At 70.4% G+C, this 55,492-nt stretch carries 52 protein-coding genes, 2 tRNA genes and 3 pseudogenes (2 of these 57 running past the window's edge); 30 read left to right on the forward strand and 27 right to left on the reverse strand.

Annotated features, from left to right (window positions below):
• Both AB0F62_RS03790 and AB0F62_RS03795 read right to left on the reverse strand, forming a co-directional pair.
• A protein-coding gene (locus AB0F62_RS03790) for a hypothetical protein (RefSeq protein WP_361791795.1) crosses the window boundary here: on the reverse strand, positions 1-250 show its 5' portion. The gene continues 2 nt to the left of window position 1, outside the view; only the first 250 of its 252 coding nucleotides appear in the window; the start codon lies at positions 248-250; the stop codon is cut by the window's left edge — 1 of its three bases falls inside, at position 1.
• 568 nt (positions 251-818) lie between these two features.
• On the reverse strand, positions 819-1,826 hold the full coding sequence (locus tag AB0F62_RS03795) for an ROK family protein (RefSeq protein ID WP_361791797.1): 1,008 nt from the start codon (positions 1,824-1,826) through the stop codon (positions 819-821).
• Positions 1,827-1,912: 86 nt separating this feature from the next.
• On the opposite strand from AB0F62_RS03795, the gene AB0F62_RS03800 reads away from it, so the two are divergent.
• A complete protein-coding gene (locus AB0F62_RS03800) occupies positions 1,913-2,899 on the forward strand; it encodes a LacI family DNA-binding transcriptional regulator (RefSeq protein ID WP_361792027.1) in 987 nt (328 codons plus the stop codon).
• Positions 2,900-3,071: 172 nt separating this feature from the next.
• Here the strand turns inward: AB0F62_RS03800 and AB0F62_RS03805 are convergent, their stop codons facing one another.
• On the reverse strand, positions 3,072-3,581 hold the full coding sequence (locus AB0F62_RS03805) for a hypothetical protein (protein ID WP_361791799.1): 510 nt from the start codon (positions 3,579-3,581) through the stop codon (positions 3,072-3,074).
• Between AB0F62_RS03805 and AB0F62_RS03810 the strand changes: the two genes are divergently transcribed.
• From AB0F62_RS03810 to AB0F62_RS03820, 3 genes and pseudogenes are all read left to right on the forward strand, one after another.
• A complete protein-coding gene (locus AB0F62_RS03810; RefSeq protein ID WP_361791801.1) occupies positions 3,580-4,008 on the forward strand; it encodes an acetylxylan esterase in 429 nt (142 codons plus the stop codon). The two genes, AB0F62_RS03805 and AB0F62_RS03810, sit on opposite strands and share 2 nt — an antisense overlap.
• On the forward strand, positions 3,995-4,279 hold the full coding sequence (locus AB0F62_RS03815) for an acetylxylan esterase (protein ID WP_361791803.1): 285 nt from the start codon (positions 3,995-3,997) through the stop codon (positions 4,277-4,279). Before AB0F62_RS03810 ends, AB0F62_RS03815 begins: the two co-directional genes overlap by 14 nt.
• Positions 4,260-4,502, forward strand: a pseudogene (locus AB0F62_RS03820) (acetylxylan esterase); the annotation flags it as partial. The gene AB0F62_RS03815 and the pseudogene AB0F62_RS03820, both read left to right, overlap by 20 nt.
• Before the next feature lie 105 nt (positions 4,503-4,607).
• Here the strand turns inward: AB0F62_RS03820 and AB0F62_RS03825 are convergent.
• Positions 4,608-5,018, reverse strand: a complete 411-nt coding sequence (locus AB0F62_RS03825; RefSeq protein ID WP_361791805.1) for a transcriptional repressor — start codon at positions 5,016-5,018, stop codon at positions 4,608-4,610.
• A 381-nt stretch (positions 5,019-5,399) separates the two neighbouring features.
• On the opposite strand from AB0F62_RS03825, the gene katG reads away from it, so the two are divergent.
• Positions 5,400-7,631 (forward strand): catalase/peroxidase HPI, encoded by a 2,232-nt coding sequence (gene katG, locus AB0F62_RS03830; protein WP_361791807.1) that lies wholly within the window; start codon positions 5,400-5,402, stop codon positions 7,629-7,631.
• Between the two features lie 110 nt (positions 7,632-7,741).
• Here the strand turns inward: katG and AB0F62_RS03835 are convergent, their stop codons facing one another.
• The 5 genes from AB0F62_RS03835 to AB0F62_RS03855 all read right to left on the reverse strand — a co-directional run bounded on the left by AB0F62_RS03835 (position 7,742) and on the right by AB0F62_RS03855 (position 15,361).
• Positions 7,742-10,768, reverse strand: a complete 3,027-nt coding sequence (locus tag AB0F62_RS03835) for a glycoside hydrolase family 38 C-terminal domain-containing protein (protein ID WP_361791809.1) — start codon at positions 10,766-10,768, stop codon at positions 7,742-7,744.
• A gap of 60 nt (positions 10,769-10,828) precedes the next feature.
• Positions 10,829-12,085 (reverse strand): glycosyl hydrolase, encoded by a 1,257-nt coding sequence (locus tag AB0F62_RS03840; protein ID WP_361791811.1) that lies wholly within the window; start codon positions 12,083-12,085, stop codon positions 10,829-10,831.
• 100 nt (positions 12,086-12,185) lie between these two features.
• On the reverse strand, positions 12,186-13,031 hold the full coding sequence (locus AB0F62_RS03845; RefSeq protein ID WP_361792029.1) for a carbohydrate ABC transporter permease: 846 nt from the start codon (positions 13,029-13,031) through the stop codon (positions 12,186-12,188).
• A gap of 68 nt (positions 13,032-13,099) precedes the next feature.
• Positions 13,100-14,062 carry a sugar ABC transporter permease gene (locus tag AB0F62_RS03850; RefSeq protein WP_361791813.1) on the reverse strand — a complete coding sequence of 321 codons (963 nt, stop codon included), beginning with the start codon at positions 14,060-14,062 and terminating at the stop codon, positions 13,100-13,102.
• Positions 14,063-14,074: 12 nt separating this feature from the next.
• The gene (locus AB0F62_RS03855; protein ID WP_361791815.1) at positions 14,075-15,361 is read right to left on the reverse strand and encodes an extracellular solute-binding protein; all 1,287 of its coding nucleotides are present in this window, start codon (positions 15,359-15,361) and stop codon (positions 14,075-14,077) included.
• A gap of 386 nt (positions 15,362-15,747) precedes the next feature.
• Between AB0F62_RS03855 and AB0F62_RS03860 the strand changes: the two genes are divergently transcribed.
• Complete coding sequence (locus tag AB0F62_RS03860; protein WP_361792031.1) at positions 15,748-16,794, forward strand: LacI family DNA-binding transcriptional regulator; 1,047 nt, start codon at positions 15,748-15,750, stop codon at positions 16,792-16,794.
• A 177-nt stretch (positions 16,795-16,971) separates the two neighbouring features.
• On the opposite strand, the gene AB0F62_RS03865 is transcribed toward AB0F62_RS03860, so the two are convergent.
• Both AB0F62_RS03865 and AB0F62_RS03870 read right to left on the reverse strand, forming a co-directional pair.
• On the reverse strand, positions 16,972-19,440 hold the full coding sequence (locus AB0F62_RS03865) for a SpoIIE family protein phosphatase (protein ID WP_361791817.1): 2,469 nt from the start codon (positions 19,438-19,440) through the stop codon (positions 16,972-16,974).
• 481 nt (positions 19,441-19,921) lie between these two features.
• Complete coding sequence (locus AB0F62_RS03870; protein ID WP_361791819.1) at positions 19,922-20,518, reverse strand: TetR/AcrR family transcriptional regulator; 597 nt, start codon at positions 20,516-20,518, stop codon at positions 19,922-19,924.
• 103 nt (positions 20,519-20,621) lie between these two features.
• Between AB0F62_RS03870 and AB0F62_RS03875 the strand changes: the two genes are divergently transcribed.
• Entirely contained in the window at positions 20,622-21,323 is a 702-nt protein-coding gene (locus AB0F62_RS03875) for an SDR family oxidoreductase (protein ID WP_361791821.1), read from the forward strand.
• A gap of 18 nt (positions 21,324-21,341) precedes the next feature.
• On the opposite strand, the gene AB0F62_RS03880 is transcribed toward AB0F62_RS03875, so the two are convergent.
• Positions 21,342-22,250 (reverse strand): LysR family transcriptional regulator, encoded by a 909-nt coding sequence (locus AB0F62_RS03880; RefSeq protein WP_361791823.1) that lies wholly within the window; start codon positions 22,248-22,250, stop codon positions 21,342-21,344.
• A gap of 364 nt (positions 22,251-22,614) precedes the next feature.
• On the opposite strand from AB0F62_RS03880, the gene AB0F62_RS03885 reads away from it, so the two are divergent.
• The 7 genes from AB0F62_RS03885 (at position 22,615) to AB0F62_RS03915 (ending at position 29,230) form a co-directional block, all read left to right on the forward strand.
• A complete protein-coding gene (locus AB0F62_RS03885) occupies positions 22,615-23,775 on the forward strand; it encodes a CoA transferase (RefSeq protein WP_361791825.1) in 1,161 nt (386 codons plus the stop codon).
• A gap of 25 nt (positions 23,776-23,800) precedes the next feature.
• Positions 23,801-24,568 (forward strand): crotonase/enoyl-CoA hydratase family protein, encoded by a 768-nt coding sequence (locus tag AB0F62_RS03890; protein ID WP_361791827.1) that lies wholly within the window; start codon positions 23,801-23,803, stop codon positions 24,566-24,568.
• Position 24,569: 1 nt separating this feature from the next.
• On the forward strand, positions 24,570-25,316 hold the full coding sequence (locus AB0F62_RS03895) for an acetoacetate decarboxylase (RefSeq protein WP_361791829.1): 747 nt from the start codon (positions 24,570-24,572) through the stop codon (positions 25,314-25,316).
• Positions 25,313-26,275, forward strand: a complete 963-nt coding sequence (locus AB0F62_RS03900; protein WP_361791831.1) for a 3-hydroxyacyl-CoA dehydrogenase NAD-binding domain-containing protein — start codon at positions 25,313-25,315, stop codon at positions 26,273-26,275. Before AB0F62_RS03895 ends, AB0F62_RS03900 begins: the two co-directional genes overlap by 4 nt.
• Position 26,276: 1 nt before the next feature.
• A complete protein-coding gene (locus tag AB0F62_RS03905) occupies positions 26,277-27,479 on the forward strand; it encodes an acyl-CoA dehydrogenase family protein (RefSeq protein ID WP_361791833.1) in 1,203 nt (400 codons plus the stop codon).
• Positions 27,480-27,675: 196 nt separating this feature from the next.
• A complete protein-coding gene (locus AB0F62_RS03910) occupies positions 27,676-28,077 on the forward strand; it encodes a tautomerase family protein (RefSeq protein WP_361791835.1) in 402 nt (133 codons plus the stop codon).
• 205 nt (positions 28,078-28,282) lie between these two features.
• On the forward strand, positions 28,283-29,230 hold the full coding sequence (locus tag AB0F62_RS03915) for an ornithine cyclodeaminase family protein (RefSeq protein ID WP_361791837.1): 948 nt from the start codon (positions 28,283-28,285) through the stop codon (positions 29,228-29,230).
• A 150-nt stretch (positions 29,231-29,380) separates the two neighbouring features.
• Here AB0F62_RS03915 and AB0F62_RS03920 read toward each other — a convergent pair whose 3' ends face one another.
• From AB0F62_RS03920 to AB0F62_RS03930, 3 genes are all read right to left on the reverse strand, one after another.
• The gene (locus tag AB0F62_RS03920; RefSeq protein WP_361791839.1) at positions 29,381-30,238 is read right to left on the reverse strand and encodes an alpha/beta hydrolase; all 858 of its coding nucleotides are present in this window, start codon (positions 30,236-30,238) and stop codon (positions 29,381-29,383) included.
• A 362-nt stretch (positions 30,239-30,600) separates the two neighbouring features.
• Positions 30,601-31,395: an alpha/beta hydrolase gene (locus AB0F62_RS03925; protein ID WP_361791841.1), complete on the reverse strand. Its 795-nt coding sequence runs from the start codon at positions 31,393-31,395 to the stop codon at positions 30,601-30,603.
• 443 nt (positions 31,396-31,838) lie between these two features.
• A complete protein-coding gene (locus tag AB0F62_RS03930; protein ID WP_361791843.1) occupies positions 31,839-32,123 on the reverse strand; it encodes a hypothetical protein in 285 nt (94 codons plus the stop codon).
• 134 nt (positions 32,124-32,257) lie between these two features.
• Between AB0F62_RS03930 and AB0F62_RS03935 the strand changes: the two genes are divergently transcribed.
• Both AB0F62_RS03935 and AB0F62_RS03940 read left to right on the forward strand, forming a co-directional pair.
• A complete protein-coding gene (locus tag AB0F62_RS03935) occupies positions 32,258-32,437 on the forward strand; it encodes a hypothetical protein (RefSeq protein WP_361791845.1) in 180 nt (59 codons plus the stop codon).
• A gap of 74 nt (positions 32,438-32,511) precedes the next feature.
• On the forward strand, positions 32,512-32,679 hold the full coding sequence (locus tag AB0F62_RS03940) for a hypothetical protein (protein WP_361791847.1): 168 nt from the start codon (positions 32,512-32,514) through the stop codon (positions 32,677-32,679).
• A gap of 230 nt (positions 32,680-32,909) precedes the next feature.
• Here AB0F62_RS03940 and AB0F62_RS03945 read toward each other — a convergent pair whose 3' ends face one another.
• The 3 genes from AB0F62_RS03945 to AB0F62_RS03955 all read right to left on the reverse strand — a co-directional run bounded on the left by AB0F62_RS03945 (position 32,910) and on the right by AB0F62_RS03955 (position 36,595).
• A complete protein-coding gene (locus AB0F62_RS03945) occupies positions 32,910-33,395 on the reverse strand; it encodes a hypothetical protein (RefSeq protein ID WP_361791849.1) in 486 nt (161 codons plus the stop codon).
• 982 nt (positions 33,396-34,377) lie between these two features.
• On the reverse strand, positions 34,378-35,097 hold the full coding sequence (locus AB0F62_RS03950) for a hypothetical protein (RefSeq protein WP_361791851.1): 720 nt from the start codon (positions 35,095-35,097) through the stop codon (positions 34,378-34,380).
• A gap of 82 nt (positions 35,098-35,179) precedes the next feature.
• Positions 35,180-36,595, reverse strand: coding sequence for an MFS transporter (locus tag AB0F62_RS03955; RefSeq protein WP_361791853.1), 1,416 nt, complete (start codon positions 36,593-36,595; stop codon positions 35,180-35,182).
• 60 nt (positions 36,596-36,655) lie between these two features.
• Between AB0F62_RS03955 and AB0F62_RS03960 the strand changes: the two genes are divergently transcribed.
• A complete protein-coding gene (locus tag AB0F62_RS03960) occupies positions 36,656-37,135 on the forward strand; it encodes a helix-turn-helix domain-containing protein (RefSeq protein ID WP_361791855.1) in 480 nt (159 codons plus the stop codon).
• A gap of 374 nt (positions 37,136-37,509) precedes the next feature.
• Here the strand turns inward: AB0F62_RS03960 and AB0F62_RS03965 are convergent, their stop codons facing one another.
• Positions 37,510-38,565: a zinc-dependent alcohol dehydrogenase family protein gene (locus AB0F62_RS03965; protein WP_361791857.1), complete on the reverse strand. Its 1,056-nt coding sequence runs from the start codon at positions 38,563-38,565 to the stop codon at positions 37,510-37,512.
• Between the two features lie 350 nt (positions 38,566-38,915).
• A complete protein-coding gene (locus AB0F62_RS03970) occupies positions 38,916-39,359 on the reverse strand; it encodes a hypothetical protein (RefSeq protein WP_361791859.1) in 444 nt (147 codons plus the stop codon).
• A gap of 130 nt (positions 39,360-39,489) precedes the next feature.
• Here AB0F62_RS03970 and AB0F62_RS03975 point away from each other — a divergent pair, with 130 nt between their 5' ends.
• Both AB0F62_RS03975 and AB0F62_RS03980 read left to right on the forward strand, forming a co-directional pair.
• Complete coding sequence (locus AB0F62_RS03975) at positions 39,490-40,380, forward strand: LysR family transcriptional regulator (protein ID WP_361791861.1); 891 nt, start codon at positions 39,490-39,492, stop codon at positions 40,378-40,380.
• Positions 40,381-40,648: 268 nt separating this feature from the next.
• Positions 40,649-41,650 carry an LD-carboxypeptidase gene (locus AB0F62_RS03980; protein WP_361791863.1) on the forward strand — a complete coding sequence of 334 codons (1,002 nt, stop codon included), beginning with the start codon at positions 40,649-40,651 and terminating at the stop codon, positions 41,648-41,650.
• 153 nt (positions 41,651-41,803) lie between these two features.
• Here AB0F62_RS03980 and AB0F62_RS03985 read toward each other — a convergent pair.
• From AB0F62_RS03985 to AB0F62_RS04000, 4 genes are all read right to left on the reverse strand, one after another.
• A tRNA-Trp gene (locus AB0F62_RS03985) sits at positions 41,804-41,878 on the reverse strand.
• A 259-nt stretch (positions 41,879-42,137) separates the two neighbouring features.
• Positions 42,138-42,704, reverse strand: a complete 567-nt coding sequence (locus tag AB0F62_RS03990; protein ID WP_361791865.1) for a 2'-5' RNA ligase family protein — start codon at positions 42,702-42,704, stop codon at positions 42,138-42,140.
• A 110-nt stretch (positions 42,705-42,814) separates the two neighbouring features.
• Complete coding sequence (locus AB0F62_RS03995; protein WP_361792033.1) at positions 42,815-43,198, reverse strand: barstar family protein; 384 nt, start codon at positions 43,196-43,198, stop codon at positions 42,815-42,817.
• A gap of 458 nt (positions 43,199-43,656) precedes the next feature.
• Complete coding sequence (locus AB0F62_RS04000; RefSeq protein ID WP_319139601.1) at positions 43,657-43,860, reverse strand: cold shock domain-containing protein; 204 nt, start codon at positions 43,858-43,860, stop codon at positions 43,657-43,659.
• Between the two features lie 598 nt (positions 43,861-44,458).
• Between AB0F62_RS04000 and AB0F62_RS04005 the strand changes: the two genes are divergently transcribed.
• From AB0F62_RS04005 to AB0F62_RS04015, 3 genes and pseudogenes are all read left to right on the forward strand, one after another.
• Entirely contained in the window at positions 44,459-45,928 is a 1,470-nt protein-coding gene (locus tag AB0F62_RS04005) for a DEAD/DEAH box helicase (RefSeq protein ID WP_361791868.1), read from the forward strand.
• A gap of 582 nt (positions 45,929-46,510) precedes the next feature.
• Complete coding sequence (locus tag AB0F62_RS04010; protein WP_361792035.1) at positions 46,511-47,299, forward strand: matrixin family metalloprotease; 789 nt, start codon at positions 46,511-46,513, stop codon at positions 47,297-47,299.
• Positions 47,300-47,605: 306 nt separating this feature from the next.
• Positions 47,606-47,803, forward strand: a pseudogene (locus AB0F62_RS04015) (short-chain dehydrogenase); the annotation flags it as partial.
• Positions 47,804-47,934: 131 nt separating this feature from the next.
• Here AB0F62_RS04015 and AB0F62_RS04020 read toward each other — a convergent pair.
• The 3 genes and pseudogenes from AB0F62_RS04020 to AB0F62_RS04030 all read right to left on the reverse strand — a co-directional run bounded on the left by AB0F62_RS04020 (position 47,935) and on the right by AB0F62_RS04030 (position 49,232).
• Positions 47,935-48,411, reverse strand: a complete 477-nt coding sequence (locus AB0F62_RS04020) for a hypothetical protein (RefSeq protein ID WP_361791870.1) — start codon at positions 48,409-48,411, stop codon at positions 47,935-47,937.
• Between the two features lie 148 nt (positions 48,412-48,559).
• Positions 48,560-48,764: pseudogene (locus AB0F62_RS04025) on the reverse strand (IS5/IS1182 family transposase); the annotation flags it as partial.
• A gap of 12 nt (positions 48,765-48,776) precedes the next feature.
• Positions 48,777-49,232, reverse strand: a complete 456-nt coding sequence (locus tag AB0F62_RS04030) for an SUKH-3 domain-containing protein (protein WP_361791872.1) — start codon at positions 49,230-49,232, stop codon at positions 48,777-48,779.
• Between the two features lie 326 nt (positions 49,233-49,558).
• Here AB0F62_RS04030 and AB0F62_RS04035 point away from each other — a divergent pair.
• The 8 genes from AB0F62_RS04035 to AB0F62_RS04070 form a co-directional block, all read left to right on the forward strand.
• A tRNA-Met gene (locus AB0F62_RS04035) sits at positions 49,559-49,633 on the forward strand.
• 483 nt (positions 49,634-50,116) lie between these two features.
• Positions 50,117-50,320 carry a type II toxin-antitoxin system Phd/YefM family antitoxin gene (locus AB0F62_RS04040; RefSeq protein WP_361791874.1) on the forward strand — a complete coding sequence of 68 codons (204 nt, stop codon included), beginning with the start codon at positions 50,117-50,119 and terminating at the stop codon, positions 50,318-50,320.
• Between the two features lie 34 nt (positions 50,321-50,354).
• The gene (locus AB0F62_RS04045) at positions 50,355-50,720 is read left to right on the forward strand and encodes a DUF6247 family protein (RefSeq protein ID WP_361791876.1); all 366 of its coding nucleotides are present in this window, start codon (positions 50,355-50,357) and stop codon (positions 50,718-50,720) included.
• Positions 50,717-51,040: a hypothetical protein gene (locus AB0F62_RS04050; protein WP_361791878.1), complete on the forward strand. Its 324-nt coding sequence runs from the start codon at positions 50,717-50,719 to the stop codon at positions 51,038-51,040. Before AB0F62_RS04045 ends, AB0F62_RS04050 begins: the two co-directional genes overlap by 4 nt.
• 363 nt (positions 51,041-51,403) lie before the next feature.
• On the forward strand, positions 51,404-51,916 hold the full coding sequence (locus AB0F62_RS04055; protein WP_361791880.1) for a nuclear transport factor 2 family protein: 513 nt from the start codon (positions 51,404-51,406) through the stop codon (positions 51,914-51,916).
• Between the two features lie 1,053 nt (positions 51,917-52,969).
• Positions 52,970-54,667: a SulP family inorganic anion transporter gene (locus AB0F62_RS04060; RefSeq protein WP_361791882.1), complete on the forward strand. Its 1,698-nt coding sequence runs from the start codon at positions 52,970-52,972 to the stop codon at positions 54,665-54,667.
• Positions 54,668-54,715: 48 nt separating this feature from the next.
• Positions 54,716-55,186: a hypothetical protein gene (locus tag AB0F62_RS04065; RefSeq protein ID WP_361791884.1), complete on the forward strand. Its 471-nt coding sequence runs from the start codon at positions 54,716-54,718 to the stop codon at positions 55,184-55,186.
• Positions 55,187-55,225: 39 nt separating this feature from the next.
• Positions 55,226-55,492, forward strand: the 5' portion of a protein-coding gene (locus AB0F62_RS04070; RefSeq protein WP_361791886.1) for a hypothetical protein. It continues 108 nt past the right edge of the window; the window shows 267 of its 375 coding nt (coding positions 1-267); the start codon lies at positions 55,226-55,228; the stop codon falls past the right edge of the window.

The raw sequence follows: 55,492 nt of genomic DNA on the forward strand, positions 1-55,492 counted from the left end.
ACGAATTGCCCGGCTCATCGGCGTCGGCAAACGCGCAGACCCGGCCATCGGCGCATACCGGCGACTTCGGCACCCGCGAACCCGGTGGCCCGTCCCTGTCAGTCCGCGGTGCCGGTCCGGCGATGAACCGCCTCGGCGGCAGGATGAACACCGGCACCGCCGCCGGCGGGTTGCCGTCGGTGAGGAACCGGCCCCGCGGGTTGTTCAGCGCCGGGGTGACCGGCGGCTTGTCGCCGTCGGAGATGAGCACCAGGGCCCACGGGAAGTCGTCCTACGTCCAGGTGAACCGGAACGTGGCCTGCGCCGCGGGGGACTCCGCACGTGAACCGGTGGGCCGCACCGTGGCCCGGACGCGCGCCGTCCTCGGCGGCATCCGGGCAGCCCCCGCCCTCACGCCCCTCGGAGGCCCTCCCGGCGGCCACGCGGCGCTGCGGGAGCGGTGGTGCCGGAGTGGGTCCGTGCGGGTCCGTCTCGCGCCCTCCGGAGGACCGGCGGACGGGCCCCGCGCGGGCAGGTGGGGGGCCGGGGTTCAGGCTCCGGGACGGGGCGGCTCTCCTGTGCTCCGGGTCTCGTTGCCGGCCGTCCGCGGGTACAGATGGCCGGTTCCGTGCCTCGGCCGGGTGGGTGGCGTGCCCGCCGCGACCGGCGCCTCCGGGTGATGGGGGGCGCCGTTCGCCCGACCGGGTGACATCGGGCTCTTTTCCGCCGGCACGCACGGCGAAAGCGGGCCCGATCCCGGAGCGGCGGGAAACACCGCACGCCGCGGTGCGGCCGCATCCCCGTCGCCGATCAGCGGGCCGCCGGCGCCTCGACCGTGGCTACCCCCCGGTCGAGAAGGCCTCCAGCCGCAGTGCCTGCGCCGCGGCCGCCGCCGCGCCGACCAGGCCGGCGTCGGTACCGAGCACGGCGGGAACGATCTTCACCCCGGACGCGAAGGACAGCGTGGCGTATCTGCGCATGTGCGCACGGAGCGGGTCGAAGAGCAACGGGCCAGCCCCCGCGACACCGCCGCCGATCACCGCGACGTCGATCTCCACCAGGGTGGCCGTCGCGGCGATGCCCGCGGCCAGGGCCTGCGCCGCGCGGTCGTACGAGGCGAGGGCGAGGGCGTCGCCGTCGCGTGCGGCACGGGCGACGGCGGCCGCGTCGGACTCCTCGCCGTGGGCCGGACGCCAGCCGGCCTCGAGGGCGCGCCGGACGATGTTCGGGCCGCTGGCCAGGCGCTCGACACAGCCGCGGCTGCCGCACGGGCACACATCCCCGTCCAGGTCGACGCTGATGTGGCCGATGTGCCCGGCGTTGCCCGTCGGGCCGGGGTGCAGTTTCCCGCCGAGGACGAGGCCGCCGCCGACGCCCGTCGACACCACCATGCACAGCGCGTTGTCGTGTCCGCGAGCGGCGCCCTGCCAGTGCTCGGCCGCCGTGATCGCCATGCCGTCGCCGGTCAGCACGACGGGAAGCCCGCCGACACGCTCGCCCACCTGGGCCACCACCGGGAAGTCCCGCCAGCCGGCGATGTTGACCGGGCTGACCGTGCCGCGCGAGGCGTCGATCGGCCCGGCGCTGCCGATGCCCACGGCGACGACCCGCGGCCACCCCTCGGACTCCCGCAGTCCGGCCAGCACCTCGGAGAGCGCTCCCATCACCGTCACGGCGTCCCGATCGGCGGCCGTCGGGCGCTGTACACGTACGAGCAACTCTCCGCGGGCGTCGATCAGGGCGCCCGCGATCTTCGTGCCGCCGATGTCCACGGCGGCGATCAGCGGACCCGGCCCGGCGGCACCCGACGGCGGGACGATGGACTCGGCAGAGCTCTCGAACGGCATGGGCGTAGTGTCGCCCTTTGTTGACAACGTTGTCCAGCCCATAGGATCACGGCGTGACCGATATTCCGCGCACCGCCCGTCCCACCATGAAGGATGTCGCGGCCCGGGCCGGTGTCGGCCTGAAGACGGTATCGCGTGTCGTCAACGAGGAACCGGGCGTCACCGAGGACACGATCTCCCGCGTCCAGGCCGCCATCGAGGCACTCGGCTTCCGCCGCAACGACAGCGCGCGGCTCCTCCGCAAGGGCCGTACGGCAAGCATCGGGCTGGTCCTGGAGGACCTCGCCGACCCCTTCTACTCACCACTCAGCCGCGCCGTCGAGGACCTGGCCCGCGCGCACTCGACGCTGCTGTTCACCGGATCGAGCGCCGAGGACGCCGACCGCGAACAGGAGCTCGTGCTCGCCTTCTGCGCCCGCCGCGTCGACGGGCTGGTCATCGTGCCCGCCAGCGAGGACCACCGCTACCTCGAGCCGGAGATCGCGGCCGGCGTCGCCACCGTCTTCGTCGACCGCCCCGCGGGCGGGATCGACGCCGACGTGGTGCTCAGCGACAACGCCGGGGGCACCCGCGAGGGTGTCGCCCATCTGATCGCGGGCGGGCACCGGCGCATCGGCTTCATCGGCGACCTCCCCCGCATCCACACCGCGGCCGAACGTCTGCGGGGCTACCGGGAGGCCATGGACGCCGCCGGCCTCGCCGTGCACGACAGCTGGGTCTCCTGCGGCCCCACGGACCCCGGCCGGGTCCGCGCCGCCGTCGAGTCCATGCTGAGCGGCCCGGAGCCGGTCACCGCCCTGTTCGCCGGCAACAACCGGATCACCGTGACCGCGGTCCGGGTCCTCGCCGACCGGCCCAGCGTGGTGGCGCTCGTCGGTTTCGACGACTTCGAACTCGCCGACCTGCTCCGTCCCGCGGTCACCGTCGTCGCCCAGGACCCCGGGCAGCTCGGCCGTACGGCGGCCGGACTGCTCTTCCAGCGGCTCGACGGCGCCGCCGGCGCGCCCAAGCGGGTCGAACTCCCCTGCCGCCTCATCCCGCGCGGCTCGGGCGAACTGCCGCCGGTGCCGTAGCGGCGCGGCACACGGTCAGGACGGCCGTCCCTCCACCCGGCCCGCCGGCGGGGCGGCGGATCGCCGGACCGCGTGCGCCGGGGCCCGCCCCGGCGCACTGCGCGCGGTGCGGAAGGGGACGGCGCCCACGCTGAATCCCGGCGTCAGGGCCGGGACACGCCGCCGAAGCGGGTCAGCAGGCGTGCGCCGTGGCGATGAGGGTCAGCGAGGAGAAGGACGCCGTCTCGCCGGGGTCGTACGAGACCGTGACCGTCCAGCCGCCCTTGCCGAGGTCGGCATGCTCGCCGTCAGGGCCTTCCCCCCGGCGCAGCGTCCTCCAACCGCGCTCGCCCAGGGCCACGGCCACGGCGGCGTACTCCCGTGCGCCGTCGTTCTCGGCAGCCGCCCAGGCGATGGTGCACGCCTCGCTCGGCACGTCGGACTCCTTGTCGGCGGTGGCGACCAACCCGACCGCCGTGTTCTCCGCCCTGTGTACGCCGGCCTGCTCCGCCGCGGCGTCGAGCTCCGCCTCCACGGCCGCGCGGCTCAGCGGAACCGCCCTCACCGGCACGGCACTTCCCGGTCCCGACGCGAGCCCGGCGAGCAGGATGACGGCCCCCGCCCCGAGCATCGCGCGCGTCCTCGGTGAGCGGGGCGACGGTTCCTCCAGGTCCGCCCGACCGCGGCCGCGGATCTCCTCCATGGCGACACCTTCCCATGACGGACGGACAACGGGCAGGCGATCGAACGCCGTTGGCACCCCGAGCCGCGAAACCATTCGTTACCGGGCATACCACCCACCGACCTGCAGCTCGACCAATCGCGGCGCTCCGCCACGCAGATCCCCGAGCCCGGGGACTTCGACGCCTTCTGGACCAGGACGCCGACCGCCGACCGCCGACCGCGAGGCGGGCACGGAGCCCGCGGAATACCGCCCGGTCGACTCGCCGCTCGCTGCGGTCGACGTCCTCGACGTCCGCTCCCCCGGCTGGGGCGGTCAGCCGACCGTCACCTGGCTGTCACTGCCCCGCGGGGCGGCCGTTCCCCTGCCCGGGGTGGTCACCTGCGTCGGCTACGACGGCGGGCGCGGGCAGCACCACGAGCAACTGCTTTGGAGTGCCGCCGGGTAACGCGCACCTCGTCGTCGACTCCCGCGGCCAGGGCCACGACACGCCCGACCCGGACCCCGTGCCGGGCCCGCAGTACGTCGGCGGGTTCATGACCCGCGGCGTGGACGACCCCGAGCGCCACCACCGCTACTACCGCCGTCTGACGACCGACTGCGTGCGCGCCCTGGACGCGCTGCGCGCGCACCCGGCCGTCGACGCGGGCCGGGTCGTCGTCTCCGGCGGCGGCCAGGGGCGGCGGACTCGCCCTCGCGGTGGCCCGGCTCGCCGGTGACGCGGTCGCGGCGGGCCTGGTCGACGTGCCGTTCCTCTGCCACTACCGCGGGACGCGGAGACCGCGGACGAGGGGCCCCATCCCGAGCCGGCCCCGGTACCTCGGGGTGCACCTGCGCATCGGCCCGGAGCGGCTGTTCGGCACCCTCGGCGCCCTCGATCGCGTCCACTTCGCCGTGCGCGCCACGGCGCCTGCGCTGTTCAGCGTGGGCCTGATGGACCCCGTCTACCCGCTGTCGACGGTGTTCGCGGCGTACAACCGCTACGCGGGGCGGAAGGACATGACCCCGGAGGCGGGCCGGTGGCCGCCGCTCCGCCGGGCGGCCCGCTCAGGCGCAGGACGGGCACAGTCCGCGGTAGGTGACCTCGACCGCGGAGACGGTGAAGCCGAACCGCTCCTCCGCCGGGAGGTCGGCCAGCGGATCGCCCGCCGGGTGCACGTCGCGGACGGTGCCGCACCTTGAGCACACCAGGTGCTGGTGCGGGTGGTGCGCGTTGGGGTCGTAGCGCTTGGCGCGGCCGTCGGTGGAGACCTCTATGACCTCGCCGAGGGAGACCAGTTCGCCCAGGGTGTTGTAGACGGTGGCCCGGGAGATCTCGGGCAGCAGCCGTGCCGCGCGGGCGTGCACCTCGTCGGCCGTGAGGTGCACATGGTCGCCGTCGAGGACCTGGGCGACGACGCGCCGCTGGGACGTCATGCGCCAGCCGCGCCCTCGCAGTCGCTCCAGCAGGTCGCTCATGTCTGTTCACCTGTTCGGGCTCGGTGGGACATCCGGAATCAACCCGTGGATGCGTCCGGGTTCTGATTGCCTATGGAATTGACGCTCTTCTTGACTTGGACTGCGTCCATCGTAGGATCGGTTCCGGCGCAAGCCAAGGGTCAGGGAGCCTCCAGTACGGCAGAAGAGAGAGACGTGACGGGACCACCGCCGAGCATCCGCGCGGTGCCGCCTGGGGTGACGGGCGCCCGCGTCGCGTTGCCGCAGCGGGTCCCGGAGCGCCGCTCCCCGCCATGCCGCCGGTGAGGCTCTCCGCGCGCGCACCACAGCGGACCCCGCCCGAACGCGCCCGACCGCCCGCAGTCCTGAGCACCGTGATCCGCCAGGTCCGGAAGGATTCCCATGTCTGAGAACCACGAAGCAATCGTCACAGACGCCAAGTCGGAGGGAGCGGGTGGCTGCCCTGTCGCGCACGGGCGGGCCCCGCACCCGACCCAGGGCGGTGGAAACCGGCAGTGGTGGCCGGAGCGGCTGAACCTGAAGATCCTCGCCAAGAACCCCGCGGTGGCGAACCCGCTCGGTGAGGACTTCGACTACGCCGAGGCGTTCAAGTCCCTCGACCTCGCGGCCGTGAAGCGGGACATCCTCGAGGTCCTGACGACCTCCCAGGACTGGTGGCCGGCGGACTTCGGGCACTACGGCCCGTTCATGATCCGCATGGCGTGGCACAGCGCGGGCACCTACCGCATCAGCGACGGCCGCGGCGGCGCCGGGGCCGGCCAGCAGCGTTTCGCCCCCCTCAACAGCTGGCCGGACAACGGCAACCTCGACAAAGCCCGCCGCCTGCTGTGGCCGGTGAAGAAGAAGTACGGCCAGAGCCTGTCGTGGGCCGACCTCATGATCCTCACCGGCAATGTCTCCCTGGAGTCGATGGGCTTCAAGACCTTCGGCTTCGCCGGCGGCCGCGAGGACGTCTGGGAGCCGGAGGAGGACGTCTACTGGGGCCCCGAGTCCACCTGGCTCGGCGACGAGCGCTACAGCGGCGACCGCCAGCTGGAGAGCCCCCTCGGCGCGGTCCAGATGGGCCTGATCTACGTCAACCCCGAGGGCCCCAACGGCAACCCGGACCCGATCGCCGCGGCCCGCGACATCCGTGAGACGTTCCGCCGGATGGCGATGAACGACGAGGAGACCGTCGCCCTCATCGCCGGCGGGCACACCTTCGGCAAGACCCACGGCGCGGGCCCGGCGGACCACGTCGGTGCCGACCCCGAGGCCGCCTCGATGGAGGAGCAGGGCCTCGGCTGGCGGAACAGCTACGGCACCGGCAAGGGCGCCGACGCGATCACCAGCGGTCTCGAGGTCACCTGGACCAGCACCCCGACCCAGTGGGGCATGGGCTTCTTCGAGAACCTCTTCCGCTACGAGTGGGAGCTGACGGCCAGCCCGGCCGGCGCCAACCAGTGGGTGGCGAAGGACGGTGCCGGCGCGGGCACCATCCCCGACGCGCACGACTCCTCGAAGAGCCACGCCCCGACGATGCTGACCACGGACCTCTCGCTCCGGTTCGACCCGGTCTACGAGCAGATCTCGCGCCGCTTCCTGGAGAACCCGGACGAGTTCGCGGACGCCTTCGCCCGCGCGTGGTTCAAGCTGACCCACCGCGACATGGGCCCGGTCGTGCGCTACCTCGGCTCCGAGGTCCCGTCCGAGACCCTGCTGTGGCAGGACCCGCTGCCCGCGCGGACGCACGGGCTCGTCGACTCCGCCGACGCCGCCGCCCTCAAGGAGCAGGTCCTCGCCTCGGGGCTCACCGTGTCGCAGCTGGTCTCCACCGCGTGGGCGTCGGCCTCGTCCTTCCGCGGCAGCGACAAGCGCGGTGGCGCCAACGGCGCGCGTCTGCGCCTGGAGCCGCAGCGCGGCTGGGAGGTCAACGAGCCCGACGAGCTCGCCGTGGTGCTGCGCACCCTGGAGGGCATCCAGGAGTCCTTCAACGCGGCGCAGTCCGGCGACAAGCGGATCTCGCTGGCCGACCTGATCGTGCTGGCCGGTTCCGCCGCCGTCGAGAAGGCCGCCGCGGACGGCGGTCACCCCGTCGAGGTGTCCTTCACGCCGGGCCGTGTGGACGCCGCGCAGGACCAGACGGACGTGGAGTCCTTCGCCGCGCTCGAGCCGGCCGCCGACGGGTTCCGCAACTACCTCGGCAAGGGCAACCGCCTGCCGGCGGAGTACCTGCTGCTCGACCGGGCGAACCTGCTCACCCTCAGCGCCCCCGAGATGACGGTCCTCGTCGGCGGTCTCCGTGTCCTGGGTGCGAACCACGGGCAGTCGTCGCACGGTGCCTTCACCGCGACGCCCGGCTCGCTGACCAACGACTTCTTCGTCAACCTGCTCGACCTGGGCACGACGTGGAAGGCGACCTCCGAGGACCAGGCGACCTTCGAGGGCCGTGACAACGCCACCGGCGAGGTCAAGTGGACCGGCACCCGTGCCGACCTGGTCTTCGGCTCCAACTCCGAGCTGCGCGCGCTCGCGGAGGTCTACGCGAGCGACGACGCGAAGGCGAAGTTCGCGCAGGACTTCGCCGCGGCGTGGACCAAGGTCATGGACCTCGACCGGTTCGACCTCGTCTGATCCTCCGCCCTCAGGACGTGGGGGCGGCCCCCCGCGGGGCGGGGCGGGCGGGGGGGGTGGCCGGGGGGGGGGCGCGGGCGCCGCCCCCGCGCCCCCCCCCGTCCACGTGGTCAGCTGCTGCGCGTCAGCCGCAGCGTCACCAGCTGGAAGGGCCGCAGTGCGAGTTCCACGGCGCCGTCTAGCAGCTTCGGACCGCCCTCGCCGGCCAGCGGCCGCTCCAGCAGGTCGGTCGCGGTGACGTCGGCCGCCGTGAAGTCCGGCCGCACCCGTGCGGTCGCCCGCCCGCCTCGCGACTCGTACACCCGGACGATCACATCGCCGCTCTCGTCGTCCGCGAGCTTGACCGCGCTCACGACCACCGCGTCGTTGTCCACGGTGACCAGCGGCTCGACCGCCGCGCTGCCCGGCACGCGGCGCTCGGGCAGGTTGATGCCGTACCCCTCGGCGACGGCGTCGCCGATCGAGGCCCCGGGCGCCAGGGCGTGGCGGAAGCGGTGCACGCCCTGGTCGGTCTCCGGGTCGGGGAAGCGCGGCGCGCGCAGCAGCGAGACCCGCACGGTGGTCGTGGTCCCGCCGTCCTCGTTGCGCACGGTGCGCGTCACGTCGTGCCCGTAGGTGGAGTCGTTGACCAGGGCGACTCCCCAGCCCGGCTCCTCGACGTGCACGAAGCGGTGGTTGCACGCCTCGAACTTGGCCGCGTCCCAGCTGGTGTTGGTGTGGGTGGACCGGAAGACGTGCCCGAACTGGGTCTCGGAGGCGTACCTCTCGGCGTGCACGTCCAGCGGGAAGGCCGCCTTCAGGAACTTCTCCGTCTCGTGCCAGTCCACCTCCGTGTCGATGTCGAGGCGCTTGGCGCCCGGGGCCAGGGACAGCACCTGGGTGACCGCTGAGGAACCGAAGCGGCGCACCACGCGTACCGACGCGGTGCCGTCACCGACCGGGGCCAGCTCGTCCAGGTCGGTCAGGTCGGTGACGGTGTTGCGGTAGAACTCGTCGACGTCCCAGGCATCCCACTGGTTGGGGAAGTCGGGGTGGAGCTGCAGCAGGTTGGCCGCCGTTCCCGGGGCCACGGCCTCCCGGCGTGCGCCGAGGTCGAACGCGGAGACGACCAGGCCGCGTCCGTCGATCTCCACCCGCAGCAGGCCGTTGTCGAGGACGAATCCGCCGCCGTCCCGGGGCAGCGGTGCCGTGACCGCGGCCGGGGCCACCGGGGCGGCGCCGCCGGCGGGCACGCCGTCCCGGGTGTGCGGCGCGGCGTTGAAGACCAGTTCGCCGCCCGTGGCCGGGCCCGCGAGGGCACGCTGCGCGGCATCGATGATGCCGAGCAGTTCCTCGGCGACGGCGGCATACGTGGCGCGGGCCTCGCGGTGCACCCAGGCGATCGACGAGCCGGGCAGGATGTCGTGGAACTGGTGCAGCAGCACCGTCTTCCAGAGCCGGTCCAACTGCTCGTAGGGGTAGGGGAACCCGGTCCGCACCGCGGCGCCGGCCGCCCACAGTTCGGCCTCGCGCAGCAGGTGTTCGCTGCGCCGGTTGCCCTGCTTGGTCTGGGCCTGGCTGGTCAGCGTGGCACGGTGCAGTTCGAGGTAGAGCTCGCCCACCCACACCGGCGGGTCGGGGTACTCGGCCTCGGCCTTGGTGAAGAACTCGCGGGGGGTCTCCCACTGGACCGTCGCCGACCCGTCGAGGTCGCGCAGCCGCGCGGCCTTGGCGATCATCTCGCGGGTGGTGCCGCCGCCTCCGTCGCCCCAGCCGGTCGGAGCGAGGGAGTGCCGGGCCCTGCCCTTCTCCTTGAAGTTCCGCGCGGCGTGCGCGATCTCGCTGCCCTTCATCGAGCAGTTGTAGGTGTCGACGGGCGGGAAGTGGGTGAAGATCCGCGTGCCGTCGATGCCTTCCCAGGTGAAGGTGTGGTGCGGGAACTTGTTGATGGTGCTCCAGGAGATCTTCTGGGTGAGCAGCCACTTGGACCCGGCGGCCTTGATGATCTGGGGCAGGCCGGCGGCGAAGCCGAAGGTGTCGGGCAGCCACGCCTCCTCGTTCTCGATGCCGAACTCCTCGAGGAAGAAGCGCTTGCCGAGCACGAACTGCCGGGCCATCGCCTCGGAGCCGGGCATGTTGGTGTCGGACTCCACCCACATGCCGCCCGCCGGCACGAACCGCCCCTCCGCGACGGCCTTCTTGACCTTCGCGTAGACCTCGGGGCGGTGCTCCTTGATCCAGGCGTACTGCTGGGCCTGGGACATGGTGTAGATGAAGTCGCCCTCGTCCTCGAGCAGGGCGGTCATGTTGGACGTCGTGCGGGCGACCTTCCGCACGGTCTCGCGCAGGGGCCACAGCCAGGCGGAGTCGATGTGCGCGTGCCCGACGGCGCTGATGCGGTGCGCGGTGGGCCGGGCGGGTACGGCGAGGACGCCGGCCAGCCGCTCGCGGGCGGCGGCCGCGGTGCTGTTGACGTCCTGCAGGTCGATGGCGTCCAGGGCGCGGCTGACGGCACGCAGGATGTCGTGGCGGCGGTCGGAGTCCTCGGGGAGCTCGACCATGAGTTCGCCGAGCACCTCCAGGTCCTGCACCAGCTCCCAGACGGTCTCGTCGAGAACGGCCAGGTCCATGCGGGTCAGGGTGTACTGGGGGTCGTCGCCGGCGGTGTCCTTGTCGCCGAGCTGCGTCGGCAGGAAGGGGTGGTAGTCGAGCAGGACCGGGTTGGAGGCCGCCTCGATGTGGAGCAGCACCTTCTCACCGCCGGTGGCCGGGGCGGCGATCCGCACCCACTGGTTGCGGGGGTTGAGGCCCTTCACCGGGCTGCCGTCGGGCAGGTAGACCAGGCCCTCGCACTGGAAACCGGGCATGTTCTCGTCGAAGCCGAGGTCCAGGATCGCCTCGACGGTCCGCCCGGCCCACGCCTCGGGCACCGTGCCGGAGACACGGAACCAGCTGGTGCCCCAGGGGGCGCCCCAGCGGTCGCCGACGGCGATCGGCTCGGCGGGGGCGGTCAGGCCCTCGGTGACCGGTACCGGCTCTCCCGGGGCGGTCCAGACGGCGACCTCGAGCGGTGTCGACTCCGGGTAGAGGGCGGGCCGGATGCGTTCTTCGAGGACGCGCTTGAGGCGGGCCTCGACCAGCTTGCGGTCGTCGTGCATGGGGTGGCTCCTGTGCGGGTGGGGCGGAAGGGGTGGACGGTGCGGGGGGCGGGCCGCGGGTCAGCGCACCTGGTCTGGCCGGACGACCTCGGTGATGCCGCGTGCGGCGAGGTGGGCGGCGTCGTCGGCGCGGGAGGCGAGCACCGCGGCGGGGCGGACACCGTCGGCGGTGAGCCGGACGAACGCCTCGTAGAACGCGCCCCCGGGCGCGCACACGGAGCGGTCCGGGGCCGTCTCGTCGTCGCCGACGTCGACGGCGACCGCGGTGGTACGGGGCGCCGGTGGCCGGTGCGGTTCGCCGCGGCGCTCCCCCACGATCCCCCGGATGGCCTCGCCGGCCGGCTTGACCTTCCCCTCCGTGGTCAGCAGGCCGAGGGAGTACTCGAGTTCGGGGAAGTCGGCGAGGTCCCGGGAGACGTCGTGCGAGCACCACCAGGTGATGCCCCACACGTCCTCGCAGTCCAGGGCGTTCGCGACGGTGACCTCGGTGAAGTCCGCGGCGTGCTCGGCCGGGATCAGGGGCGCGGGCGCGCCGACCTCCTGGAGCCAGACGGGGCGGTGCGGGTCGCCGGCCCAGGCCTTGGACAGCTCGATGAGGTAGGCGGCGTGATGTTCGGTGGCCGTTCCGGTGCGGCCGTGCCGCTGGGCCGTGCCGTTGAAGACCCACGAGTGCACGGCGGTCATCGCCCCCAGGTTCGCCGCGTGCGCGGGGGTGAAGGGGTGCCCGTCCAGGTACCAGGCGGCGTCGTAGGCGGCGTGCAGGTGCTGCCTGCCGGGGGCGGCGTCCTCGCATGCGGCGAGCACGGTCCGCAGCCAGGCGGCGGCCTGGGCCGGGGTGAGCGGGTCGGGGTCCGGATGGGGCGGCCCGGAGAACTGGTTGATCTCGTTGCCGATGGTCATGCCGATGAAGTTGGGCAGGCTGTCCAGGGCCGCGGCCAGCGTGCTCAGGTAGGCGGTCTGGCCGGCGACGACCTCGGGGTCGGTGAAGATGTTGCGCCGGTGCCAGGTCTGGGTCCACGAGGGCAGGAAGTCGAAGCTGGACAGGTGCCCCTGCAGTCCGTCCACGTTGACGTCGAGCCCGCGCTCGCCGGCGGCCTCGGCGAGGGCGACGAGCTGCTCGACGGCCCGGGGCCGGATCAGCGAGCGGTTGGGCTGGAAGACCGGCCACAGCGGGAAGACCCGGACGTGGTCCAGACCCAGGTCCGCGATGGCGTCGAGGTCCCTGCGCACCGAATCGAGGTCGAAGTCGAGCCAGTGGTGGAACCACCCCTGGCTGGGGGTGTAGTTGACGCCGAAGCGCGGTCCTTGAACGGGCATCGGAACGGGTGTCCTGACTCTTGTGGGGCCCGCTCCGCCGGGGCGGAGCAGTCGGATGGGACGGTGCCGGTGTGCGTGACGGCGGGGTGGGGCCGTACGGTCAGCCCTTGACGGCTCCCTCCCCGACGCCGCGGAAGAAGTACCGCTGCAGGGCGCCGAAGAGCACGATCAGGGGGGCCACCGCGATGATGGTCCCGGCGGCCACCAGGCGCTCGTCGTTGGCGAAGGTGCCGTGCAGGTAGTTCAGACCGACCGTCAGGGTGTACTTCGAGGGGTCGCTCAGCACCACCAGGGGCCACAGGAAGTCGTCCCAGGCGCCCATGAAGGCGAAGATCGCCACGACGGCCAGGGTGCCCCGCGCGGACGGCAGGGCGATCCGCCAGAAGCGCTGCCAGACGTTGGCGCCGTCCATGTACGCGGCCTCCTCCACCTCGTCGGGCAGGTTGCGGAACGCGTTGCGCATCAGCAGCACGTTCAGCGCGCCGACGGAGCCGGGGAGCAGCACGCCGATCAGGGTGTTGTTCAGGCCGAGGTCGCGTACGAAGGTGAACTGGGCGATGATCAGGCCCTCCACGGGCACCAGCATCGCCAGCACGAACGCCAGGAGGAGCGCGCGCCGGCCGCGGTGCTGCAGCCGGGCCAGGGCGTAACCCGCCAGCGCCGCGCCGACGCAGTTGGTGACGACGCTGGACACCGCCACAGTGAGCGAGTTGAGCGCGTAGTCCCACACCGGGATGGTGTCGGAGACGCGCCCGAAGTTGTGCAGCGTGGGCTGCTGCGGCAGGAACGAGGGCGGCGTGCTGAAGATGTCCTCGTGCGGGCCCTTCAGCGAGGTCGACAGCTGCCACAGGAACGGCCCGATGGTGATGGCGAGGACGGCGAGCAGCAGCAGGTAGCGCAGGACGAGTTCGGGGATCCGCACGCGGCGGCCGTCGGCGTCCAGCACTCCGCGCCGCGGCCGGCGGCCGCCGACCGGTTTGGTGGCGGGAGCGGTGGGGGTGTCGGTGGCGATGGTCACGCGTCCTCCTTCCGGTCGGCGCGCAGGGTCAGCAGCATCAGCGCGACCACGACCACGAAGATGACGACGGAGATGGCCGAGGAGTACCCGACCCGCCCGGTCAGTCCGGTGCCGGTGCGCTGGACGAGCATCACCAGCGTGGTGTCCTCGCCCGCGGGGCCGCCGTTCGGCCCGGCGAGGACGTACACCTCGGTGAAGACCTTGAAGGCGGAGACCGCGGACAGCGCCGCGACCAGCACCATGGTGGAACGGACGGCCGGTACGGTGACGGTGAAGAACCGGCGCAGGGCTCCCGCGCCGTCGACCGCGGCCGCCTCGTGCAGTTCGCGCGGGACGTCGGCGAGCGCCGCCAGGTAGATGATCATGTAGTAGCCCAGGCCCTTCCAGATGGTCAGGGCCATGGCGCTCAGCAGCAGGGTCCACTGCTCGCCCAGGAAGTTGATCGGGCTTCCACCCACCGCCGTGACGATGGAGTTGAGCAGGCCGCGGTCGTCGAGCAGCCACACCCAGATCAGGCCGACCACGACCACCGAGGCGACGACGGGCGTGTAGAAGGCGGCGCGGAAGAAGGCGATGCCGGGGATGCGCCGCTGTACGAGCAGGGCCAGCAGCAGCGGCAGGACGACCAGCGCCGGGACCACGCCCGCCACGTACAGGGAGCTGTTGCGCAGCCCGATCCAGAACGCGTCGTCGTGGAGCAGGGCCCGGTAGTTCTCGAACCCGACGTAGCTGCCGCCGACGAGCGTCCGGCGGTCGGTCAGCGAGTTGTACAAGGTGCTGCAGAACGGCCAGAGGCTGAACGCGCACACCACGATCAGGCCCGGCGCGGCGAACAGCCACGGGCTCCACCAGCGGTGGCGGCGGATCCCGCGGGGATGCGGCCGTCCGGAGCCGGAGCTCCGGACGGCCGCGGCCCGCGGACCGCCGGCGATCGTGCCAGGGGCGGTCGAGGACGTCATGGCGTATCCCGGTCAGCTCTGGGCGAGGAGCTGGTTGGCTTCCTTGACAGCGTTGTCAAGCGCTTCCTTGGGGCTCTCCTTGCCCTGCAGCGCCTTGGCGACCTGGTTGCCGAGGGCGGTCTTCATCTGGTCGCTGAACTGCACCGGGGTGTAGTTCACGGCGTTGGCGAGGGACTTGGCCGCCGCGATCCGCACCCGCGTCTCGTCCGTGCCGTCCTCCTTCGTGAAGTACGGGTCCTTCAGGGCCCCCGCCGTGCTCGGGAAGATCGCGACCTGCTTGGCGAACTCCATCTGCCGCGTGTTGTCGGTGACGAAGTGGGCGAAGGCGATGGCGGCGGCCTTCTGCTTGGCCTTGGAGTTCACCATCATGCTCTGCACGTAGACGTTGACCTTGCCCGTGCTGGTGATCTGGTCGGTGATCCCGATGTTCTTGTAGAGCGTCGGCGCCTGCGTCTTGAAGTTCTTCAGGTCCAGCGCGCTGCCGGGGTTCATGGCGACCGCGCCGGTGAGGAACTTGTGGCCGGCCGATTCGGGGGTGGCGGTCAGGGCCTGCGGGTCCAGTGCGTGCGCGTCGTACAGCTTCTTGTACTGCGTGAGCAGTTCGACGCCCTTGGCGTCGTTGAAGGTGAACGCGGTGCCGTCCTTGTTGACCAGCTGGGCCCCGTAGCGGCCGAAGTCCTCGATGGTGGGCACGTTGGACAGGGTGGCCACCTTGCCCTTGCTGTTCTTGGAGATGGCGAGGGCGTCGGTGAACAGCTCGTCGTAGGTCTTCGGCGGCTTCTCCGGATCCAGCCCGGCCTTCTTGAACAGCGCCTTGTTGTAGAACAGCGGGCCGGTGTTGAGGTACCACGGGAAGGCGTAGGTGCCCTCCAGGCCCGGGATGGCGTCGGCGGACCAGGCACCGGGCAGGTACTCCGACTTGTACTTCGCGGCGTCCTTGTCGAGGTCCAGCGCGAGGCCGGCCTTGGCGAGAGGGGCCAGCAGGTCGGGGGTGACGTTGACGACGTCGGGGAGGGTCCCGCCGGACGCGTCGGCGCTGAGCTTCTCCGCGTAGCCGTCGGCCGGCTGGTCGACCCACTTGACGTGGGTGCCGGGGTACTTCTTCTCGAAGTCGGCGATGACACCGTTGAAGTAGCCCGCGAAGTTGGCCTTCAGGTTCCAGGTCTGGAAGGTGATGGTGCCCGTCACCTTGCCCGACGAGTCGGAGGACACATCTGCCCCGCCGCCCCCGCAGGCGGAGAGGGACAACGTCGCGGCGGCGACGACGGCGGCGGCTACCGCCTTGTAGGAGGAACGCACGGTGGACGGCTCCTTTGCTCGGACCTTGCGTGCTGATGAACGACCCGGGGCCGGACCGGCCGGGTGCGCGCGATGGAGGAGACCATTCCAGCCGCCGGGGGGAAAGTCAACGAATTCTCTGAACATCCTTGCAGATCACCGCATACTCCCAGGTCAACGGCATGATCATGGGCATCTCACGTCTCAACTAATGCGCTTTAGGGTAGGTCTACTGAAGCGCATTAGTTCCCACCGGGGACTACGGGCCGACACAGCACGCGCGGGGCCGTACGATGTGTGCTCACACGCAGGGAAAGGGGCCACTCCAGGTGGCAGAGGAGCAGCAGGACAGGGGGGCGGCCGAGGCATCGGGGCCCAGCCGTACGACCGGACGCCGCCGTCCCACCATGAAGGACATCGCCCAGCGGGCCGGGGTGTCCGAGAGCGCCGCTTCGTTCGCGCTCAACGGCCGTCCCGGCGTCTCCGAGGTCACGCGCGACCGCGTGCGGCGCGTCGCCGAGCAGCTCGGCTGGCGGCCCAGCGCCGCGGCACGGGCCCTGTCCGGCGAAGGAGCGGCGACCGTGGGCCTGGTACTGGCCCGCCCCGCCGAGACGTTGGGCGTCGACTCCTTCTTCCTGCAACTGGTGTCGGGCATCCAGGAGGTGCTGGCCCGGCGTCATCTGGGCCTGCTGCTGCAGGTGGTGGAGGACATCGAGGCCGAGTGCGCGGTCTACCGCCGCTGGTGGGCCGAGCATCGCGTGGACGGCGTACTGGTGGCCGATCCGCGCACCGACGATCCGCGCCCGGTCCTGCTCGACGAACTCGGCCTGCCCGGCGTGGTGATCGGCGCCCTGTCCGATTCCGACTCCCGCACCCATCGCCGCCTGTCGCAGGTGCGGGTCGAGGACACTCAGGCCATGGCCGCCGTCATCGGCCGCTTGCACGCCCTCGGCCACCGGCGCATCGCCCATGTCGCCGGCCTGCCCACCCTGGCCCACACCGCGCGCCGCATGGATTCGCTCAGGGCGGAGGCGGAACGCCAGGGGCTGACGGCCGCACAATCCGTGGTGACGGACTACTCCGACACCGAGGGCGCCTCCGTCACCCGCCGGGTGCTGCAGGAGCCCGATCCCCCGACGGCGATCATCTACGACAACGACGTGATGGCGGCGGCGGGTTTGGGGGCGGCGCTCGGACTGGGCCGCGATGTGCCGGGCGACGTCTCCATCGTCTCCTGGGAGGACTCGGCGGTGTGCCGCCTGGTCCAGCCGTGGCTGACCGCGCTGTCCCGCGACGCGGTGGCTTTCGGCCGGATCGCGGCCGAGGAACTGATCGTCCTCCTCGACGGTGGCGGGGCCCGCATGGTGAGCCTGCCGCTGCCCCGGCTCATCGAGCGCGGCAGTACCGCCTCCGCGCTGTCCGGCATCCTGCCCGAGGAGCCGTCCGCGAACTGACGCCATGGCGCCCGGTCGGACCCGGGCGCCCCTCCGGCTCCCCTGGCGCCTTCGCGGGTCACCAGCCAGGGCTGACGTGGCGAACGCCCTTGTGCACGGCGCTGCGTGGGACGGATGTTGGGACGATGGCACGGGGCATCCACGTCGCTCTTCCCCGGCGGGACGAGGAACAGCCGATCAGCGGCCGGATGTGCCGGCGAGCTCTGCTTCGGCCCACAGGACCTTGCCGTCCCTCGCCGGGCGGGTGCCGCATCTGCGGGACAGCCGAGTGACCGTGGCGAGTCCGCGGCCGTGTTCATCGACGGAGCGTGCGCCGCGCACACACGGGGGGCGAGCACCGGCATCGGAGACTTCGACGGTCAGGACCTCGTGCCGGATCAGGCGCAGGCGAATCGGGCCGTCGCTGTGGCACATGGCGTTGGCGACCAGTTCGCTGACGATCAACTTCACGGAGTCATCGAGAGCTTCCTGACCCCATGCTGCCAGTTGACTGGCGGCGAGGTCCTGGGCGCGGTCGACGACGGTGCCGTCACCGGGCAGGATCCAGGAGGCGACCTGGGCCGGGCTGAGCGAGCGGGTGCGGACCAGGAGCAGGCTGGTGTCGTCGCAGGCCGCCTGGCCCTTCACGGGTGCCATCGCGCGAGTGCAGAGCTCCTCCAGGGACAGCCGCGGTTGGGCGAGGGCGGCTGCCAGGCGCCGCATGCCGTGCTCGATGTCGTGGTCACGGGTCTCGATCAGGCCGTCGGTGTAGAGGGCGAGGAGGGTTCCCTCGGGCAGTTCCAGCTCCGTGGGCTCGAAGAGGCCGCCCAGCCCGAGGCCGAGCGGAACCCCGGTGGGAAGATCGGGGAAGGTCACCTTGCCTTGCGGGTCGACGATCGCGGGCGGGGGATGCCCGGCCGTTGCCATGGTGCACTGCCGGGTGACCGGGTCGTAGACGGCGTACAGACAGGTGGCTCCCACCACCGCGGCGCCCTGGTCGGGGGCATCCACGTCCGCTTCCGCCAGTCGCTGGACCGTGTCGTCGAGGCGGGACAGCAGTTCACCGGGGGGCAACTCCATGTCGGCGAGCGTGCGTACGGCGCTGCGGAGTCCGCCCATGGCCGCCGCGGCGTTGATGCCGTGTCCGACCACATCACCGACCACGAGGGCCACCCGGGCGCCGGACAACGGGATCACGTCGAACCAGTCGCCCCCGACACCCCTGTCGATGTCGGCGGGCTGGTAGCGCGAGGCGGCCTCGACGGCCGCGCCACCGCGCAGACGGTGCGGGAGCAGACTGCGTTGGAGCGCGAGGGCCGCGGTGTGCTCGCGACAGTACCGGCGGGCCTTGTCCAACGACACCGCGGCGCGGCTGACGAGCTCTTCCGCCAGGAGCAGATCAGTCGCCTGGAAGGGCAGCGGATTCTCGGTGCGGATGAACACCGCCATGCCCAGCAGGACGCGCCGCGCGCGAATGGCCACGACCATCGCGGAGTGTATGCCGTGCTCACGGACCATCCGCGCCAGTGCCGGCGACTGGTCGATCCACCCGCCCGGAGTGGTGTCCACCTCCGGTTCCAGACGGGACTCGCCGGTACGCAGGACCTCGCCGACGGGCGAGTCGGGCGGTACGAGTGTCCGCTCACCGCGCGCCCACGCGGACTCCGGCGCTCCTGGGTGAATCGAGGCCACACCGGCACGCATCAGAGCGGGGAGGCGCTCGCCGATCGAGCCGATGTGGACCGGCGGCCCCTCGCCGGACAGGACCGACTGCTCCACGTCCACGGCGACGTAGTCGGCGAACTGAGGCACGGCCAGATCGGCCAGTTCCTGACCGGTCTGCATCACATCCAGGGTGCTGCCCAGGTGTGTGCCCGCCTCACCGAGAACGGCCAGGCGCCCGCGCTCCCGCTGGCTCTCGGCGACGTCGACGCTGATGGTGCACACCCCCGTGGCTTTGCCGTCGGCGCCCTGGAGGCAGGAGAACGACACCGCGTACGGGCGCTCCTCACCCCGAACTGCCGGCAGCCACGTCCGGTATGCGTAGACCTTGGTGCTGCCGCTCCGCAGCACCCGCCGCATCATCGCCTCTGCCGCCTCACTTTCGACGCTGTGCCATGCGTCGGTGATCCCGCAGCCGAGCCGCCGGTCACGGGAGATGCCGTCGTGACTCTCCATCGCGTCGTTCACCCAGGTGCAACGCAACCCCAGGTCACGGACGACGACGCCGATCGGCGCGCGGTCGAGAATCGCCCCCTGCACCAAGACGTTCACCGCGTCCCCGGACGGCACACCGATGTCGGTCACGGACGCGAGCCACCGCACCTCTCCGAACCGCCCCCGTACCAACGAGATGCGCAGGCCGACGCCAAGCGTGCGGCCGTCCCGGTGGCGGACCTCCGTCCCACCCGACCAGCCGTTCCGGGCACGGCACTGCTCGACGAAGGCCGACGTCGTCGGCGCTCTGCCGAAGCTTGGCAGCACCATTGCTGCGGACCGGCCGACCACCTCGCCGGCCGGGTATCCGACAAGGTGCTCGGCGGCCTGCGTCCACGCGACCACCGTCCCCCGCTCGTCGAGCAGCGCGAACGCCGTGTCGGATACGTCGGACGCACGCAACTGGCTACCGAGTGTCACTCCTACGGTGCCGACCGTGGTCCTGGTCATCGCGCCATCATCCCCAGAGGGCTTGGGCATGGTCGATATGGGCGTACAGGAGCGAATTTACACCTCTGCGAAAGCCGCACGGACGGGTACGAGGCGGGCACGGACGGCATGCGGGCGGAAGCCCGGGAAGGGCGCCCGGCGGGCATCCCCCGCGGTCGGCCTCCGAACGACAAGGGGGCCGACCGGGCCCTGGGCGCACAGTGACGCTGTCCGCCGGAGCGGCTTGGGCCGGAACCACCACGGGGCGAGAGATCACGCCCCCTCAGGCCGACCGTGCATCGGTCCGGCGCATTGGGGGTTGGCGGTCAGGTGGGGTTCGGCGGAGCACCAGGAGACTGTCGAACGCGCGGTGCGCGCCGTCCACGCGCGCGAAGCCGGACCGCGTTGGTGGCGGCACAGGTCCGCGGCGTCCGGTCCCGCCTCGACGCCGCGCCGCCGGGCCCACCTCGACACGCGGCAGCGTACGGGCAACGCCCAGCCCTCAGGCCATTCCCGCCGCGTCCATCATGGCCGTGGCGGTGGCCACGGCCAGCCCGCCCAGGCACTCGGCCTGGGCCACGGCTCGGGAGCTGGATCCGTCGAAGGCAACGGTGAGCTGGCGGGACAGCAACTCCGGATCGCGCGCGTCGCCTCGGCGGGCCTCCTCGCGGAAGAAGTCGGTGAGCGCGTCCTTGTAGCGTCGCGCCACCACCCTGGCGGGATGAACGGGGTCCTTGAGTTCGAACGCGGTCGCCAGGAAGGGGCAGCCCAGATAGTCCGGGGACGCCGACAGCGACTCGAGCTGTTCGAAGACATACGTGACGCGGTCACGTGGCGTCAGATCGGCCCCGGGGACGGGCAGCAGCCGGGCCAGGTAGCCGGAGCCCGCGCGGTCCAGGCTGGCCGCCAGGACGTCGTCCTTGCCGGTGAACAGCTGGTACATCGACCGCTTGGAGACTCCGGCCTCCCGGCACAGCGCCTCGACGCCGATGTTCACGCCTTCCCGGTAGAACAGCGCGGCCGCGGCGTCGAGCAGCCGCTCGCGGCTGGGAGTCGTCGTGCCCGCGGACTCGGACGAGGCGGTTGCGGTCGAGGTCATACGGCACAGGTTACGCCTCCCCTTGCCGCGGCGAAACCGATCGGTTTACGGTACAGAAAACCGATCGGTTTCCGCCGTCGGCCGTCACGCTGGGAGCAGACTCATGACCGCAATCGCAGGTTCGACCGTTCTCGTCACCGGGGGCAGCCGAGGCATCGGCAGGGCCCTGGTGGAGTCCCTGTACGCCCGGGGCGCCACGAAGGTCTACGCCACCGCCCGCGACCCCCGAACCATCACCCACCCAGACGCGGTCGCGCTGCCCCTGGAGGTCACCGACCCCGCGTCGGTCGCCGCCGTCGCGGAACAGGCACGGGACGTCACCATCCTGGTCAACAACGCCGGCGGGTCCATCGGGGCGTCGTTCCTGACCTCCCCGGTGGACGACGTCCGCCGCGAGTTCGAGACCAACTTCTACGGCCCGTTGCGGATGACCCGGGCCCTCGTCCCGATCATCGAGGCCAACGGCGGCGGCCACCTGCTCAACGTGCACTCCGTGCTGTCCTGGATCGCTCTCGCCGGTTCCTACAGCGCCTCGAAGGCCGCGCTGTGGTCCCAGACCAACTCGCTGCGCCTGGAGCTGAGGCCGCGCGGCATCAACGTGACCGGGCTGCACGTCGGCTACGTCGACACCGACCTGGCCGCGCACGTCGACTCCCCGAAGGCCTCGCCCGAAAGCGTCGCGGAGCAGGCCCTGGACGGAATCGAGTCCGACGCTTACGAAGTGCTGGCCGACGAGCGCTCCCGCCAGGTCAAGATGGGCCTGGCAGCCGACCCCGCCGCCCTGTACCCGCAGCCGGCCCGCTGAGCGGGGCGCCCGCGCGGCTCAGACGTGCAGCGGGTCGGCGAAGACCTCCCGGGCGGCTTCGACGAGTTTGTCGAGGTCGCCCGCGGCTGCCCGGTCGCGCCGCCATATCAGGGCGGTCTCCAGCAGGGGATCGAAATCCTCGAACGGCAGAACCAGGGTGTTCGCCATGGCGTAGCCGTGCATGGGGCTTTCCGAGTTGAGTATGGAGAAATAGAAGGCCATTCCGCCTGAAACCACTTCGGCGATTCCGTCATAGCCGGTGTCGGTGAGCTTGATGCGTTTCCTGACCCCGCGTTCCGCCATTTCCCGGTCGAGCAGCTCGAAACAGGTGGGCCTGATCTCTCTGGGGGAGATGACAAAGGAAAGGTCGGTCAGGTCGGCCAGTGCCACCGAGTCCTTCCCGGCGAACCGGTCGGCCGGCACCACGGCTCCCAGACGCTCCGACAGGACGGGCAGGACGTCCAGCACGGGGTCGCTGATCGGCAGCCGGGCCAGGGCGAGCGCGAGCCGGCTCTCGCACACGCCTGCGACGAGGGCCTTGGAGCTGCCCGGCCAGGTGAGGAGCTCGCACCATTCGCCGACGCGTTCGGCGAGCGAGGTGATCTGCCCGCGGACCCTCGGGTGCACGCCGGGAGGGATCCCCACGAACATGGTGCTGCGCACCGGCCCGGTCGCCTCGCGGAGCCGCCAGGGAATGGAGTTGATCCGCTCCAGTACGTCGCGCGCGATCGGCAGCAGCGCCTCGCCGGCCGGTGTGAGGGTGACGTGGTGGGTGGTGCGGTCGAAGAGCCGCTCGTCGAGCTCCCGCTCGAGGTCTCTGATCCGCTGACTCAGCGGCGAGGTGGCCATGTGCATCCGGCGGGCCGCGGCCGAGAAGTTCAGCTCCTCGGCAACCGCCACAAAATAGCGCAAATGGAATATCTCCACCTCAACACATTAACCCTGATCCACCGGCCGGGACCCGGTACGCGATCGAGCCTTCGGCGGCCCCACTGCGGGCGGACCCGCGCTCGCACCGGATCGGCCGCGACAGCGGGCCGATTCGCCGCCGGCCCGGGCAGCGCACCCGAATGAACCGGGCCGCTTTCCCGGGACCGGAAACACCGGGAATCACACCGCGTTATTGCGCCGCCGGAATATCAGAGGTCGTTCTCCACGGCCGGCGCGACCGGCCGAACTTCGGTGTGACCACAGCGGTCACACCGTTGTCAGCAATTCGATGATTCCGATGCGGGCAATGCGCGCTTAGCGTTTCTTTCACAGCCGGTCGAAGCAGCGAAAGGACGCCACAATGACGGAAAAGCACGTCTCCGGACCACTCGACGGTGTGCGGGTCATCGACCTCTCCACCGTGGTCATGGGCCCCTACGCGGCCCAGATCCTGGGGGATCTGGGCGCCGACGTCATCAAGATCGAGTCGCCCTCGGACTCCCTCCACGTGGGCGAGTACCGCAACACGCCCGGCATGACCCCGCTGCACCTGAACGTCAACCGGAACAAGCGGAGCGTGGCGCTGGATCTGAAGGACGAGGCCGAGCACGCCCGGGCCCTGGAACTCATCCACTCCGCCGACGTGTTGATCACCAACATGCGCCCCCGCGCGCTGGCCCGACTGTGCATGACCTACGAGGACCTCGCCGTCGCCAACCCGGGTCTGGTCTACGCGCATGCCGCCGGCTTCCGGGCCGACTCCGACCGGGCGGACGCCGCCGCCTACGACGAGACCGTGCAGGCCGCGTCCGGGCTGGTCGACATCTCCAACCGCGCCCTGGGCACACCGCTTTACCTGCCGTCCATACTCGCCGACAAGGTCTCGGGGCTGACCATCGTCTACAGCGTGCTCGCCGCGCTGGTGCACCGGGACAGGACGGGGTCGGGTCAGCAGATCGAGATCCCGATGGCCGACACCCTGATCACGTTCAACCTGGTCGAACACCTCGCCGGGCACACCTTCGATCCCGCGACAGGCCCCACGGGCTACCCGCGGTCGCTGTCGGAGCACCACAAGGCGCGGCGCACCAGGGACGGCCTGGCCGCCGTCGTCCCGTACAACCCCCAGAACTACCGCGACTTCTTCGCCGCCGCCGGCCGCCCGGACCTCGCCGCGGACCCGCGCGTCAACGGCCCCTCCCTCAACGTGGCCGATGTGGACGACCTGTCCGACCTCGTCGACGAGTGCGCCCCCGCGCTGACCACGGCCGAATGGGCCGAGGTGTGCGCCAAGCACAACATCCCCATGGGACCGGTGCTGGAGCTGGACCACTCGCACGAGGACCCCTACGTCCGCGAGGGCCACTTGCTGGAGACGGTCGAGCACCCGACCGAGGGCCCGGTGCGCACGATCGGGATCCCGGTGCGGTTCTCCGCGACACCCGGCTCGATCCGCCGGCTGGCGCCGGTGCCCGGCCAGGACACCGCCGAGGTCCTCGCCGAACTGACGGACGCCGGCTGAACCGCGCGGAGCAGTGGGAGAAACCATGAACAACAGTGATGTCCGCGTCCAGCGGATCTGCTCGACCCTCCTGATCACGATCGACCGCCCGCAGGCCCGCAACGCCGTGAACTCCGCGGTCGCCGCCGGCCTGGCCGCGGCGCTGGACGAGCTGGAGGGCGACAGCACTCTGCGGGCCGGCGTCCTCACGGGAGCGAAGGGCACCTTCAGCGCCGGCATGGACCTCAAGGCCGTCCTGAACGGCGACCTTCCCGTGATCCCGGGCCGTGGGTTCGGCGGCCTGACCGAAGCCGAGCGCACCAAGCCGCTGATCGCCGCCGTGGAGGGCTTCGCCCTGGGCGGCGGATTCGAACTCGCGCTGGCGTGCGACCTCATCGTCGCCGCCGAGGACGCGACGCTCGGTCTGCCCGAGGTCAAGCGCGGTCTGATCGCCGCGGGCGGCGGCGTGATCCGGCTGCCCCGACGCATCCCGTACCACCTGGCCATGGAGTTCCTGCTGACCGGCGAGCCGGTCAGCGGTCGCCGCGCCGGGGAACTGGGCCTGGCCAACCGGGTCACCGCGTCCGGCGAGGCGGTGGCCACGGCCCTGAAACTCGCCGAGCAGCTCGCGCACAACGCGCCGCTCGCACTGGCCGCGGTGAAGGACCTCCTCCGGCACGCCGACGGCACACCCGAGACCGACGCCTTCGCCGCGCAGCGCGCGGCCCAGGACGCATTGATGGCCTCGGCCGACGTACGCGAGGGCATGACCGCCTTCGCCGAGCGCCGCGCACCGCGGTGGACGGGGAAGTGACATGCGGATCCCCGATGTACGCCGCCACGCGACCACCCCCCTGACCAGCCCGGCGTTCGCACCCGTGGTGCCCCGGTTCACCGACCGCGAGTACCTCAGCGTCGTCTACCGCACCGACCCCGACGCGCTGCGCGCCGTCGTTCCCGAGCCCCTGCGGATCGAGGAGCCGCTGGTCCGGTTCGAGATCATGAAGATGAACGACGTCACCGGGTACGGCCCCTACACCGAGGGCGGCCAGGCGATCCAGGTCGCCTTCGAGGGCGAGCGCGGCGAGTACCTGCACGCGATGTACCTCGACAGCTTCCCCGCCACGGCGGCCGGACGCGAGGTCGGCGCCTATCCGAAGGTCATGGGCGCACCGAAGCTCTATGTCGACCACGGCGCGCTGGTCGGCACCCTGGACCACGGCTCGCTGCGGGTCGCCACCGCGACCATGGGCTACAAGCACCAGGCGCTCGATCCGCGCGAGGCCGAAGCGCAGATCGCCGTGCCGACCTTCATGCTGAAGATCGTCCCGGGCTACGACGGCGTGCCGCGCGTCCAGGAGCTGGTCCGCACCCGGATCACCGACGTGGTGGTCAAGGCCGCCTATTCCGGCCCGGCCCGGCTGCAGTTGTTCCAGCACGTCCTCGCCCCACTGGCGGACCTGCCCGTCCTGGAGGTCGTCTCCGCCGCGCACATCCTCACCGACCTGACCCTCGCCCGTGTCGAGCCGGTCTTCGACTACCTCAAGGCGGGCACGCGATGACGCACCCCTTCCGTACCGCGGCGGTGATCGGCGCGGGCACCATCGGACTCTCCTGGACGGCGCTGTTCGCCGCCCACGGCCTGACCGTCCGCGTGAGCGACCCACGCCCCGACCTGGCCGAGGCCGTCGACACCGCGCTGGCACAGTCCGCGCCTCATCTGGCCACCCTGGGCCTTGACGTCACGGGCCTGGCGAACCGGGTCCACGTCGCGGCCGACGTCACCGAGGCCGTCCACGACGCGGACGTCGTACAGGAGAACGGCCCCGAGAACCTCGGGTTCAAGAAGGAGCTGTTCGGCCGGCTGGTGGAAGAGGCACCCTGGCACGCCCTGCTCCTCAGCTCGTCGTCGGCGATCCCGGCGACGGCCTTCACCGGGGACCTCCGCCACGCGGACCGCGTGCTGGTCGGGCACCCGTTCAACCCGCCCCACGTGATCCCGCTCGTCGAGGTCGTGCCAGGCGAGTACACCAGCGAGGACGCCGTCCAGGACGCCGTGGACTTCTACACCTTCCTCGGCCGTACCCCGGTCGTCGAGCGCAAGGAGATCCCCGGGTTCGTCGGGAACAGGTTGCAGCACGCGCTGAGCCGGGAGGCCGCCTACCTCGTCCAGCAGGGCGTGGTCACTCCCGACGACCTCGACCGTGTGCTGACCCGTTCCCTCGGCATCCGCTGGGCCGCGGTCGGCCTCTTCCTCGGCCAGCATCTCGGCGGCGGCCCCGGCGGCTACCGCCACCTGGTCGGGCACATCGGGGCGTCCATGGGGGAACTGACGCCCGGCGAGCCGTCGAAGCGGCCCGAGGACCGGCTGCGCGTCGTGGAGGCCGTGGAGAAGGCCTACGGCAACCGCTCCTACGCGGACCTCGCCGAGGAACGCGACCGCAGGCAGCTCGCCGTGCTCCGCGCACTGGACGGCACCACAGGCGACACCCACACGAACGCACACAACGAGGAGAACTGAGATGACCACCACCACAGCCGACCTGCAGGAGCGCCAGAGCGCCGACTTCTACGACTACGAGTCGCTGCTCCTGGACGACGAACGCAAGATCCTCCTGGGAGCCCGCGCCTTCCTGCAGAAGGAGGTCAAGCCGCTGGTGAACGACAGCTGGGCCAAGGGGGAGTTCCCCGCGGAACTGATCGAGAAGTTCCGCGGCAGCGGCCTGGCCGCGCTGGCCTACGAAGGGTACGGCGAGCACCAGCCCGCGACGAGCCATCTGCTCGGGGGCATGCTGGCCATGGAGATGACCCGCGTCGACGCCTCGGTCGCCACGTTCTTCGGAGTCCACAACGGACTCGCGTTCTACTCCGTCCACTCGGGCGGAAGCCGGGAACAGCGCGAACGGTTCCTGCCCCGGATGGCCACCATGGAGAAGATCGGAGCGTTCGCCCTCACCGAACCCCTGGGCGGCTCCGACGTCTCGGGCGGCATGCGCACCACCGCCCGGCGCGAGGGCGACACCTGGATCCTGAACGGGGTCAAGAAGTGGATCGGCAACGCGACCTTCGCCGACTACGTCGTGGTCTGGGCGCGGGACGTCGACGACAACCACGTCAAGGGGTTCGTCGTGGAGAAGGGCACGCCGGGATTCACCCCCGAGAAGATCCAGGGCAAGATCGCGCTACGGATCGTGCAGAACGCCGAGATCACCCTCACCGACGTCCGCGTCCCGGAGGCGAACCGGCTGCAGAACATCAACTCCTTCCGTGACGTCGCGGAGATCCTGCGCATGACCCGCAGCGGGGTCGCCTGGCAGTCGCTGGGTCTCATGATCGGCGCCTATGAACTGGCCCTCGACTACGCCCGGCAGCGCGTCGCGTTCGGCCGCCCGATCGCCAGGTTCCAGATGGTGCAGGACCTGCTGGTCAAGAGCCTGGGCAACATCACCGCCTCATGGGGCATGCTGACACAGCTCGCGCACCTGCAGGACTGCGGCATCTTCCGTGACGAACACTCCGCGCTGGCCAAGGGTTTCGTGACCTCGCGCATGCGTGAAGTCGTCGCCTGGAGCCGCGAGGTCTTCGGCGGCAACGGCATCCTGCTGAACTACGACATCGCACGGTTCTTCGCCGACGCCGAGGCCCTCTACTCCTACGAGGGCACCCGCGAGATGAACACCCTGATCGTGGGCAAGTCGATCACCGGACAGAGCGCCTTCGTGTGAGACACCGAACGAGCCCTCGGGCATACATGTGCCGCACGTGCGGTGATCACACGTGCGGCCATGCCGACCGCAACGGCACCGCAGCACCGCAGCACCGCAGCACCGCAGCACCGATCCGGGACGACCGCGACGCGAGCCACGGGTCGATCAGTCACCCCGCCACACAGCCCCCACACCGTCCTTGACGGAGGATCCCATGCCCGTCTTCCACGCCCATGTCCCCGCCCGCCGTTACTCCCCGGAGCAGAAGCGCGCGCTGGCCGACGCGCTCAACCAGTCACTGGTCCAGGGCCTCGGGATTCCCGAAGACGACCGCTTCATCATGATCAGCGAACACGGCGAGGACGAGCTGTTCCTGGACCCGACGTTCATGGGCATGCAGCGCAGTGGCGATGCGGTGATCATCACGGTCCTGCTCGGCGCCCATCGCCCCCTGGAGGACAAGCGGGCCGTGAGCGCGGCCGTCAACAGGCTGGTGGTCGAGGCGCTCGGCCTCTCCCCCGACGACGTCTTCATCGCGTTGATCCCGGTCCCGAACGAGAACTTCTCCTTCGGCAGGGGCGAGATCCAGCTCGCCGACGGACCCCCTCGCTGGTGACCTGGCGGGGGTGCGTTCGTCGCCTGCCCCTCCCCCACTTCGATCCGTACGTCGCCCACTTCGGCCAGGCAAGCACCGCCGCCGTCGCCTGGTTCCGCGAACACCTCGGCTGACGGAGCACGCACGGCGGTGGAGTGCTTCAGGCCGCCTCGCTTCCGTGGCCGCCGGGTCCGGCCGCCACGGAATGCGTGAGACTCTGACGCGTATGACCCGCATCTTGACCCGCACGGACCTGCTCCATGTGCTCGACCCCCGGGCCTGCATCCAGGCTCTGCGGGAGGGGTTCAGTGCCTCCGCCGCAAACGCGGTCCCCGGTCAGCGTGTCCGCACCGACCTTCCCTTTCCAGGTACGGCAACGGCTCTGCTGCCCGGGCTGCTGCCCGGCATCAATGCCTACACCGTCAAGGCCAACGCCAAGTTTCCCGCCGCCTCACCTGCGCTCCGGGGAGTGATCTGCCTCCACAGCGGCACCGACGGCGAACTGCTGGCCCTACTGGACTCCGCGACCATCACCGCCTGGCGCACGGGCCTCGCCGCGGCGCTGGCCACTGACGTGATCGCCGGGCCGACGGGGAACATGCCCCGCACAGTCGGCGTCATCGGAGCCGGCGCGCAGGCCGAACTCACCCTTCGCGGACTGCGCGAACTCCGAGACTGGGACGACCTCGTCGTCCATGACGCCGATCCTCAGCGCGCGGCCGCCTTCGCCGACCGACACGGCGGCACCGCTGTCTCCACACCCGCACAGGTCGCCGCCGAGGCATCCATCGTGGTGCTGGCGACGTGGTCCCGCAGGCCCCTGCTGCACCTGGAAGAACTCAGGCCCGGCCAGCACTTGACCTCGCTCGGTGCCGACGAACCGGGCAAACAGGAGCTCTCTCCCGAGGTGCTCGCCTCCACTCGATTGATCGTCGACGACGTGGCACTGGTGGCCGCGCATGGCGCACTCGCCAACGCCGGTCTGCCGGCCTCCACTGCCGCCGCGTCCTTGAGCGAGATCATCCGCGGTGAGGCTCCCGCACGCACGCACGATGCGGAGATCACCGCCTACACCCCGGTCGGACTGCCCTGGCAGGACCTGGCCCTCACCTGGCTGGCCTATCAACAGGCCGAGGCTCAGAAGATCGGTGCAACCCTCGATCTCCTCTCGTGAGCCGGGCACCTGCCCAGGGGACGGCGGCGTGCGGTGCAGTCGGCCGAGCACAGTCCCGGCCGGGCGGTGCGACCCGGGGCGCCACCGCGCCGCACCAGTCCGCTCGGGTCCGGCAGCCGCTGCACCGCACGCCGCGGCGAGGCCGTCAGCTCAGTCGACCTGGGAGGCTGCTCGCTTGACGAGTCCGGTGACGGCGCCGGGGTTGCTGACGTGGACCGCGTGCGGAGCGTCGATCTCGACGGTGTGGGCGTGCGCGCGCTTGGCCATGAAACGCTCGGCGGCCGGCGGGATGACGTGGTCCTTGGTGGGGACCAGGTACCAGGACGGAATGGTCTTCCACGCCGGGGTGCCCGAAAGGTCCCCGGCCGCCTGAGCACTGATCGGGCGCTGCGTCGCGGCCAGGGAGGCGGCGGTGCGGGCGGTGAGGCGGTTGCTCAGGAAGACGTCGCGGAACTTGTTCGGCTTGATGTAGAGATCCACCCCCGTCGTGCCGTCGGCCTGGGGGACGGGAACAGCGTTGAGCGCGGTGGGCACCGGCGCCGACGGGTCGTCGGTGAGGTGCGAGCCCGGGAATTTGGCGAACATCTCGTTGCCGCTCTCGCCCTTGTCGAGGGCGAAGCCGGCGACGTAGACAAGGGCCTTGACGTTGGAGCTCTGGGTGGCCGCGTTGGTGACCACCGCGCCACCGTAGGAGTGGCCGACCAGGACGACAGGGCCGGGGATCGTCTTGAGATAGGCGGCGAGGTAGGCGGAGTCGCTGGCCAGACCTCGCAGCGGGGTGGCCGGGGCCGTCACCTTGTAGCCGTCCGCCTGAAGGCGCTTGACCACACCGTCCCAACCGGCGGAGTCCGCCCAGGCACCGTGGACCAGGACGACGGTCGGCCGGGGTTCGGCCGGCTTCTGCGCGGGAGCTGCGGTGGCCATGGGGGTCACCACCGCGGCTGTGCCGAGTGTGGCGGCCAGGGTGGCGAGAAGGGCGCGGCGCGAGCGCCTGGACGTACTGAACACGGAGTCCCTCCAAGGGATGTTCGGTGGTTGTGTGTCTGCGGTCGCATCGAGTCCCGCAGGGCCGGAGGCCATCCGGCCGGAAGGCGTACTTTTCGGGCGCTTCCATAACATTGATGAAATAGCCGGACGAAATGCGACTGAATATATCGAATTGTCACGAAGCACGCCCGATCCACGGAACGTTCGGTTCCCGTCACGCACGGGGCAATTCCGCCGCGGGGCAGGCCGAACGCCTGCGCGGGATCATCCGGGTGTCGCACTCGCCTTCGATCTGCCGTACAGCCCGGACGGGTGTGGTGTGGTGCTCCGCTGCGGCGTTCCGAAACGGACAACTGCCGTCTTGAGCGCGTGGCGGGCAGAGTTCAGGAGCGGGAGAGCGCCCAGTCGAGGGCGTAGTCGGCGATTTCCTGCCAGCCGTCCTGAACGGGCATCAAATGAGAGCGGCCGGGAAACACCTTCACCTCGGTGACGGTGCCCTGCGCCTTGTAGTGCTTGGCGTTGGACATCTGGACCTTCGGCGGCATGAGATGGTCGTGCTCACCGGAGAGGAACAGCAGGGGTGCCCGTTCGGCGTTGCGGAAATCCACATGGGTATCGGTGTGACCGGGGGCGAAGTTGGCCAGCGCGCTGCTCCAGACGATGCTGCCCGGCGCGGGGATGTGGTAGCGCTCATACGTGGCGCGGGCCAGTTCCTCGGGAAACGTGTTCGCGAAGGCGTAGCGCCATTGGTTTACGTCCAGTCCGACGGCGCGGTGCCGGTTGGCCGGGTTCTTCAGGACGGGGAAGAGGGACCGGATCTGGGGCAGAGGGACGACCGGGACGCCCTCCGTGGGCGCGGAGTTGATCACCACTCCGGCGGCGCCGAGGCCGCGGTCCAGAAGGATCTGGGTGAACGCGCCGCCGGCGGAGTGGCCCATCACGATGGGCGGCCGCTGCAACCCCGTGATCAGCTTCTCGAGGCCGGAGATGATGTCCGGTACGGTCACCGTCTCGATCGGGGTCGGGTCGGCGTTGAGAGCCTCGACCTCGACCTCGAATCCGGGGTACGGCGGTGCGATGACACGGAAGCCCCTGTTCTCGTAGTGGGCGATCCAACTCTCCCAGGACCGCGGCGTCACCCAGAAGCCGTGGACGAGGACGATGGTGTCGGGTTGCAACAGTGTGCTCCTTAGCGGATGGGCTGATGCCTGGTCTTGATCTGCCGCAGGACGGCGCGAAGTGCGTTTTCATAACCGGATGCGACGGGGAATGCGGTCGAAGATTCCCGTGCCGCCGAGGCCGGTTCCGAGTCGGCCCCAAGGCGGCGCGAAAGGGCCGAACCCAATTCGCTGCCGCGCGCGCCACGAGCCTCCATGACCTTCTGGTCCCGCGTGCCGATCTCGAATAGTCGACCGGGAAGGTCACGCGTATGTGACTCGGGCCATAGAAAATTGCCCCGGTGGCAAACCGCAGGCGCCGCGTCGCCGGGGACGCACAGGTGTGTGCCGTGGCTGGCCCCGGGCTGCGGGCTGCGGGCGGACCTGATCGACGGGGACGGTATTCGACTCGACTGCCCCGCTGTCACAAAACCGATCGTTATCCGGTCATTCGGCAAGGCACATCATTCGAGCCTCATACCACCGGCTTTCCCAGACTCCCGAGGAGAGCGCTCGATGACCGCAACCGGCCTCGTCGCGCCGAGCACGATGGCGCAGGCCAGCTGGACCAGAACCATGCCCCGGTCCCGCCAGCCCGGCCCGGTCCCCTTCGGCAGCGCGGCGCCCAGGGCCCGGGTCAGCCCGACACGGTCGGTGACCTTCCGCAGCAGCACCACGCCCGCGTGGCCGATCAGGTTCTTGCCGTTGGCCCGCACAGCAAGCCGGTAATCCCATTCGGTAGCCTGCACCTGTCGGGTGCCTCTTCTCCGCGACGGTTTTGATCTAGGAAATCCAGATCATCGCAGGTGGGAGGCGTCCTTCTTCTGTCGGGGCATCAGGTCAGAGCCGTAGCGGAACACACGAAGTCTATGGGCCGGGCGGCATGTTCGCCAGCGTCTGCGGTCTGCTGGAGCTGCCCGAAGCGTTCGTGCTGTGCGAGCGCATCGACAGCGACCCGTTGTGGCTTGCCGAGCTCTGGTCAAGCGCCGTCGGAGAGGACACCCCCCTGGAACGGCTCGAAGAGGCCTGGCTCTACGGCACAGGAGACAAAGAGCGAGGATGAACATGCCACGCCTGCCGGCCGGCGAGCCTTGGCCGCCGGTTGCTCACGGCTTGATACCTCAGGAGGCTGTCCGGATGACCGATACAGACCCGCAGACCGTCATCGCGCGCACCGTGTACGCCCTGATGCCGGGCGGGACCTATCCCCGACCCCTGCCTGCCGAGCTGGCTCCCTGGTACTGCGCCACCGGGGACGCCGGCCACTGCATCGCGGTGGTGGTCCAGAGCCTCGCGGGCCAGTAGATCGACCCGGACCACAACCTGATCGCACTCCCCGTCAAAACCGTCCTGCGCGTCGGGTGGAACATCCACGACGGATACGTACTCTGCGATATCCCCTACAGCGAGAGCGGCGCGCACGGCATCCACGACGACGACGACGACGAAGAATTCGACGGCCTGCACGACGACGACCTCTGACGTTCCCGGCCCGCCCTGCCCTGGTCTCACCCCCGGTTGGACGGCTCCCCACGTCAGCGAGCTGCCGCGGCCTTTCCGAGGCAGCTCAGCCCTTTGCCGCGATGGCTGCTCCGGCTGACGGTGGTAAGCCCCTTGCGGCGCGTGCCGCCGTCGAAGTGAACAATTTCCGGAGACTCGACTCCGATCTTGCTCGTGGGGTCGAACGCCAGGTAGAGGCCGATCGGCAGGAATATCAGGGACGCAGCGATCGCCAAGAGCACGAACAAGGGCTTCTCATTGGGATTGTCGCCGGCAAGGCCGACCATCCACAACGCGGCCGTCGATCCCACGATGAGCGCGGACACGATCGACGAACGAACCATCGGCCCCCGCCGCAGCCGCCGCGTCGTCTCCAGATCCTGGATGACGAACACGCCCTCGCGTCCGCACTGCCAGCACTCCACCGTCGCGCGTAACTCACCGCGCTCGGGGCGCCGTACCACGGTCGAGCTCTCCCGCGACTTGGTCCGGATCAACCCTGGTTCATGCTGCAGTTCCATCAGGTGCACCATAGTGAGCTTGATCCGCTCGGGCACGGTCCACGACACAAGCCCACCCCTTCCTGCGCCCCGGAAGCGAACAATCTAGCCCGGCCACGGCTCACTCAACAGCCTCTGTAATCAGCCGACTTCCTCAAGTCGCCGGGTACCTTGTTCAAGTTGACAGTGGACCCCACACACGCATCGATGTCCACCTCTTTTCAGGCGGACTTTGCCGGTGCGGGCGACTCTGCTGCGCAATTCGTTCAGGCGGAGAGTCGGTAGCTGAGCCGTTCGAGTCTGCCGCTGCGGCGGGTACGGCGTGAGGGGCGGTAGGGGTACTCGGGCAGGTCCGGGGCGGTTGTCCATCGACAAGATCATCGGTCAGCGGGCGACTTCGTGATTCGTGAGCACGAGCAGGGCCCTGACCAGGGTGGTCGCCCATGCCCGGGTCGGTGCGGACCTTGCCCAGCTTCACGATGCACACCACCCATTCGGTAGCCCGTACCTGTCGGGTGCCTCTTCTCCGCGACGGTTTTGATCTGGGAAATCCAGATCATTGCAGGTGGGAGGCGCCCTTCTTCTGTCGGGGCATCAGGTCACAGCCGTAGCTGAACACACGAGGTCGACGCAGCCGAACTCGACAGGCAGTTGAACGCCTCCGACATACCCGACACGGCAATCGCGCTGCTCGACGAGCGGGGAACGGTCGCCGCGTGGACACACACCGCGGAGCGGCTGGTCGGATACCGCGCCGGATACAGGCCGGCCAGGAACTGGCCTGCCTTGCCGTGCCGCTCCTCGCCGACCACGTCGCCGTGGACCTGGAACAGTCGAACAAGACCTCCCCCGCGCCCCCGGCCCCCGATCGGCGCGTCCCTGAGGCGCACCCACCGGCTTCGCGGGGACCGCCCGGGGCGTCCGACACGCCGCCGCGCAGACCGCGCCGCGCCCGCCCACGTCCACGTCCACGTCCACGTCCACGTCCACGTCCCGTCGAGCGTCAGGTGAAGTGGATGTCGCCGAGGTCGATCGACACCATGACCTCGTCGAGGAGAGGGCGACCGTCGACATCGCGGCGGTAGGCCCGGCGCTTGGTCGGCACGATGATGCCATCCGCCTCCACGCGGTCGTACACATACTGCGCGGCGGCGAATCCCCCCGCGACATCGACGTGGTAGTCGTGTCTGCGGAGCACATGATCGGGACCGAAGTAGAAGTCCTGGTGGGTGCTGTGGCTGGCGATCTCGGACGGGAAAGCGGCACGCAGCCCACGCCACAGTTCGTCACCCTCCTGCCACGGCTCGATCTCTGCGACGGCGAAGCCGGGCATGCTCAGCAGGAACGGCGTGGTGAGGTAGGTCCACAGCGCATAGCCATTGAAGTAGGCGCGATCCAGCGGGTCCCAAGGGGTGTTGAAAGTGTGGCCGCTGAAGGACGACCGCGGGTCCTCGCGAGCGGCCACCACCTGCCCGTCGAGCTTCTCGATGCGCACGCGTCCGGGCGTGAAGTCGGTCCTCTGGTCAGGGGCGCCGAACGGCCTGACCGAGGCATGCTCCTCGTGGAGCAGCACCGTCATCTCGCGCGGCTCGGGATCCTGCGGCTGGCCCTTGGCGACGAACATCTGTCCCCCGCTGACGAGAGTGGCTCGCACGCGGGTCAGATCACGCCAGCGCCTGTGCCCGCCGTGGGCTTCGATCGCCGCACTGAGCAGTTCGTTCACGTAGGACTCCTGCAGTCGGTCAGGGCCGGGGTTCAGCGGGTGGCCACCGCGCATACGTCATGGCGTGGACATCCGCCTGGAACTACCTTGACGCGGCGAACGCCATCCCGCCCGCGCCGCCACGGCTGAGGTGCACACCGAACGCCGACGTCGCCAGGCCCAGGACGGCGGCCACGCTCCAGACGATCCGGAAGTCGTGGAGTGAGGCCGCCCCGACATGGGAACCGACCACCGCGACCAGGACGGCGACGCCGACCGAGGTCGAGACCTGACGGACGGAGTTGACCAGCGCCGACCCGGTCGCAGCACGGTGACCCGGCACGGCGTGCACCCCGGCGGCCACCAAAGTGCCCAGCGCCAGCCCCACCCCCGCACCGGTCAGCAGCTGGCTCGGCAGCATGCCACGCCAGTAGTCGGGCGTGACGGACGCGAGGCACGCGAACCAGACCATGCCGCCGGCGAACAGCAACCCGCCCGCGGCGACCAGCGGACCGTGCCCGAAGCGCTGCGCGGCGCGGGCCGTCACAAGGGTGACGACCGGCACGAGGGCGGGACCGGGGACCAGGGCGAGACCGGTGTGCAGCGCGCTCCAGTGCCAGACCTCCTGGCACCACAGCACGTTCGACAGCAGCATGATCGCGAAGGCGACGCCGAAGACGAGGCTGCCCGCGTTCGCCGCTCCGAAGCGCGGCAGCCGCAGCAGGTCCAGCTCGAACAGCGGATGGGGATGCCGTAGCGACCTGAGGACGAACGCGGCGCCGCTGATCACGGCGACCGCCAGAAGCAGTACGGTCCTGCCGCTTGTCCAGCCCCAGTCGGGCGCCTGCACCAGCGCGCCGGACAGCGTCGTGACCGAGGAGATGACCAGTACGGCGCCGAGGAGGTCGGGCAGCGGTCCGGCCTCCCGGGCGGCCGGCTTGGGCAGGACCGACCGGCCGGCGACGAGCGCCGCGACGCCTATGGGCAGATTGACGGCGAAGACCCACCTCCAGTCCACCTCGGTCAGCAGGCCGCCGGCGACGGGCCCGGCAGCCGCGGCGAGTCCGCCGACCGCGGCCCAGCTCCGGGTGGCCTGGGTACGACGCTCGGCCGGCACCGTGGCCAGCAGCAGGGCCAGGGACGTCGGAATCTGGGCGGACGCCCCGACGGCCTGGACGACCCGCGCCACGATGAGGGTTCCCAGGTTCGGCGCCAGGGCACAGCCCAGCGACCCGAGGGTGAAGACGGCGATTCCGGTGAGGAAGACCGGCCGCTGGCCGACGCGGTCACCGGCACGCCCGGCCACCACCAGCAGCGCGGCGAAGGTGATCGCGTAGGCGTTCAGGACCCAGGACAGCGCACCGAGGCTCGCGCCCCCTCCGCCCGCGGAGAAGCTCTCCCCCATCGCCGGAAGCGCGACGTTGACGATGAGCAGATCCAGGTTGGTCATGAACACGGCCACCAGGACGACAGCGCCGGCCGCACGAGGGTGCTTTGAAAATCGAAGCATCGCATCCATGCCGCAAGCCAAGCACGCGATGGTTTGGAAATCAAACCTTCTCGGTGTGACAATGGGATCGTGACCACGCGCATCGATCCCCGGGACATGGCCGGCCGCCCCTGCTCTCTCGCCGCCGCCCTGCAGGTCATCGGCGACCGATGGGCCCTGCCGGCGATCCGCGAGATCATGCTCGGCAACCACCGGTTCCGGCAGATCGCCAGGAACACCGGCGCCCCCACGGACCGCCTGGCGGCGCGCCTGAAAGCACTCGTGGAAAACGGCATCCTCGAACGGCGTCCGCTGCCGGACGACGCACACCACAGCGGCTACTACCTGACAGAGGCCGGGCGCGACCTGGGGGGCATCACCCGCGAGCTCATCGGCTGGGGCGACCGCTGGGTCGTCACCACGCCGCCCAGCCGGATCCGCCACCGCGATCACGCACTCGTCACCCACACGGTCTGCGAGACCTGCGGTGAACAAGTCCACGGCGAGGACATCCACCGGGAGGAACTCACGCCCGGCTGGGACCAGTCCGGCCCCGTGCACTCCCCCTGAGCCGGTCGCGCCGGGAATTCGAGGCGGGCACGACACAGCCGTCCACGCGTACTCCGTGGCGGCAGGGCCGAAGCATCGACGTCTCGGCCGCCGAACGCGCTGCTTCCCCGCCCGCGTCCCTGTGGGGGCGGGCGAGGAAGGGGCTCGATCAGCGGACGGGCCCGCGGGTCGCGGGTCGCGGGTCGCGGGTCGCGGGTCGCGGGTCGCGTCGAAGATGGGGAGCGCATGAGCGGAGAGAGCGCTCAGGCTCCATCGCCGGCATGGCGGCAGCCGGCGGGTGCGGTCCGCCCGAGGTGCGCGACGCCGCGGGCGCTGTCGGCCCGGCCCTGCCTCAGCCGCACCAGAACCGGCACCGGCACCGGCAGGGCCGCCTCCTACCTGTCGTCGTCCGGGCCGTCTTCGAAGACGAGGAACGGCTTGGCGCCACGTGCGGGTGTTTCGGCGAGCGCGATGGCTTCGGTGAAGCGTTCGAGCGGGAACGGCCTGCTCTGGGGGATCGTCAGCACCCCATCAGCGACGAGAGTGCGCACCTCGGTCAGCGCCCGCAGCACATCCGCAGGTGAAGCGGTACCGAACCAGCGGTTCAGCCAGAAACCACGGACTGCTTTGGTCTCGTAGATGACCGAGCGTGCCGACAGCGGGATCGTCAGCGCCGCCGGGTCGGTCTGCCGATGGGTGGAGAGCGCGCCGTAGACCACGACCTCTCCTCCCGGAGCCAATGCCTGGGATACCTGGGCGCCTACCGGGCCTGCGACGCAGTCGATGGCCTTGCGCACGCCGCCCGGTCCCGCGATCTCGGCCACCCGCTGCAACAGATCCTCGTCCTCGGTGCAAATGACCTCGTCACCACCCAGGGCTTTGATCTCCTCGACGGCATCGCGCCGCCGCACGACATTGATCGTGCGAATACCCAGGTGCCCGGCCAGCTGAATGACGAGCCGGCCGACGGTGGAGCCCGCGGCCGTCTGCAACAACCATTCACCCGGCTGTACGTCGAGTTCCCGCGTCACGAGGAGCAGCGCGGTCAACGGATTGACGGCGAGTTGACAGGCTTCGGAGTCGCCGAGATGGTCCGGGACCGGCAGAAGCCTTCGCGTGTCCGCGACCAGGTATTCCTGCCACGTTCCGGCAACGTGGGGCCCGGGTACCGCCGGAATGGCGACATTCACCACGCGCTCACCGACCTTCAGCCCCTCGGTATCCGGACCCAGGGCCTCGATACGGCCCACGCATTCCATGTTTCCCCCGACCGCGGGAAACTCGGGGGAAAAGCCGTATCGGCCGCGCAGTACGTGCAGATCACTGGCGTGAATCGGTGTCGCCTTCACGCGGATCAACGCCTGACCGGCATTCGGCGCGGGAATCGGCCGGGATTCCAGCCGCAGGACATCGGCCGGCTCGCCGGCCTTTCCGGCTACGAGCGCGCGCATGGATCGAGACATGAGCGACCTTCCACTTCTCGGCGCCCGGCGGACTCGGCGGGCGTTTCGGAAAACGATGTGTCGGCACTTTCCCGGCGCCCCACCGGGTTCCGGACCTTTCTTCCCGGTGGAACCGGCCTGTGCGCTGAGCGTCGTCGGCGTCGCACCTCTCTGTGCCTTCGCCGACTCGCCCAGAATGATCATGTGAGCGTGCCGGGCGCGTGCGGCCGACCGAGGTCCGCGATCGGACCGCTCGCCGCAACACGCCACTCTGATTCAGATTATGAACCCGTCATTTCCTGATCGCCACGCCCGACGAGCCGGGGAAGAATTCCCAGCAGAAATTGGCGGGACTCCCCTTAGCGGCGGTCGACGTCCGCCGGGTCGGCACAGTACTTCGCGTACTCCGTCCCGGCGAAATGCTCGCCCAGTTTCCGGGAGAAATACTGGAGCATCGGCAGCGGACGGTGGTTCATCACGAGGTGCTGCGTCTTCCCCTCGTCGTTCATATAGACGACGGCGATATTGGCGATCGGCCTGCCGTCCACCGTCGCCGCGTAATCCTCGACGAATCCGTTCTCTCCGTACTTGCCGATGTAGATGAAGTCCTGGAATTCGTACAGAGTGCGGGCGTAGGACAGGACCGCGAGAACGTCCTTGGCTCCGTGGATGGTCCCGTTGAAGACTCCCGCCTCCAGCGTCACATCGTCGGCGAGATTGTCCAGCCAAGGCGGGTAGTAATCCTTGCGCTGCCGCGCCGGGTCGCCGCTGCCCAGGTATGTCGGTGGCGTCTTGTAGGTCATCTTCAGCCTCCTGTATCGGTTGAACTTCCAACAGAGTCACCCGGCGCAACAGGTGCGGTCCAACGAAAGTCGGAGACTGCCGCCATCTCGTCGAGAGATACCTGGGGGCTCGCGGAGGGATACTCGGAGGGTGGAACTGCGCCAGCTCGAGTACTTCGTGGCCGTCGCCGAGGAAGCCAACTTCACCCGCGCCGCCGCACGGCTGCACGTCGTCCAGTCCGCGGTCTCCACCACCATCAAGAACCTCGAGCGAGAGCTCCGCACGCCGCTGCTGGAACGCACCCCCAAACGCGTGCTGCTCACCGATGCCGGTGCCGCCCTGCTACCGCGCGCCCACGCCGCTCTCGACGCCGCCCGGGAGGCCGCGGACGCGGTGGGCGAGGTCCGCGGCGGACTGCGCGGCACACTGCGACTGGGCGCGATCGCCACGGTCGGGCTCATCGACCTTCCCGTGTTCCTCGGTGAATTCCACCGGCGTCATCCCGGCGTGTTCCTGCAGACCAGCGCCGCCCCCTCCGGCTCCCAGGGCCTGATAGAGGCCCTTCTCGAACGACGGCTCGACCTCGCCTTCGTCTCGGGGCCCGGACCGTACCCGACAGGCGTCACGCTGGCGGCTCTCGCCACTTCGGTGCTCGACCTCGTCGTGCCGGCCGCCCATCCGCTCGCGAAGCGCCGCACCGTGTCGATCACCGAACTGGCCGGCCTGGACTTCGTCGACTTCCCCGAGGGCTACAGCAACCGGACCGTCGCCGACCGCGCCTTCGCCACTGCCTCCGTCCCCCACCGTGTCGCCATCGAGATCACCGACCTCACCACCGGCATGGCCTACGTCCGGAACGGACTGGGCGTGGCCCTGCTGCCACGGGTCGCCCTCGGCACGGGACAGGGCGTCGCCACTCTGACCGTCCACGACGCCGACCTGGAATGGAGGTTCTCCCTTGCCGCTCCCTCCGAGCGCCCGCCCGGTGCCGCGGCCCGCGCCATGATCGCGATGGCGCGGGAGTTCTTCCGTCAAGGGTGAGCATCGCCTGGACAGGCATGGTCACCTCGCCCGTCGGCGCACTCACCGCTCGACGTGGTCGACCGTTCGGGGCGGGGGCAAGGTGGCCTGTCCCAGGGCGCTCTGATGGCGCTCCCGCGATCTGAGGTAGTGCCGGGTTTGACCAGTGGCGGCGACACGGTTTCGCGTCGACGTCGTCGTCCGGTTTCCGCGGGCGCCATGCACGCCGTACCGCTGGGGCGGGCGAAAGTCGCGTGACCCTGCCCATGGCACCGCCGACACTGACGCCATGACCGCTTCTGCACCGCCTCCACTGCTTCGACCGCGCGCCCTGAAGCCCGGAGACCTCGTTGTCATCGCAGCGCTGTCCGCTCCGCTGCCAGCCGCTTACGAGCCCAACGTCGAACAGGCGGTGGTGGTGCTCGAGCGGATGGGATTCCGCGTGCGTCTTGCCCCGCTACTCGAACCAGGCCGTGGCCATTGGTGGAGCGCGGCCACACCGGCGGACATCGCCGGGGAACTCAATGGTCTTCTACGTGACCCTGAGGTGCGCGCGATCGTCGCGAGTGACGGCGGCCAGACGGCGCTCGGCTACCTCGACCTGATCGACGTCGAGGCGATCAGGGCCGACCCCAAGCCGATCCTCGGCTACAGCGACATCTCGCTGCTGCACCTGGTGCTCTACGCGCGCACGGGTCTGGTCGGGTTCCATGCCGACATGGCCGTCCCCGGCTTCGGCGGGCACTGGCAGTCAGCGCCCGTGGCGCGCCAAGCGGAACTCGAGAAGTTCTACTCCAGGTTGCTGACCGGTACCGAGGCGATCGGTGCGCTGCCCGCGAGCCCGTCGTGGGAGTGTTGGCGTCCTGGTCGTGTCGAAGGCCGGCTGATCGGCGGGGTGATCAATCGCATCGTGCTGGCGCAGGCGACGCGTTTCGCGCTGCCGCTCGAATGGTTCGACGGTGCGGTGCTGTTCTGGGAGGAGATGGGCGGCCTGGCATCGTACGTGTGGAGCTATCTGCAGGTGATGCGGCACTGCGGCATCCTCGATCGGATCTCCGGCATGGTCGTGGGCGTTCCGCACGAGATCAGCGGACTCGAACCCGGCGCGTCCCCGACCCTGCCCGAGATCGTCCTCGACGTCCTCGGCGACCGTGACATCCCGGTCCTGGGCAACGTGGAGTTCGGGCATGCCGGCCCGAATCTGCCGATGCCGGTCGGCATCCGCGTCGGCCTCGACGCCCAGCAGCGGACGTTGTCGCTGCTCGAACCGGCGGTATGCCGCACGCGATGACGTGACCGTTCAGCCGAGCACCGCGGATCGGTGAGCCGACGCCTCCCGGCAGCACCCCACGGGACCCACTGGGCATAGACCTGCGGGTCACCGGCCGTTCTCACTCGCATCCGGCACAGTCGCTCCTCGGCCCGGACGCGCGGCCGGGGCAGGCGAAGCCGACCGGATTCGAACCGACGTCCTCGCGATTTTGGAGACCGCGCGCGACTACCTCTGCGCTACGGCTTCGCCCGCCCGCGATCCTAGCCCGTCGCACTTCACGTCAGATCCCAGTTTGCGAAGGCAGCCGGGCAACCAACCGAACCCCCATCAGGGGAGCGGGCCGTACTCCGCGGCCCGCCTCTCGATCCGCGACTCTGCCGACCCGGTCGACGACGGTCGCGCCAGTCGCCTCCGGACCACACAGCGGCGGTGCGAGACGGGGATGGTCGCCGAGGTCGCCGCACTTCGGTGCCGCACCGAGTTGCATCGGTGGACGGGCGTCGATTCACCCGGGTCGTGATGGTGACCTGGCGCATGCTCCGAGCGCGAACGACGCCCGCTCCCGCCACTCCACGCCGTCGTACACGATGAGTTCAACCGACGCGACGTGAGACGTGAACGGGAGCATGGCCGAGAGGTCCGCCTCGATCTCCGCCAGGACCGCGTCTTCCGGGCTTTGAGCGATGGTCAGGTGCGGCACGACCTCGGCGAACCGACCGCCGTACGGCGGGACCTCAGGCCAACGATCAGCGATCGCCTCCGTGAGCCGCCGCAACGGCGCGTCAGGCTCGGGAACGAGATACAGCACTTCAGGGAACCGTCCACACCTCTCGAACCGCAGGTCAAAGGCCTGGTGACCGCCCAACACGTCCGCGAGAGCGGAGTGGACGAGCGCCTCCATCCGGCTCTCGTCAAGGAACGGGAAGAGCACGGTGACGTGGGCTGGAACCCCGGCCTGCGCCGAGGGGTCGAGCCGTTCACGCCACCGGCGGACGGCCGGCTCTGCCTCCGGGATCCGGACGATGAGCCCCGTCTGGCCTGCCTGGAACGTACTGGTGCTGTCATCTGCCATGACACCGCATGGTGTCACCCCCGCCGCAGACGGCACGGTGCGTCGCCCGCGACGGTCGCGACGACCACGTCGACGAGGCCGGACCGTCAGTCCCGTCACGAGTGCCCGGGTCAGCGAAGGTGCAGCCCGCCCGGAAGCTCCTCCTCGATGATCTCGACCAGCCAGTCGAAGGTGGTCGGGCCGCGTCCGGCGCGTGCCTCCGCCAGCCTGACGCCCATGCCGGCCCGGTGCGTCGGATGACATCGGGCGAGCGTCAGCTCGAGCTGGCGAGCCGTCTCGGCATGTCCGAGATTTCGTCGGGAGACTTGGTGATCACGCCATTCGATCACGAAGTCACCGTCATCCGGCGTACCGAAGCCACCGCGGAGGCAGTCCGTGAAAGCATCGAGGTTCCGGCCGAAGTAACCCCCGCAGCCGATGGTCTCGCCGGCGACACGCCAGAGCTCCTCCAGGGTCGTGATCCGGCTTCCGTCCAACACATATCTCACCGTCACAGCCCGCAGGTCACGTCCGACCCGGCGGCCTGCGCATCGCAAGGTGAACCGCCCCACGGCGTCACGACCGGGCCGCACACTCCAGAACGCGGCCGTCGACGGTCCCGATGAGCACGTGTCCTTGGGGCGCCACGGCAAGAGAGAGTGCGACGCATGGCCTTCCCGCGGGCATGGGAGCCCACCCTGCTCCCGCGCCCATCCGGCACCCATGGTCGGACGCGGTCGGGGCGTGTGCTCGAACGCCGGCCGAAGATGATCGAGGGCCGAGCGACGGCAGGCGGCGTGTACCCATCACACCTGGCCGGTCATCGCCCCGCATCCCAATCCGAACCGGGTGTACGGGCCGTGCGCCCATCCGGGCACTTGCCGGTGGACGCCGAGAGGCGAAGCGGGGCCGCTCCCTGGTGAAGAGAACGACCCCGCTCGAGACGGTGCGTACCGCACCTCCAGGCCGAAGATCAGCCGCGGACGATGTTCTCCGCCTGCGGACCCTTCTGCCCCTGCGTCACGTCGAAGGTGACGTGCTCGCCTTCCTGGAGCTCGCGGTAGCCGTTGCCGGCGATGTTGGAGTAGTGCGCGAACACGTCCGGCCCACCCCCGTCCTGCTCAATGAAGCCGAAGCCCTTCTCCGCGTTGAACCACTTCACGACGCCAGATGCCACTGTGTTCGTCCCTCATATGCTGCTGCGACGGCGCACCTCGTGGTGCGCCGGCGGAACCCGTATCCGGGTCCATGCCCTTGCTTACCGGATGTCCCGGTCCCCGCGCCAGCCAATGCGTCCGCTTTGACGCATGTGTCTCGTTCAGGTGGCCCGTCTTGACGTCCAAGAGGCTCCTTTCCGCCCTTGCACGCGCCGCGACCGGGTCCGCGGGGATGCCGAGGGCCCAGGACGGCTTCGGCACGGATCGGCGATCAATCGCCACGGAGAGCTGCCGGAGGGGACGACCCCGGACCGCGAGTACGCCGTCGTCCCGGCCGGTCCGGAAGGGCCTCGCCGGGGCCGCGGGCGAGCGCCGACCCGTGCGGCACCGCGGACTCGCCCGGAACATCGGACCAGGCGGGTAAACTCGCGGAGAAGTGCGATCCCGCGGACGTCGGCACCCGGCGTCGGCACGCACGACGCAGCTCGACCCCACGCCGTACGGACGGGACCACCCGTTGTCGGTCACCGTCTTGTCTTCGGCTCGTTCTGGCGACTCCCCGGCCGCGCATTCCACCGGGAATTCCCTCGATGCGTGCCCGTCGAGGAAGGTTCGCCCATGAACCGTTCGCCCCGGAACGACCACCACTCCGGCTCGGGCGGCCGTTCCCGCCCGCGGAGTCCCGGCCGATCCGGCGGCCAGGGACGCCTCGCCGCCCCGCAGGACGAATTCGCGGCACCCGAGACGGTGACCCCGGCCCTGCCTCCGATGACGGCGTTCACGGAGCTCCCGCTCCCTCCGGCCCTGCTCAAGACCCTGGCCGACCTCGGCGTGAGCGAACCGTTCCCCATCCAGGCCGCCACCCTGCCGGACGCGCTGGCCGGCCGGGACGTGCTCGGCCGGGGACGCACCGGCTCCGGCAAGACCCTGGCCTTCGGCCTGCCGCTGCTGGCCCGCACGGCCGGGGCGCGGGCCGAGCCCAAGCGGCCCCGGGCACTGGTCCTGGTGCCCACCCGTGAACTGGCGCAGCAGGTCACGGAAGCCCTCACCCCCTACGCCCAGGCGCTGGGCCTCAGGCTCGCCACCGTCGTCGGCGGCCTCTCGATCGGCCGGCAGGTCGGAGCGATCCGGGCGGGGGCCGAGGTCGTCGTCGCCACGCCCGGACGTCTGAGCGACCTCGTCGCGCGCCGTGACTGCCACCTGGGCGATGTCCGGATCACGGTCCTGGACGAGGCGGACCAGATGGCCGACATGGGGTTCATGCCGCAGGTCACCGAGCTGCTGGACCAGGTGCGGGCCGGCGGCCAGCGGATGCTCTTCTCCGCCACCCTCGACAACAACATCGACCTCCTGGTCGACCGCTACCTGACCGACCCGGTGGTCCACTCGGTCGACCCCTCGGCCGCGACCGTCGTCGCCATGGAACACCACGTGCTGTACGTCCACGCCGCCGACAAGCACGCCGTCGCCACCGAGATCGCCGCCCGCGACGGCCGGGTGATCATGTTCCTGGACACCAAGCACGCCGTCGACCAGTTCACCCGGCACCTTGAGGGCTCCGGGATCCCGGCGGCGGGCCTGCACAGCGGGAAGTCCCAGCCGCAGCGCACGCGGGCCCTCGCCCGGTTCAAGACCGGCGAGTTGACGACCTTGGTGGCCACCAACGTCGCCGCCCGCGGCATTCACATCGACGACCTGGACCTCGTGGTCAACGTCGATCCCCCCGGCGACTCCAAGGACTACCTCCACCGCGGCGGGCGGACCGCGCGGGCCGGCAAGGCCGGCCGGGTCGTGACCCTCGTCACCACTCACCAGCGCCGCGACGTGACCAGGCTCATGTCCGACGCGGGCATCCGGCCCGTGATCACCCAGGTGCGTTCCGGCGAGGCGGCGCTGAGCCGGATCACCGGGGCCCAGGCCCCGTCCGGCGTCCCCGTCGCCGGCGCGCCGGCCGCGAACGCGCGGCCACGCGGTGGTGCCCCGTTCCGCGGCCTGGGCACGCGCCCCGGCCGGGAGTCGCGCAAGGCGGCCGAGGCCCGCCAGATGGCGGCGGCCCGCGAGGCCGCCCGCATCCGCCGGGGCAACTGATCGCACGCGTGGCGCCGCTCCTCTCGTCGGGCTCAGCGACCGTCCGGAGAGCACGGCAGCGGCCCGGAAGGTCCGCGGCCGCGCCCCAACGGTGCGGCGACGACGAATCCTGATCGTCTTGGCCGCTGGTGCCGCGTGGGACGCGAAGTCGACGATCCCCCACACCTTGGCGAGGGACGCTGACGGTGCCCGGTTGCGGGAAGCCCTCGCGCCGCTGCCCCTCGTCGGCGAGAACGCGGCGTAGCGACCTCACGGGCAGGCGTCGATCCGCAGAGTCGGCTGGCCGCGCCGCGGACAAGGGGGTTCTCTCCGCGCAACCGGGGTGGCCCGCTGTCGGAACGCCCGGGCTTCCGTCCGGTTCGAGTCCCTGCCGCGCGGGCCGGGCCGACTCCGACGATCCGGTCCGTTCTCGACCACGTGTGCGCATTCGGCCGGCCTTTCGGTCCGCCGTTTTGAGCCAAACACCTCGGCCCCGAACCGTGGATGGTGTGTGCATGCCAAGCTGGCCCCATCCGGCGGCCGTTGTGACTCCGACGCATCAGGCGGAGCCGGCCGCAGCATCAGGGGGACATCTTGATCAGAGTGCGAATGGCCGCGATCGTGGCGGCTCTCACCATGGCGTTATCGGTGCCGGCGGCCTACGCCGGTACCCAAGTACGAGGCGAGGAGCCGACCGCGGCCGCCGCCTCCGCCCACGACGAAGCGGTGTACGTCGTCCAGCAGAAGGCTGACGGTACGACGTACACCCAGGTGTACACACCCGCCGCAGGAGTGACGCCCGACGCCCTGCGAGCCTCACTGCGCGCCCAGGGCGTCAAGGGGGTTCTGAACGGGGCACCGACCGCCCGGGCCGATGTGGGCATCATGGCTTGCGCACCCTATGTCGGTACGGCGGCCGCGTGGTGCGGGCACAAGTGGGCCTACGGTCCGTTCAACGACCCGCAGGTCTACTTCCTGGACCACTCCGGCGACTCGTGGCCGGTCTCGGACGCCCGCGTCGACTGGTACCAGGCTCCCGGAATCGATGCCTACTACCGCTGGTACACGGCAGGATGCCCCGGTGGCGGGCGGCACTGCGTCAACGTGTACAGCGGCAGCTACGGGACGGCGTGGTACGGCCGCACCTCGGCGTCCACCACATCTGACGGCTACTTCGTGGACGGCTCGGTCAAGGTCGAACTCAACGATCAGGTCACGCCCAACACCTATGCGGCCAGGCGCAGCGTGGCCTGCCACGAGATGGGGCACGCTCTCGGCCTCGACCACAACGGGTCCACCAACAGCTGCCTGTCCGTCCCCGAGTTCCCCCAGCATCCGTCGTCCGACGACTTCGCCGTACTCAACCAGCTGTACCCCAAGGCCGGAACCTGAGTGGGCACGACGTGGAGCCTGAACACGTCCGGTCGGCAGGAGGGCCCACCGCCTTCCCGTCAGGCGGCCGCAGCGGCACCACACGTCGAACGCACGGCATCAGGACGGCGCTGAAGGCGCCGTCGCCGTAGCCGAACGAAGCCGGACTCGGCCCTGGCGTTCCTCCCAGCCAGGGCCGGCCGGTCACCTCACCCCGTCGCACCGCGCCGACACCACGGGTTCCCGGAGAGCGATGTCACACGCCTCGGCTCTCACCCGTAGAGCGTTCGCGGCGATCAAGCCGCTTCTCCTCCAGTCACCGGCCATGGAGCCCTTCCCCTCCTCCGCGCCGCCACAGACCCCCACGTCACGGGAGGGGAGTACTACGGCCCCCGGGGCTTCCAACAGAGCAGGGGTTACCCCACCACCGTCCGCTCGAGCGCCCAGTCCCACGACACGTCGTTCCAAGGCCGGCTGTGGACGCTCTCCGAGCAACTGACCGACGTCACCTACCCCTCCCGATGAAGACCGCCCCAACCGCCCCCGAACGCCACACCGTCGCTACACCCAGTCGTCAAGGTGTTGCAGGATCCGATCGAGTCATTCCGCCACGATGAGACCCCTCCGGATTCACGACACTCTGATCCGCGGTGGTCTCAGTCGGCACGGCCGGAGGAAGCGTCCTGCCAGCCGGGCAAGGTCAGCTCGTCGTCGCGAATCGCCCATGCCGGCTGCTGTCCGGACGGCGGTCCGGTAAGCACCCGCAACTCCTGAGGACGGTAGTCATCGCGCGCGTCCTCGACACCGAAGCCCGCCGAGGCCAGCACCGCGGCCATCGCCTGCATCATCGCGGCCCCGACCGCACTGGAGTGCCGCAGGATCGGCGCGTCCAACTGCTTCAGCCTGAACGCGCGACTGGCACAGTCCCGCACGCGCGGGCTTGCGTGCCAGCCCACGAACACGCCGCCCGCCGCGTCGGCTCCGCCGTCGACCTCCACCTGGGCGCCACCCGCCAATACCGGGGACATCCCCGGGGCGAGCACGGGCAGGCCCGCGGCCGCCAACTCGTTGCGGACCTCCAAGGCGAGTGCCTCCAAGGCCGACAATTCCTCAGCGCTCACTCGTTCGAACATTTGGCCACTTTAAGGGTTGTCCTGTAAACGATCTTTGAGTCGCCGGGGCAGGGCTGGTCGCGGTGCGGTCCGCCCGCCTATCCGGCGAGGAAGAGGTGGTACATGCGGGCGATGCCGACCATGGCGTGGTGGACCCCGTCGCCTGGGTCAGCTGGCGCATCGTCAAGTTCATGCGCCAGTACCCCGCAACCAGCAGAACCGGTCCCCCAGCGGGAGGCTCCACGGCCGACCCTTGCCCCCGCGTCCGCGCCCTCGCGCCGCAGTACGGTCGCCGGCCTGCCGAACAGGCGAGGGCTCAGCCCGGTGAACGAGGCTGGCCAGGACGGCTCCGACGCCGTGATCCCACCAGCCACTGCAAGATCGCCTCATGTGCCGGTGCGCCTGCCGGAGAGCCAGGGTGCTCGTTCTGTACGGTCGGCGCCGGCATCACCGTCCACCACGTAGGTCAGCGCCTCCGCGAAGGTCGACCCCAAGGTCCAGAGAACGCCCGGCCCGACGGCGATGACGCGCCCGCTGGTCGCGATGTACGACCTGTACTGGACCGACCACATACCCAGAGGGCTGTAGTTCTCCGCGTAGCGGTGCCTCAGCCTGGACGCCTCCGCAGCGGCGTCGACGCAGGCGTCAACGGGGTCTATGTGCAGTGACGAGCCAGGGACGCGGGTGGGGGAGCTGTCGATGGTCAGCTCGCCGAACTCGGCCCAGACCCCGATCGCCGTGTCATTGAGCTCGAACCCAGCAGCTGTCAGTTGCCGTGTCCAGTCCCCGGTGGCGATCCTGCGACCTGCCGTCCACCCGGCAACGCCAAGCGCGTCCAGCACCGACGGACCACAGCCCGTCAACGACTCACCGATGTGTTCTATGCGCCCTCCCCAGCCTCTCGGATGTCTGTTGCCCGAAGTCTGCCGCAAATCCGGACCAGCAGACAGGGCAACCGGCCGCGGAAGGTCCGGAGATCGTGCACGGGACAGCCCTCAGCCAATCGCAGAGGAGGAATTCTCGATCGCTGGCACCGGAACCTCCGCCCCCACTCCCGTAGTCGGATCAACCCACCTACGCCCACACGCACCTCGACGACCACACGCGGGCACCACACCGGTAAATCGCCGCCCACTCCCCTCCGGATGGCGTAAGCTGGATTCACCGACGCGGGGTGGAGCAGCTCGGTAGCTCGCTGGGCTCATAACCCAGAGGTCGCGTGGTTCAAATCCCGCCCCCGCTACGAATACCGGCCCCTCCCACACCACGTGGAAGGGGCCGGAGCCGTTTGCACCACCCACCCACGCCCTCGTTCGCCGGGGCACCCGGCACACCGTGCGCGGCCGCACTCCCCCTCAAGCCGCAGCTCAAAAACTCCTGACGGCCACGCCGGTTCAAGCCGCAACCCAGCAGGACCCGTTGACGGCGCTGAGTGGCCGTTGGCCGCAGTGGCTTGCCGACCCAGCGGCCAAGTCCCCCGATCCGCATGCCACTCATCGACTCATCGGTCACTGGTGCGCTTGCGCCCGGACCGCCGGACGGACAGGGTTCATAGCCGCGTTGAGCTGCCGCATCGGTGACCTGGGACGTCGGGCGGGAGCAGAGCCCTCCTGGCGTCGGCCCGCGCGATATTCCGACGTCGGCTCCGTAGGTCCGGTGGCGGGCGGACGGCGAGGCCGGGAGACGGCAAGTATCGCAACTATGATAGTTCGGGTAGTGTGGGGGCATGGAGACGAGGACATACACGACAATCGACCTCCGCAAGGCCATGGGCGAGATCCTCGACCGCACACGGATCGCGGGTGAGGCGGCCGCGATCACCCGCAAGGGCAAGACCCTCGCCTACCTGGTGCCCGCCGAGTGGTTCGAGGAGCATCAACAACGGGCCGGGCAGCAGTCGGCCTCCGGTGTCGGCCAGGACGCGGCCTAAGGCGCCGGGCGGGAAGACCAGGAGCCCTCACACCATGACTGCCCAGCCCGTACATTTCGACGGACCCGAGGGAGAAAAGCCCAAGGTGCCGCCGATGCCCGAACAAACACCACAGGCCCTGCGTCTGGCCATCCAGGAACACGCCCCGCACCTCCTGCCGGATTTCGAGGCCCACTGGCGTCGGGCGATCGGGGACGCCTTCAACCTCACCCCTGTGCCCGCGTTCATGCGCCTGTGGTGGACCCAGTACGCCATCGCGCGCGACCCCCGCCTCGCAGCACACCTTCACGACCTCGAAGCCCGCGCTGCGAAGTCCGAGAACCCCGAGGAGTCGGCCAGGCTCCTTGCGGAGTACAGCCGCCTGCGGCACGAAGCAGCCAGTGTGAAGCCCGGCCAGTGACGGACGACCTCCCCCAGCCGCCCTGGCAGATGGACTGGACGGCAGAGGCGCGTCAGGACTTCGACGCCATGCCCGCCGATGCCAAACAGCTCATCATGGCCGCGCGCGCAGAACTGATCACCGCCTCGGACCCGTACTACCGTGGCATCGACACCGAGGCGTCCCTGCCGCACTGGATCACCGTTCGCCCCCTGACCTCCACCAGCCCCGGCGGACCCCACATCGCCGATCTCGCCGGTGGGCGCGGATGGCTCATCTTCACCTTCATCCGCCGCCACGCCGAACCCCAGATCATCGTCACCGACGCCTTCTGGGCCTGACCGGCCGAGGGCTGACCACGCCGCCCCCGCGAAGCCCCTGGACACTCATCCTGCACGCACGGCCGTGGCAGGCACACCGGCCCTGCACTGCGCTCACCGCTCGCGAACCGGCCACACCAATGGAGCGCTTCGAGGCGAGCACGTTGTCGGCGCTCAACCCGATCGCCTTCATAGACCGGCGGACGTCGGCCCTGCGGCAGGCATCTTGGAGGGCCAGGCTGCCGCGGCACCTCCCGGTGGCGGCCATGCCATCCGCGACGAGTCCGCCCCAGCGGATGCTGATCCATCGGCAGCGGGCGGGTCTTGATCACGGACCCGTAAAGTGCGCGGCTCGCACGGACTCCGTAGTCGAGAGTGAGGATCATGGAGTGGACACCGCCGATCGAGATCAGGGTGCACAACCCGAGACTCATCACAGCGATCACGACAGCCGCGTTACTTGCGGTCACCGGGTGCAGTGGCGACGGCAACGCAGGGAAGGCAGCCGCCACCCCGGCGCCGCCTTCAACAACCGTCCCCGCCATCAACGGTGCCGCCCAAGGGACCGCCGAGGACACCGCTGCGCTGGAGAAGGCCGTCCGGACTTACACCACCGCATACTTTGCGCCGGACGTCGATGGAGGCTGGGCCATGTGGTCCACACGATGCCGCAAGACGGACAGCAAAGAGGGCTTCGCCGACACGCTGGAACGAGCGGAGTCGATGAACTTCGACCATGTGCGCTACACCGTCGAGCGATTCTCAGTCGATCGCCTGTCAGGAGACATCGCTGTCGTCACCTACGGTGTGGGCGAGGACCCGAGATATGACCTGACCCAACAGTGGGCCCGCGAGGACGGCGAATGGCGGTACGACCAGTGTGAGCCCCTCGATTAGATTCCGCGGTGCAGTGCCCGCACCGACCGACGGACCGTGATCGCATACGACGTCGCCGACCATGCAGCGGTCGGCAGGAACCGCGTACTCACGCCTCTCGGTCCGTGGCCGGGCGGCCGCCCGGGGTTGGCGATCAGGGGTTGTCACATCAGGGAGACGACGCCCGGGTCCGACCAGCGCCAGTAGCCGGAAGCCTTGACGTCTCGGCATCCGCCGGCGAGGGTCGTGGCCTCCATGAATGACTCGCCACCCCTGCCGCGAGGGGTGGGGGTTGCGAGCAGCAGGGTCACGGTGATGGCCGCGCTTCGTGCGCGACAACCTCCCATACGGTGCGGCCAACTGGGGTGAGCACCGTGGTGAATCCGGGGATCCGGACGTTGCCGGGGCCGAGATGTCATGGGAATTGTTGGAGGCATCGCGGGGCGCCCGCAGCCAAGCGTGAGAGTTCATGTGACCCAAACGCCGTGGGCAGCGGGCCCGGTTGTCGACAGGGGCGGTGCCGCCGTGGGTCGTCGGGCCTACGGATGCTCCAGGGACCGGCCCCGTTGCCCGTGAGATCCGCCACCCGACGCCGAGCAGGCCGCCACAGCGCCATGGGGCACCGCCCTGGGCGGCTCCGGCCCAGCCTCCCGCAACCTGGCTAATTGCAAAATTCTTCAATTCCATACATGCTGATGTTGCCGTGCCTGCACTCAGCCTGGGCACACGCGCCCTGCCCGGCATGCGGCCGGGGGAATCCGGAGACGTGACTGAGGTGTCGGTGCCGCTGCAACAGACCAGGATGCGCTCGGGCCATGTGACCGGAACGGCAGCAGGGCCCTGGGCTCCGGTGTTGCCGTGGCCGCACACAGCGCACGGGTGCCATCAGCCTGCGCGGGCCCGGATCCGGCCGCCGGTGCTGTCACGGCGACTCGGTGCCGCACGCTCCTCCGGCGTCGTACCCGTCCGGCGCGTGATCACCGGACTGCCGAGTGGGGCACGCCAGGTCTCGTCGGCGGTGGTTGCCGGGCAGCACGGTCGGCCGGCGCGGAATGCCGCCGGGCTCGGCGTCCGGTGAGCGGTCCGCTGAACCGGGGCTGGGCGCGGGTGCGTGGGCTGCTGCCCGTGCGCGCCGATCTTGAGGCGATGCGCCGCCAACCGCGCCGGGATCTGCTGGCCGGACTGACCGTGGCGGTCGTGGCACTGCCGCTCGCGCTGGGTTTCGGGGTGTCGTCCGGCCTGGGTGCCGAGGCCGGGCTGGCCACCGCGGTGGTGGCGGGTGCGCTGGCCGCGCTGTTCGGCGGATCGAATCTGCAGGTGTCCGGGCCGACCGGGGCGATGACCGTCGTGCTGGTGCCGATCGTCGCCAGGTACGGGACGGGCGGGGTGCTGACCGTCGGGCTGATGGCCGGTGTACTGCTCATCGGACTCGCCCTGCTCCGGGCCGGGCGGTACATGCGGTACGTGCCGGCTCCGGTGGTGGAGGGGTTCACTCTGGGGATCGCCTGCGTCATCGGCCTGCAGCAGGTTCCCGCCGCGCTGGGGGTGCCCGACCCGGACGGTGAGAAGGTCCTCGTCGTGGCGTTCCGGGCCGCGCGGGAGTTTGTGGCGCACCCGAACTGGGCTGCCCTGGCGGTATCCGCGGGAGTGGCCGCGGTCATGCTGGCGGGAGCGCGGTGGCGCCCTTCCGTGCCCTTCTCGCTGCTCGCGGTCGCCGGCGCCACGATCGTGGCCGAAGCGGCGCACGTGGGCCTGGCCCGAATCGGGCACCTGCCGGCCGGGCTGCCCGCGCCCTCGCTGGGCTTCCTGGAGGTCTCCGCGGTCTCCTCACTACTGGCTCCGGCGGTGGCCGTTGCCGCCCTGGCGGCGCTGGAATCGCTGCTGTCTGCCACCGTCGCCGACGGCATGACGGTGGGGCAGCGCCACGACCCGGACCGGGAGTTGTTCGGGCAGGGCATCGCGAATCTCGCCGTCCCGCTGTTCGGTGGCGTGCCGGCGACCGCGGCGATCGCCCGTACGGCGGTCAACGTCCGTACCGGCGCGGGATCGCGGCTGGCCGCCTTGACCCACGCGGCCGTCCTGGCGGTCATCGTCTTCCTCGCAGCCCCCTTGGTGGCCAGGATTCCGCTGGCGGCACTGGCGGGTGTGCTGCTGGCCACGGCGATCCGCATGGTCGAAGTCGGGTCCCTGCGGGCGATGGCCCGCGCCACCCGTGCGGACGGCCTGGTGCTGGTGTTGACGGCGGTCGCGACACTGGTGCTGGATCTGGTGTACGCGGTCATCATCGGTCTGGTCGTGGCCGGAGCCCTGGCGCTGCGTGCGGTGGCCCGGCATGCCCGAGTGGATCAGGTTCCGTTGCACCAGGACCTGCCCGGTGAGCACAGTGCCGAGGAGCACGCGCTGCTGGCCGAGCACATCGTGGCGTACCGCATCGACGGTCCCTTGTTCTTCGCCGCGGCTCACCGGTTCCTGCTGGAGCTGACCGATGTCGCCGACGTGTCCGTGGTGATTCTGCGGCTGTCCCGCATCACTCACATCGACGCCACGGGTGCCCTGGTCCTGAAGGACGCGATCGACAAACTCAGCCGCCGCGGCATCACCGTCCTGGCGTCCGGCATCGGGCCCGGCCGGCAGCAGCCGCTGGACTCCCTGGGTGTCCTGGACGCACTGCGTGACGCGGGCGGGCTGTTCGCCACGACTCCCGAGGCCATCGATGCCGCCCGCGCTCATCTGCATCACACCGGACTGCTGCACCGAAAAGCCGCCGGATGAGCCGAGAGCGCTGTCCACGTCCCATGACGTGTCAGCCCCCGCCATCCCGTGCTCGGGCAGGCCCTGGTGATTCCGGGTGAGCTGGTCACCGACGGCGTCCGGCACGCCGCCGGCTACTCCCCCGGCCGGGATGTCACCCACGCGGCAGGCGCCGGGATCCTCGCCCGCGCCGTCCACGACCGGCACCGCGACGGGCCGGACCCGATCCGGCCCGCGATGGCCGCGGAGGCCGCGGAGGCCGCGGAGGCCGCGGAGGCCGCGGGCGGGCCGGCCATGGTCACCGGGATCACCGCCGAGTGCGGCGGCACGGCGAGGGTGCGTCCCGACAACGACGGCGGCGGCAAGGGCATCCGGACCACGTTTCCCCTCCCGTGGCCGGACCCTGAGGCACCGGCGAACCGGCCGCGAGGGGGCGCCGCATCCTACAGCGGCCCGGGCGGCCGCCTGGTGGGGATCCCCGTTCCCATCCCCCTCTCGGGTACGTTGAGTAACTTCTGCGTCACAGAGAGCCCGGCGTGAGGATGCCGGGACAGGCAACGCAGAAGGAGCCAAGTGCCGATGGCGAACATCGAGACCTCCCTCAAGGAGACGATGACCTCGATCGAGGGCAGCATGGGAGCCGCCCTCGTCGACTACACCAGCGGCATGGCGCTGGGCACGATCGGCGGCGGCAAGGACCTCGACCTGACCGTCGCGGCCGCCGGCAACACCGATGTGATCCGCGCCGAGATCCGCGCGATGAAGGAGCTCGGCGTCAAGGAGGACATCGAGGACGTCCTGATCACCCTCGGCGGCCAGTACCACCTGATCCGGCTCCTGAAGAAC

The sequence above is a fragment of the Streptomyces sp. NPDC026673 genome, assembly GCF_040638135.1.
Lineage (GTDB): Bacteria > Actinomycetota > Actinomycetes > Streptomycetales > Streptomycetaceae > Actinacidiphila.

Coding starts and splice junctions, on each gene's coding strand:
- AB0F62_RS03795 (WP_361791797.1), bottom strand. CDS start 1,826: ATGCCGTTCGAGAGCTCTGCCGAGTCCATCGTCCCGCCGTCGGGTGCC.
- AB0F62_RS03800 (WP_361792027.1), top strand. CDS start 1,913: ATGAAGGATGTCGCGGCCCGGGCCGGTGTCGGCCTGAAGACGGTATCG.
- AB0F62_RS03810 (WP_361791801.1), top strand. CDS start 3,580: ATGGCGACACCTTCCCATGACGGACGGACAACGGGCAGGCGATCGAAC.
- AB0F62_RS03805 (WP_361791799.1), bottom strand. CDS start 3,581: ATGGAGGAGATCCGCGGCCGCGGTCGGGCGGACCTGGAGGAACCGTCG.
- AB0F62_RS03825 (WP_361791805.1), bottom strand. CDS start 5,018: ATGAGCGACCTGCTGGAGCGACTGCGAGGGCGCGGCTGGCGCATGACG.
- katG (WP_361791807.1), top strand. CDS start 5,400: ATGTCTGAGAACCACGAAGCAATCGTCACAGACGCCAAGTCGGAGGGA.
- AB0F62_RS03835 (WP_361791809.1), bottom strand. CDS start 10,768: ATGCACGACGACCGCAAGCTGGTCGAGGCCCGCCTCAAGCGCGTCCTC.
- AB0F62_RS03840 (WP_361791811.1), bottom strand. CDS start 12,085: ATGCCCGTTCAAGGACCGCGCTTCGGCGTCAACTACACCCCCAGCCAG.
- AB0F62_RS03850 (WP_361791813.1), bottom strand. CDS start 14,062: ATGACGTCCTCGACCGCCCCTGGCACGATCGCCGGCGGTCCGCGGGCC.
- AB0F62_RS03860 (WP_361792031.1), top strand. CDS start 15,748: ATGAAGGACATCGCCCAGCGGGCCGGGGTGTCCGAGAGCGCCGCTTCG.
- AB0F62_RS03865 (WP_361791817.1), bottom strand. CDS start 19,440: ATGACCAGGACCACGGTCGGCACCGTAGGAGTGACACTCGGTAGCCAG.
- AB0F62_RS03870 (WP_361791819.1), bottom strand. CDS start 20,518: ATGACCTCGACCGCAACCGCCTCGTCCGAGTCCGCGGGCACGACGACT.
- AB0F62_RS03875 (WP_361791821.1), top strand. CDS start 20,622: ATGACCGCAATCGCAGGTTCGACCGTTCTCGTCACCGGGGGCAGCCGA.
- AB0F62_RS03885 (WP_361791825.1), top strand. CDS start 22,615: ATGACGGAAAAGCACGTCTCCGGACCACTCGACGGTGTGCGGGTCATC.
- AB0F62_RS03890 (WP_361791827.1), top strand. CDS start 23,801: ATGAACAACAGTGATGTCCGCGTCCAGCGGATCTGCTCGACCCTCCTG.
- AB0F62_RS03895 (WP_361791829.1), top strand. CDS start 24,570: ATGCGGATCCCCGATGTACGCCGCCACGCGACCACCCCCCTGACCAGC.
- AB0F62_RS03900 (WP_361791831.1), top strand. CDS start 25,313: ATGACGCACCCCTTCCGTACCGCGGCGGTGATCGGCGCGGGCACCATC.
- AB0F62_RS03905 (WP_361791833.1), top strand. CDS start 26,277: ATGACCACCACCACAGCCGACCTGCAGGAGCGCCAGAGCGCCGACTTC.
- AB0F62_RS03910 (WP_361791835.1), top strand. CDS start 27,676: ATGCCCGTCTTCCACGCCCATGTCCCCGCCCGCCGTTACTCCCCGGAG.
- AB0F62_RS03915 (WP_361791837.1), top strand. CDS start 28,283: ATGACCCGCATCTTGACCCGCACGGACCTGCTCCATGTGCTCGACCCC.
- AB0F62_RS03935 (WP_361791845.1), top strand. CDS start 32,258: ATGTTCGCCAGCGTCTGCGGTCTGCTGGAGCTGCCCGAAGCGTTCGTG.
- AB0F62_RS03940 (WP_361791847.1), top strand. CDS start 32,512: ATGACCGATACAGACCCGCAGACCGTCATCGCGCGCACCGTGTACGCC.
- AB0F62_RS03945 (WP_361791849.1), bottom strand. CDS start 33,395: ATGGAACTGCAGCATGAACCAGGGTTGATCCGGACCAAGTCGCGGGAG.
- AB0F62_RS03955 (WP_361791853.1), bottom strand. CDS start 36,595: ATGGATGCGATGCTTCGATTTTCAAAGCACCCTCGTGCGGCCGGCGCT.
- AB0F62_RS03965 (WP_361791857.1), bottom strand. CDS start 38,565: ATGCGCGCGCTCGTAGCCGGAAAGGCCGGCGAGCCGGCCGATGTCCTG.
- AB0F62_RS03970 (WP_361791859.1), bottom strand. CDS start 39,359: ATGACCTACAAGACGCCACCGACATACCTGGGCAGCGGCGACCCGGCG.
- AB0F62_RS03980 (WP_361791863.1), top strand. CDS start 40,649: ATGACCGCTTCTGCACCGCCTCCACTGCTTCGACCGCGCGCCCTGAAG.
- AB0F62_RS03990 (WP_361791865.1), bottom strand. CDS start 42,704: ATGGCAGATGACAGCACCAGTACGTTCCAGGCAGGCCAGACGGGGCTC.
- AB0F62_RS04005 (WP_361791868.1), top strand. CDS start 44,459: ATGAACCGTTCGCCCCGGAACGACCACCACTCCGGCTCGGGCGGCCGT.
- AB0F62_RS04020 (WP_361791870.1), bottom strand. CDS start 48,411: ATGTTCGAACGAGTGAGCGCTGAGGAATTGTCGGCCTTGGAGGCACTC.
- AB0F62_RS04040 (WP_361791874.1), top strand. CDS start 50,117: ATGGAGACGAGGACATACACGACAATCGACCTCCGCAAGGCCATGGGC.
- AB0F62_RS04045 (WP_361791876.1), top strand. CDS start 50,355: ATGACTGCCCAGCCCGTACATTTCGACGGACCCGAGGGAGAAAAGCCC.
- AB0F62_RS04055 (WP_361791880.1), top strand. CDS start 51,404: ATGGAGTGGACACCGCCGATCGAGATCAGGGTGCACAACCCGAGACTC.